This window comes from Paenibacillus filicis (genome assembly GCF_038070315.1).
GTDB classification, from domain to species: domain Bacteria; phylum Bacillota; class Bacilli; order Paenibacillales; family NBRC-103111; genus Paenibacillus_G; species Paenibacillus_G filicis.
The window spans coordinates 173,015-230,685 of the sequence record NZ_JBBPCC010000008.1 but is presented as its reverse complement, the minus strand read 5'-3'; the positions used below and the strand labels follow the sequence as shown (position 1 = coordinate 230,685).

Annotated in this window: 44 protein-coding genes, 1 pseudogene and 1 riboswitch (2 of these 46 running past the window's edge); of the genes and pseudogenes, 9 read left to right on the top strand and 36 right to left on the bottom strand. The window is 56.9% G+C overall.

Annotated features, from left to right (window positions below; translation table 11 throughout):
- Together WMW72_RS14660 and WMW72_RS14655 are read right to left on the bottom strand one after the other, a co-directional pair.
- Positions 1-462, bottom strand: the start of a protein-coding gene (locus WMW72_RS14660) for a circularly permuted type 2 ATP-grasp protein (protein WP_341416235.1). Its footprint begins 999 nt before the window's first position; the window shows 462 of its 1,461 coding nt (coding positions 1-462); it begins with the start codon at positions 460-462; its stop codon lies beyond the left edge, outside the window.
- 332 nt (positions 463-794) lie between these two features.
- Positions 795-1,472 (bottom strand): NAD(P)H-dependent oxidoreductase, encoded by a 678-nt coding sequence (locus WMW72_RS14655; protein WP_341416234.1) that lies wholly within the window; start codon positions 1,470-1,472, stop codon positions 795-797.
- Between the two features lie 142 nt (positions 1,473-1,614).
- Here WMW72_RS14655 and WMW72_RS14650 point away from each other — a divergent pair, with 142 nt between their 5' ends.
- Positions 1,615-2,007, top strand: a complete 393-nt coding sequence (locus WMW72_RS14650) for a winged helix-turn-helix transcriptional regulator (protein ID WP_341416233.1) — start codon at positions 1,615-1,617, stop codon at positions 2,005-2,007.
- 230 nt (positions 2,008-2,237) lie between these two features.
- Here WMW72_RS14650 and WMW72_RS14645 read toward each other — a convergent pair whose 3' ends face one another.
- The 11 genes from WMW72_RS14645 to WMW72_RS14595 form a co-directional block, all read right to left on the bottom strand.
- Positions 2,238-3,416, bottom strand: a complete 1,179-nt coding sequence (locus WMW72_RS14645) for an NAD(P)/FAD-dependent oxidoreductase (RefSeq protein ID WP_341416232.1) — start codon at positions 3,414-3,416, stop codon at positions 2,238-2,240.
- Between the two features lie 28 nt (positions 3,417-3,444).
- Positions 3,445-3,867 carry a DUF1641 domain-containing protein gene (locus WMW72_RS14640; RefSeq protein ID WP_341416231.1) on the bottom strand — a complete coding sequence of 141 codons (423 nt, stop codon included), beginning with the start codon at positions 3,865-3,867 and terminating at the stop codon, positions 3,445-3,447.
- 302 nt (positions 3,868-4,169) lie between these two features.
- A complete protein-coding gene (locus WMW72_RS14635; protein WP_341416230.1) occupies positions 4,170-5,444 on the bottom strand; it encodes a multidrug effflux MFS transporter in 1,275 nt (424 codons plus the stop codon).
- Between the two features lie 179 nt (positions 5,445-5,623).
- Positions 5,624-6,502 carry an alpha/beta hydrolase gene (locus WMW72_RS14630; RefSeq protein ID WP_341416229.1) on the bottom strand — a complete coding sequence of 293 codons (879 nt, stop codon included), beginning with the start codon at positions 6,500-6,502 and terminating at the stop codon, positions 5,624-5,626.
- 115 nt (positions 6,503-6,617) lie between these two features.
- Positions 6,618-7,619: an ABC transporter substrate-binding protein gene (locus WMW72_RS14625; protein WP_341416228.1), complete on the bottom strand. Its 1,002-nt coding sequence runs from the start codon at positions 7,617-7,619 to the stop codon at positions 6,618-6,620.
- Between the two features lie 48 nt (positions 7,620-7,667).
- Entirely contained in the window at positions 7,668-8,888 is a 1,221-nt protein-coding gene (locus WMW72_RS14620; protein ID WP_341416227.1) for an AraC family transcriptional regulator, read from the bottom strand.
- Positions 8,889-9,005: 117 nt separating this feature from the next.
- Complete coding sequence (locus WMW72_RS14615; protein WP_341416226.1) at positions 9,006-9,158, bottom strand: hypothetical protein; 153 nt, start codon at positions 9,156-9,158, stop codon at positions 9,006-9,008.
- A gap of 79 nt (positions 9,159-9,237) precedes the next feature.
- Positions 9,238-11,544 carry an ATP-dependent DNA helicase gene (locus WMW72_RS14610; RefSeq protein WP_341416225.1) on the bottom strand — a complete coding sequence of 769 codons (2,307 nt, stop codon included), beginning with the start codon at positions 11,542-11,544 and terminating at the stop codon, positions 9,238-9,240.
- Positions 11,545-11,903: 359 nt separating this feature from the next.
- Positions 11,904-13,838, bottom strand: a complete 1,935-nt coding sequence (locus tag WMW72_RS14605; protein ID WP_341416224.1) for an ABC transporter ATP-binding protein — start codon at positions 13,836-13,838, stop codon at positions 11,904-11,906.
- Positions 13,835-15,562: an ABC transporter ATP-binding protein gene (locus WMW72_RS14600; RefSeq protein WP_341416223.1), complete on the bottom strand. Its 1,728-nt coding sequence runs from the start codon at positions 15,560-15,562 to the stop codon at positions 13,835-13,837. Before WMW72_RS14600 ends, WMW72_RS14605 begins: the two co-directional genes overlap by 4 nt.
- 19 nt (positions 15,563-15,581) lie before the next feature.
- Positions 15,582-16,199 (bottom strand): MarR family winged helix-turn-helix transcriptional regulator, encoded by a 618-nt coding sequence (locus WMW72_RS14595; protein ID WP_341416222.1) that lies wholly within the window; start codon positions 16,197-16,199, stop codon positions 15,582-15,584.
- A 263-nt stretch (positions 16,200-16,462) separates the two neighbouring features.
- Here WMW72_RS14595 and WMW72_RS14590 point away from each other — a divergent pair, with 263 nt between their 5' ends.
- On the top strand, positions 16,463-17,293 hold the full coding sequence (locus WMW72_RS14590) for an AraC family transcriptional regulator (protein WP_341416221.1): 831 nt from the start codon (positions 16,463-16,465) through the stop codon (positions 17,291-17,293).
- 148 nt (positions 17,294-17,441) lie between these two features.
- Here WMW72_RS14590 and WMW72_RS14585 read toward each other — a convergent pair whose 3' ends face one another.
- The 8 genes from WMW72_RS14585 to WMW72_RS14550 form a co-directional block, all read right to left on the bottom strand.
- Positions 17,442-22,427, bottom strand: a complete 4,986-nt coding sequence (locus WMW72_RS14585) for a golvesin C-terminal-like domain-containing protein (RefSeq protein WP_341416220.1) — start codon at positions 22,425-22,427, stop codon at positions 17,442-17,444.
- Positions 22,428-22,488: 61 nt separating this feature from the next.
- Positions 22,489-24,708, bottom strand: coding sequence for an FAD-dependent oxidoreductase (locus WMW72_RS14580; RefSeq protein WP_341416219.1), 2,220 nt, complete (start codon positions 24,706-24,708; stop codon positions 22,489-22,491).
- A 110-nt stretch (positions 24,709-24,818) separates the two neighbouring features.
- Positions 24,819-26,432, bottom strand: a complete 1,614-nt coding sequence (locus WMW72_RS14575; RefSeq protein ID WP_341416218.1) for a response regulator — start codon at positions 26,430-26,432, stop codon at positions 24,819-24,821.
- Between the two features lie 2 nt (positions 26,433-26,434).
- Positions 26,435-28,150 (bottom strand): sensor histidine kinase, encoded by a 1,716-nt coding sequence (locus tag WMW72_RS14570; protein WP_341416217.1) that lies wholly within the window; start codon positions 28,148-28,150, stop codon positions 26,435-26,437.
- A gap of 117 nt (positions 28,151-28,267) precedes the next feature.
- Entirely contained in the window at positions 28,268-29,860 is a 1,593-nt protein-coding gene (locus WMW72_RS14565) for an extracellular solute-binding protein (protein ID WP_341416216.1), read from the bottom strand.
- Positions 29,861-29,926: 66 nt separating this feature from the next.
- On the bottom strand, positions 29,927-30,796 hold the full coding sequence (locus WMW72_RS14560; RefSeq protein ID WP_341416215.1) for a carbohydrate ABC transporter permease: 870 nt from the start codon (positions 30,794-30,796) through the stop codon (positions 29,927-29,929).
- 12 nt (positions 30,797-30,808) lie between these two features.
- Positions 30,809-31,672 (bottom strand): ABC transporter permease, encoded by an 864-nt coding sequence (locus WMW72_RS14555; protein WP_341416214.1) that lies wholly within the window; start codon positions 31,670-31,672, stop codon positions 30,809-30,811.
- 451 nt (positions 31,673-32,123) lie between these two features.
- Positions 32,124-33,542, bottom strand: coding sequence for a HEAT repeat domain-containing protein (locus WMW72_RS14550; protein ID WP_341416213.1), 1,419 nt, complete (start codon positions 33,540-33,542; stop codon positions 32,124-32,126).
- Between the two features lie 332 nt (positions 33,543-33,874).
- On the opposite strand from WMW72_RS14550, the gene WMW72_RS14545 reads away from it, so the two are divergent.
- Positions 33,875-34,102: a PspC domain-containing protein gene (locus WMW72_RS14545; protein WP_341416211.1), complete on the top strand. Its 228-nt coding sequence runs from the start codon at positions 33,875-33,877 to the stop codon at positions 34,100-34,102.
- Between the two features lie 190 nt (positions 34,103-34,292).
- On the opposite strand, the gene WMW72_RS14540 is transcribed toward WMW72_RS14545, so the two are convergent.
- Positions 34,293-35,654 carry an aminotransferase-like domain-containing protein gene (locus WMW72_RS14540; RefSeq protein WP_341416210.1) on the bottom strand — a complete coding sequence of 454 codons (1,362 nt, stop codon included), beginning with the start codon at positions 35,652-35,654 and terminating at the stop codon, positions 34,293-34,295.
- Between the two features lie 169 nt (positions 35,655-35,823).
- Between WMW72_RS14540 and WMW72_RS14535 the strand changes: the two genes are divergently transcribed.
- Together WMW72_RS14535 and WMW72_RS14530 are read left to right on the top strand one after the other, a co-directional pair.
- Positions 35,824-36,780 carry a DMT family transporter gene (locus WMW72_RS14535; protein ID WP_341416209.1) on the top strand — a complete coding sequence of 319 codons (957 nt, stop codon included), beginning with the start codon at positions 35,824-35,826 and terminating at the stop codon, positions 36,778-36,780.
- A 52-nt stretch (positions 36,781-36,832) separates the two neighbouring features.
- Positions 36,833-37,156 (top strand): annotated as a pseudogene (locus WMW72_RS14530) (Rpn family recombination-promoting nuclease/putative transposase); the annotation flags it as partial.
- Positions 37,157-37,271: 115 nt separating this feature from the next.
- Here the strand turns inward: WMW72_RS14530 and WMW72_RS14525 are convergent.
- The 5 genes from WMW72_RS14525 to WMW72_RS14505 form a co-directional block, all read right to left on the bottom strand.
- The gene (locus WMW72_RS14525) at positions 37,272-39,524 is read right to left on the bottom strand and encodes a carboxypeptidase regulatory-like domain-containing protein (protein WP_341416208.1); all 2,253 of its coding nucleotides are present in this window, start codon (positions 39,522-39,524) and stop codon (positions 37,272-37,274) included.
- The gene (locus WMW72_RS14520) at positions 39,508-39,978 is read right to left on the bottom strand and encodes a hypothetical protein (protein ID WP_341416207.1); all 471 of its coding nucleotides are present in this window, start codon (positions 39,976-39,978) and stop codon (positions 39,508-39,510) included. Before WMW72_RS14520 ends, WMW72_RS14525 begins: the two co-directional genes overlap by 17 nt.
- The gene (locus WMW72_RS14515; protein ID WP_341416206.1) at positions 39,971-40,510 is read right to left on the bottom strand and encodes a sigma-70 family RNA polymerase sigma factor; all 540 of its coding nucleotides are present in this window, start codon (positions 40,508-40,510) and stop codon (positions 39,971-39,973) included. Before WMW72_RS14515 ends, WMW72_RS14520 begins: the two co-directional genes overlap by 8 nt.
- Positions 40,511-40,643: 133 nt before the next feature.
- A complete protein-coding gene (locus WMW72_RS14510) occupies positions 40,644-41,540 on the bottom strand; it encodes an NAD(P)/FAD-dependent oxidoreductase (RefSeq protein WP_341416205.1) in 897 nt (298 codons plus the stop codon).
- Between the two features lie 379 nt (positions 41,541-41,919).
- Positions 41,920-42,360 carry an ester cyclase gene (locus WMW72_RS14505; protein WP_341416287.1) on the bottom strand — a complete coding sequence of 147 codons (441 nt, stop codon included), beginning with the start codon at positions 42,358-42,360 and terminating at the stop codon, positions 41,920-41,922.
- A gap of 159 nt (positions 42,361-42,519) precedes the next feature.
- On the opposite strand from WMW72_RS14505, the gene WMW72_RS14500 reads away from it, so the two are divergent.
- Positions 42,520-43,707, top strand: coding sequence for an oxalate decarboxylase family bicupin (locus WMW72_RS14500; protein ID WP_341416204.1), 1,188 nt, complete (start codon positions 42,520-42,522; stop codon positions 43,705-43,707).
- A gap of 168 nt (positions 43,708-43,875) precedes the next feature.
- Here the strand turns inward: WMW72_RS14500 and WMW72_RS14495 are convergent, their stop codons facing one another.
- Positions 43,876-44,436, bottom strand: a complete 561-nt coding sequence (locus WMW72_RS14495) for a DUF1697 domain-containing protein (RefSeq protein ID WP_341416203.1) — start codon at positions 44,434-44,436, stop codon at positions 43,876-43,878.
- 49 nt (positions 44,437-44,485) lie between these two features.
- Positions 44,486-45,700, bottom strand: coding sequence for an MFS transporter (locus tag WMW72_RS14490; protein ID WP_341416201.1), 1,215 nt, complete (start codon positions 45,698-45,700; stop codon positions 44,486-44,488).
- A 364-nt stretch (positions 45,701-46,064) separates the two neighbouring features.
- On the opposite strand from WMW72_RS14490, the gene WMW72_RS14485 reads away from it, so the two are divergent.
- The gene (locus WMW72_RS14485; protein WP_341416200.1) at positions 46,065-47,531 is read left to right on the top strand and encodes an alpha-amylase; all 1,467 of its coding nucleotides are present in this window, start codon (positions 46,065-46,067) and stop codon (positions 47,529-47,531) included.
- A 37-nt stretch (positions 47,532-47,568) separates the two neighbouring features.
- Here WMW72_RS14485 and WMW72_RS14480 read toward each other — a convergent pair whose 3' ends face one another.
- The 5 genes from WMW72_RS14480 to WMW72_RS14460 all read right to left on the bottom strand — a co-directional run bounded on the left by WMW72_RS14480 (position 47,569) and on the right by WMW72_RS14460 (position 52,750).
- Complete coding sequence (locus WMW72_RS14480; RefSeq protein WP_341416199.1) at positions 47,569-47,997, bottom strand: DMT family transporter; 429 nt, start codon at positions 47,995-47,997, stop codon at positions 47,569-47,571.
- Between the two features lie 31 nt (positions 47,998-48,028).
- The gene (locus WMW72_RS14475) at positions 48,029-48,733 is read right to left on the bottom strand and encodes a Crp/Fnr family transcriptional regulator (RefSeq protein WP_341416197.1); all 705 of its coding nucleotides are present in this window, start codon (positions 48,731-48,733) and stop codon (positions 48,029-48,031) included.
- Positions 48,734-48,983: 250 nt separating this feature from the next.
- Positions 48,984-50,291, bottom strand: coding sequence for a dicarboxylate/amino acid:cation symporter (locus tag WMW72_RS14470; RefSeq protein WP_341416196.1), 1,308 nt, complete (start codon positions 50,289-50,291; stop codon positions 48,984-48,986).
- Positions 50,292-50,409: 118 nt separating this feature from the next.
- On the bottom strand, positions 50,410-51,153 hold the full coding sequence (locus WMW72_RS14465; protein WP_341416195.1) for a response regulator: 744 nt from the start codon (positions 51,151-51,153) through the stop codon (positions 50,410-50,412).
- Positions 51,131-52,750: an ATP-binding protein gene (locus tag WMW72_RS14460; RefSeq protein WP_341416286.1), complete on the bottom strand. Its 1,620-nt coding sequence runs from the start codon at positions 52,748-52,750 to the stop codon at positions 51,131-51,133. Before WMW72_RS14460 ends, WMW72_RS14465 begins: the two co-directional genes overlap by 23 nt.
- 104 nt (positions 52,751-52,854) lie before the next feature.
- Between WMW72_RS14460 and WMW72_RS14455 the strand changes: the two genes are divergently transcribed.
- Positions 52,855-53,937 (top strand): DctP family TRAP transporter solute-binding subunit, encoded by a 1,083-nt coding sequence (locus WMW72_RS14455; RefSeq protein ID WP_341416194.1) that lies wholly within the window; start codon positions 52,855-52,857, stop codon positions 53,935-53,937.
- Positions 53,938-54,213: 276 nt separating this feature from the next.
- On the top strand, positions 54,214-55,509 hold the full coding sequence (locus tag WMW72_RS14450; protein ID WP_341416193.1) for a histidine--tRNA ligase: 1,296 nt from the start codon (positions 54,214-54,216) through the stop codon (positions 55,507-55,509).
- Between the two features lie 56 nt (positions 55,510-55,565).
- On the opposite strand, the gene WMW72_RS14445 is transcribed toward WMW72_RS14450, so the two are convergent.
- Both WMW72_RS14445 and WMW72_RS14440 read right to left on the bottom strand, forming a co-directional pair.
- Positions 55,566-56,876: a nucleobase:cation symporter-2 family protein gene (locus WMW72_RS14445; RefSeq protein WP_341416192.1), complete on the bottom strand. Its 1,311-nt coding sequence runs from the start codon at positions 56,874-56,876 to the stop codon at positions 55,566-55,568.
- Positions 56,870-57,487, bottom strand: coding sequence for a xanthine phosphoribosyltransferase (locus WMW72_RS14440; protein ID WP_341416191.1), 618 nt, complete (start codon positions 57,485-57,487; stop codon positions 56,870-56,872). The genes WMW72_RS14445 and WMW72_RS14440 overlap by 7 nt, the downstream gene beginning before the upstream one ends.
- 163 nt (positions 57,488-57,650) lie before the next feature.
- A riboswitch (purine riboswitch) is annotated at positions 57,651-57,671 on the bottom strand; it runs 83 nt beyond the window's last position.

Below are 57,671 nucleotides of genomic sequence, written 5' to 3'. Positions count from 1 at the left end.
CGTGATGTAGGAGCCGCCGGGCACCTCGACGCCCATCATCTCCGGCCTGAAGTAGCAGTTGGCGATCACCATCCGCCGGGGGACGATGCCGTCCTTGATGATATGCTGCTCATGGTACACATCATGGACGAATCGGTTCAAGGCTTTCACCCGCTGGATCAGACCCGCCTCCAGCATCGTCCAGTCCTCCTGCGGAATAATGCGGGGGATCAGGTCGAAAGGGATCGTGCGCTCCAGCGGCTGGGCCTGTTCCGGCTTATAGAGCGTGAACGTGATGCCCTCCTCCATCATCCGGCGCTCCATGCCCTGCTGCTTGGCTGCCAGCTCCTCCGGCCGCATCTGTGAGAAACGGCGGAAAACCTGCTCATAATGCCGGCGGATCGGCTCACGGGTGCCAAACATCTCATCATAAAAAGCTTGCAGAGAATACGGCGCTTGGGTTGTACGATCGCCTGTAGACATCGAAACCGCCCCCTTTTTCTATAATTATGTTAGATTAAATAACATTATATAACTGATAATTACGAATATTTCGAATTATTTTGTTATTTATACGTTCAATCATAATTTTTAAATCTTTTCACGTCAATATACATGACATATATTTTCCATAAAAAATATTTTATTTGGCTTGAACATGTAAAAAAACGCCTTGCGGCGTCCTTTAAGTTTGAGCATCGATGCTCATCGGAGTTCTAAGTGGGTGTCTGGTTCCCCCTGCACCCAGATTAATTCATTACATCACCTTCCATCGTGCTGCATTAAAACGAACCCGACTGGCTTTTCCTTACTTTTCAGCTTATCCACTCGACAACTTGATCCGCCGACTTACGTGTTTTTGTGCGCGGCTCCCGTAATCTGCTGCCGAACGCCACCATGCATGCTACACCGAAATGCTCATTGTCCATTACGCCTTGTTTAACTAACAATTGCTCTAACGCCTCCTTATCAAAGCCCTCGATCGGGCATGAATCGATGCCGATTTGTGCCGCCGCCGTCATCATATTGCCTAAAGCGATATAGGTTTGACGACATGCCCATTCAAACATGGCACGCTCGTTGCTCTGCAGCGCAAAATCGTTTTTCAGAAACTTGTCATATACGGCCCGCTTTTCTTTGGCTATCTCGGCCGGTAATTGCTGCACGACGTTCAGCATATTTTGTATATAGGGGGAATCTGCGGCCATGTCCTTTGGCAGCCTTGACAGAATAATAACAAAGTGACTGGCACTCTTCAGTTGTTTAACCGCTCCCCATGCGTACTCCTTCAGTTGCTCACGCAGCTCCATATTCTGAACCACGATAAATTTCCAAGGCTCGAAGCCGAAGGAACTGGGCGACAATCGGCCCACCTCCAAAATAAAATCAAAATCGGCAGCGCTGATTTTTTTGTTGTGGTCAAATTCCTTAGTAGCATGTCTGAAGCTAAAAGCTGATAGAATATCATGTTTTGTATGTTCCAGGCTGTTCATCTCTCCATCTCTCCTCACCAGTTCCTTCTTATTGACGGACGCCCCGCTGTGCTTCTAATATTAGAATACAAGAAGAATATTTGTAAGAACGCACATTAATGTGGCTTAGTATCAATAATGTGACCTGAATCGAGGCGATAGCATGAGAGATCGAAAAGGCGGGTTTGGGCCTACTCCCGGAGCCAATACCGAGGCATGTCCTGTTGAATATACGCTGAATGTAATCGGAGGAAAGTGGAAAGGCATCATTCTGTATCATCTGATCAAAAGCCCAAAACGATTCAATGAATTCCGGAGGATTTGTCCAAGCATCACTCAGAGGGTCCTCACGCTTCAGCTTCGCGAGTTGGAGGAAGACGGCGTGATTTCCCGTACTGTGTACCCAGAGATTCCTCCCAAGGTTGAATACGCCTTGTCTGATTTCGGCAGAACGCTCATTCCAATCATTATGCTTATGAAAGAATGGGGACAAGTCTATATGAGCAACGGCGCTGCACAACATGCTAATGACTCTGCCAATCTACATGATCTATAGATAAGCCGAGGGCTGTCCCTTCGTCACGTTCGCATTGGACATGACGCAGAGACAGCCCTTTCCCGCTCATAGCAGCTTATTCAGTTCACCAACAATCTCGTCGCAGCCAGATCCTCTTTGCTTCGTTCATTCATTTGCGCGGTGAAAAATAAGCCATTGATACATTCCATAATGTAAAAAAGCCCCGCTCTTCCTGAATCCAGGAAGAACGGGACTTGAGGTCGTACGAATTAGTAGGCCAAGGAGAACAAGCCGTTGATGTGCGACAGGTAGCGCACGTTGCTCGCTTCTTTCATCAGCGAAGCCGGCAGGCCTTTTAGTTTGGTTTGGCTGCCACCGACTGTCGCGATGCCGTCTTTGCGGCCGAGGCTCGCCAAGGTACCGGAGAATACCGGATTGAACGGCTCTGTTGGAGCGCCCTTGATGGAAGCAAAGATGTTGTAGCCGATCGTTTCGCCCATTTGCCAAGCAAGCTGAGCTGTTGGAGGGAATGGACGGCCTTCCGGTCCGATGACGACGGCGCTGTCGCCAGCAACGTATACATCAGGGTGGGAGACGGATTGCAACGTTTCGCTAACCGTTGCACGGCCGCGGTTCACTTCGACGCCGGAAGCGCCAACCAGTGCGTTGCCTTGTACGCCGCCTGTCCAGATGATCGTGTTCGATTCCAGGGAGCTGCCGTCTTTCAGGAATACGGTCGTTTCCGTAGCTTCGGTGATCGCAAGTCCTGTCAGGAAGGTTACGCCGCGTTTCTCCAGACTCGTCTGAGCACGCTCGATATGCTCCGCCGGGAAGCCCAGCAGGATGGAAGGACCGGCTTCAACTGTGTACAGGGATACGTCATTGAAGTCCACACCCTTCTTGCGGCACAGCCCAGGAAGCATGTCCGCCAGCTCGCCAACCAGCTCGATACCGGTCAAACCGCCGCCGCCGACCACGAAGGTTACGTCGGCTTTGTTTTTGGTTTTCGCGTATTCCTCAACCCGCGCTTCTACGTGCGCACGGATGCGGTTCGCATCGTCTACGGATTTCAGCGTGAAGCTGTTTTCCTGCAGACCTGGGATACCGAAGTAAGCCGTTTCGCTGCCGAGAGCGATAACGAGTGCGTCATAGTCGTACGTGATGCCGCTTTTCAGGACAACACGCTTTTCGTCCAGACCGATCGTCTCGACGGTATCGATACGCAGGTTGATGTCTTTGCCGCGCAGCAGCTTCTCAAGCGGAAGCGCCACAGCCTGCTCCGTCAGGTTGCCTACGGCAAGACGGTGCAGCTCGGTAATGATTTGGTGGGAAGGGACCTTGTTCACGACCGTGATCGTCGCTTCCTCAGGGGTCAAATATTTGCGTGCTGTCAGGGCGCTGAGCAGACCGCCGTAACCGCCGCCCAGGATCAAAATATGCTTCGACATGCTTATCCTCCGTTCTGGTTATACCGAATTATTCGCCTTGGCGTTTTTGCTGGCTGCGTTGTGCCGAGATTTCCAGGAAAGCTTGGGCAAAACGGAATGTTTTTTGTACTTGCGGGTCCTTCAGCATTTTGAGCAGACCGAACAGGCCGATCGTAGCCGTCTCGACTTGAGCGCGGTCATTGGCTTCGATAGCGTTGGCTGCCAGAGTCTTAGCTCCCTCAACGATCGGCAGCGCCACTTCGCTGATACCGCCCTTGATGTCATCGACGAATACTTGGTCGGTAGCCAGGCTTTGCACCACATCATAGGTCTTGGTCAGCAGAGTCACCATTTCGGCCAGCTTCGGCAGATTTTCCACCAGCACGGTCAGCGATTCCTGCACCTCGGGTTTCATCAGTTGATCCAGCACATCTACGGATTCCCGTGCGATCGTTTGTGTCGTTTGAGACATAAGTCAACGTCCTCCTTTGCATGTAAAAAATAGAAGCCACCTGTGTCCGGATCCTGCTCGAGCCCTTACTTAGGCTTCAGATCTGCGTGCGCGTTACTTGACTTTGGGAAGGGAAATAACGTTCATGGATCCGTATGACGGCCTAATTGTACCAATTTTCACAACATGCTCGATAAAAGGGTCAGGCCCGAATCGGAGCCCTATGTTGGTTCTATTATAACTCCGCTTGCGCAAAGGTAGAAAAGCCAATTTTCGACAATTGTGAACAATTTGTGAATTAGACACAAGAGAACCCCCTCAGGCTAAGCCCGGGAGGCTCTGTGGCGGCCGATTAACGTGACATAAAGCAGGATCGCGATCAGATTCGCCGCGGCCATGACGATTCCCATCGGAAGCGCGGAGCTGTCTCCAGCGATGCCCACGAGAGGCGCGACCAGCCCTCCGAAGATAAAGGAAAGGACACCCAGCAGCGCCGACGCGCTCCCTGCCGCGGCCGACTGCCCAGCCATCGCCAGCGGGAACGAAGCCGTCCCGACCAGGCCGACGCAGGAGACAGCCACGAATAGCGGCGGCAAGATCCAGGCGAGCCCTGCGCCAGAGGCCAGCCCCGCCAGCAGCAGGACGCCGCTCACGGCGGCCAGCGTAAGGCCCGTGACCAGCAGCCGCGATTCGGGAATGCGTCCGGCCAGCCGGCCCGCTGTCTGGCTGGCCAGGATGATCCCTATGCCGTTCATCGCGAAGATCAGACTGAAGCCCTGCGGCGAGACGCCGTATAGGTTCTGCAGCACGAAGGGCGAGCCTGCGATGTAAGCAAACATCGCTGCCGTCACGAAGCCCTGGGACAGTGCGTAGCCCATGAAGGCACGGTCACGGACCAGCCGGCCAAGTGTTATCACCGTTTGGCGGACCCCGCCGCGCAGACGGCGCTCAGGCGGCAGCGTCTCCGGCAGCCCCAGCACCACAGCGAGCAGCGTGAGCACGCCGATCCCCGCCAGCACCAGAAATACGCCGCGCCACGAGGTGAACTCCAGCAGTTGGCCCCCCAAGATCGGGGCCAGAATCGGAGCCGCGCCGTTCACGAGCATGAGCAGCGCGAAAAACTTCGTCAGCTCCGTGCCCACATACATATCGCGGGCGATAGCGCGCGATATGACGATGCCTGCGGCGCCCGCCAGCCCCTGGATGAACCGCAGCGCCACGAAGGCGCCCGGCGAGCCGACGAGCATGCACAGCAGCGATGCTGCGGCAAAGACAAGCAGGCCCGCCAGCAGCGGCTTACGCCGCCCGTGCATGTCGCTGAGCGGACCGGCGATCAGCTGCCCGAGCGCCAGCCCGAGCAGACAGGCCGTCAAGCTGAGCTGTGCCATCGAGGCGCTCGTATTCAGGTCGCCTGCCAGCTGCGGCAAGGCGGGTAAGTACATATCCAGGGATAGCGGGCCGAAGGCGGACAGCACCCCCAGCACCAGCGCTGTCCATAAGCGGCGGCGGGATTGTTCCGGGGCCGCCCCGCCTCTCCGGGCTTCCCCTCCGGCCTGCCCTCCGCCGGTTGCCGAGCTTTCCTTCATTCCAGTTTCCATCCTTTCTCCGTACCCGATCAATTCTTCTATTCTACATCAACCGGGTCAAAAGGAAAATCAGCAATCCCGTGAACGGCAACCAGCTTTTCCAACAAAAAAACCTCCAAAATCCGAAGGTGACGCGAATTCTGGAAGCTTTGTGATTCAAGCTACTCGGATGATTTCCCTTCCCAGGCGAATTAGAGACTCCTATGACTCTTTGATTCCGGGCGCAGTACCAGACGCAGCGTCCGGCTGATCAGCACGGGCAGCACCGATACATGTCCCTCGCCCTCAAACTCTTTGTACTCCACGTCCACTCCACGGCTGGACAGGGTTGAGAGACGCCCGGCAAGCTCCCTCGCGTTATCATTAATGCGGGCGATATGGCTCTTTTCCAGCTCCCCCGCCCCTAGCAGCAGTTGAATCGCAGTAGGCTCCTGCTCCAGACGGGCCTTGAATTGCCGCTCCTGCTCCAGCAGCAACGACTCATTCCAGTGAATGGATGGGCTGCCTGCGATATAGCTCCGGAACGCATCCGGCTTCATAAACAGCGCATACAGGACGAACAGCCCGCCCAGCGAATGGCCGAACAGCGTCTGCCGGCTTCGGTCGATCTGGAATTCCCGTTCGATCAGCGGCTTCAGCTCCTGCTCGATAAACGCCAGGAAAGCCGCGGCCCCTCCTTGCTCAGGCAGCGGTGTACCATCCGGTTTCTGATGGTAGACCGTCGTCGGCTCAGGTGTCAAATCGTAATAGCGGTCCTCGGAGAACGGCGCCTCCGTCTCATAACCGATACCGACGATGATTGCGGGTAAGACTCCCGTTTTATCAGGGCGGCGGCCCTGCAGACGTATCGCTTCTACCATCGTGGCGAATACGGAATTCGCATCCAGCACATAAATGACCGGGTAACCCGAGGATGGCGGTTCCTCGGCAGGCTTAGCTACCATGATTTGATACTTGCGGTTCTCCGCACGTGAATGCATGATCCATTGTTCGGCACCCGGAAGCTCTACCTTGCGGCGGCGGGCGATGTCGTTAGGCAGAGCGCCCGGATCTTGATTAAGGGTAGTCACCTCGGCTCATTCCTCCCTGCATGATCTGGTACATATCCAAGCCGCAACACAGAGCCATCCTCCCCAGGTGTCTCTGCTTGCCTGGCATTGGCTTTAAAGAGAGTCGTTTCCCTGGTCACTTAACCAATAATCTGACGACATCGTCCATAATTTTCTCATAGGCAATCAGACCGCCGCCCAGCCAGTGGGCCTCGTCTACTTCGTACACATGTCCCTGCTTGACAGCAGGCATGGTTTTCCAGATCGGGCTGGCCATCATCTCCTTGATGCGGTCCGTCCCTTGTCCTCCCTGGTTAATCGTGAAGATGTAGTCCGCATCAATGTCCGGTAAAATCTCCATCGACACATTCGCGCTGTTCTCCTTCTCCACGAGCTTGACCTTGCCCAGACCCAGCTCCTGATGCAGAACATGGCCCGCAAAATAATTCGCACCCATCATGCTGATCCCTCGGGGGGCAAAACGAATGATCGAAGCTTTTTTCCCTTCAGCGACCTTAGCCAGCTTGGCCTTGGCCTCCGTTACTTTCTGGTCGTAGGCTTTTTGTGCTTGATCGGCTTCGGACGATTTGCCCAGCAGGTCCCCCAATACCGCAAGGGTCTTTTCCACATCGCCGGTTGCGTTATTGAACACGTAGGTAGGGGCTATTTTGGAATAGCTCTCGTACCCCTTGCTGGCATAATTGGCATTATGCAGAATGATAAAATCGGGATTATACGCCAGCAACGCCTCAGGTGACGGAAGTCCGGACGAGAAGTCAAGTGTCGGTACGCCCTGCAGCTCCACCTTCAGATAAGGATGCCCCTCCGTTCCATTCGCCCATTGCACCACAGGCTTGATGCCCAGCTTGAGCAGACAATCCTCCAGATACGGGGCAAAAATCCTCTTGGGCGCAGCCGGAAGCTTGACCTCATTGCCCATCTCATCCTTAACCGTACGCTCGGCCGGTGCCGGTGCTGCTGAGCTAGACACAGCTGCAGCCGGTTGACCGGATAGCTCCTGAACGTTCTCCTTATGGGAGCCGCAAGCCGTCAACAAGCTCCCGGCCAGCGCGAAGCACAGGAATGCGGCCGTATGGCGACGGATGAAAGCGCCAAGACCGTCGGCAGTCTGAACCATGATGGATCTCCTCCTGTAAACATATTTCTCATTGAGGAGGATTATAAATCATGTGGCGTAGACGTCACCATGGACGTTATCCTGACATTCATTTGGACAATTTCCCGTAAACAGCAGAAGTGCCTCATCCAGCATCCGATCGATGGCGATGGCGGAATACTCGAACCAAGGGTCCGAAGGGATCGGGTAGACCTGCCCTGCCCGCACGGCGTTCAGCTGACGCCAAGCCTTGGCATGCTGCAGCGACAGCCAGTAGGCCCGGGATACTGCCTCGGGACACACCATGAGCAGAATCCGGTCGGGGTTCAGAGCTGCCAGCTGATCCGGCGTCAGCCGGATGTTGCAGGCTGAGTCTTGCGGGTAAGCTGCCTGAAGCTGCAGGTCCCCGTACAGGATGTCCTCCAGTCCGCGGTTGCTGTACAAGTGGATACTCTGCCCATAGATGCGCAGGACCAAGATTTTGTCGCGACCCAACACCTCGGCGATCTGTAGCCGGGCAGACTTTACCTTCTGCTCGTAACGCACGATCCACTGCTCGGCCTGGTCCTCCCGGTCCAGAAACCGGGCAATCCCCCGCAGCTGCTCACGCCAGCCCGACTGCTGGGCCGGAACAAAATAAGAAGGCGCGATATCCATCAGTTGCGCCTGCTCGGAGAGACATAGCTGGTCATTCCCCACAATCGCATCCGGGCGGGCCTGAGCCAGCTTGTCGATATTCATCCCGAAGGTCCTGCTGGTGTAAGGGTCGGTCATCATCAGATGAGTCTTGATCTCAGTGCGGTACCTATGATAGTAATAGGCCGTCCACTTCGGATCGAGCGGCGCTGCCACAGGCATCACATGCAGAGCCAGCAGCTGCCCGGTCACGGAAGAAGAGCAGGCTGCCACCCGCTGCCTGGCATGTTTGACAAAGTCGGACGGAGTCATGCCTACCTCTTTCTTGAATTTACGGCTGAAATAAAATTCATCGCTGTAGCCCACCTTCAAGGCTATATCACGCAACCGGTCCCCCGACTCAGCCAAGTAACGCTTCGCCCGGTTTATGCGCAGATCGGTTATGTAATCCATCGCGCTCTGCCCATACGTCTTCTTGAACAGATCGACAAAATATTTGGGACTGATATTCGCCATCTCCGCCAATTGACCGATCGAAAGCGGCTCGTTATAGTGCTGATCCATGAATTCCCTAATCTCAACCAGACTCGTTTTCGGATCGCGGCCCGACTTTAACAAGCTTTTATCCGTCAGCGGTTTTTGTTCTGGAAGCATGGTGCTCCTCCTTTGGGTTGTTGGGTTCGAGCCATTGATTCGGCAGCAGCAACATATTCATCGGATTCAATTGAGAACCATTATCAACAACTAAGGTAGCACAGCCCCTTCCTCTAGTCAATGAATGGCGGAATTGTCAGGATGTTGGGATGTACGCGCAGCTACAAAATAGGCTGTCTCCCACACAGACGAATCTGCATGAAGGACAGCCCATGTATAGATGCCGAGATAGCTGCGCAAGCCGTTACCACGGGTAACCAGAGAAGACATGAGAGTCCCGGCCGATGGCTTCGCTCCGATCTGCTTCTACCGGGTACCCGAAGGAAGCGAACCAGGGGCCACACTAGCGTCAACCCCGCCGAGGCCCCCGCAGCACCTCCAGCGGCTTCCATTCCTCCGGCAGCAGCCGCTGATAAGACGGCTGAAGAAACCGGTCGTCGATCAGCACCAGGGTGCCGCGGTCCTGCTCCGTCCGGATCAGCCGCCCGCCGGCCTGCAGTACCTTATTGATGCCGGGATAGACGTAGGCGTAATCGAACCCATTTTTACCCGCGGCATCGTAGTAGGACTTGATCGTATCCCGTTCCACGCCGATCTGCGGAAGCCCGACTCCTACAACTACAACCCCTGTTAGCCGCTCGCCCGTCAGGTCGATGCCTTCAGAGAAGATACCGCCCATCACCGCAAAGCCCACTACAGGCCTCTCTCTTCCCGTCCGGAATTCGGCCAGGAACGCCGCCCGGTCCTCTTCGCTCATCTCCCCTTGCTGGACGAGGACATGCACCAGGCTCTCCTGCTCCGCAAAGCTGGCAAGCACCTCATTCATATACTCATAGGAGGGGAAAAATACGAGCTGATTGCCCGGCCTCTCACGGATCAGGGCATGCAGCATGCCGGCAATAGCGGACTTCGATGCCTCCCGGTCGCGGTAACGGGTCGATACCGGCAGCAGCTGTACCTCGAGCTGAGTCTTATCGAAGGGAGAAGGGATCGTAACCGCATAGTCGTCGTCCTCTCCTCCGAGCATATCCCGGTAATAGCCGAGCGGGGACAGCGTCGCGGAAAATAGAATCTGCGCCCGGTACCCCTTAGCCATCTGACGGAGCATTGCCGAAGGGTCCAGGCAGAACAGCTTAAGCCGGACATCGCTTTTGGACCATTCGGCCACAGTGACAAAGCGCTCGTCATAGGTGCCAAGCGCCCGGCTATACCGCTGGCAGGCAAAATACGTGTCGAGCAGCAGCTGCCGCGACTCTCCCCGCTCCGAAGCGGACAGCTCCCGTTCCGCCGCCTCGGTGAACGCCTCCACGCACGGGCCCAGAGCCTCCGGAGGCTCTTTATCCACCTTATGCCCCGCCCCCTCTTGCGCCTTCCGCCAGGCGATAAAAAAATCATTCACCGCCTTGGCCGCCTGGAACAGCCCGGTATTGACCCCCTTGTACGCGCGCTGCAGCGCCAGGAACGGAGCCTTCGTCAGCTCCGCCGAGTACATCTCGCGGGCCCGGTCCACCAGATTATGCGCCTCGTCGACAAGCAGCACAGCATGCCGCTTCAGCTCCTCCGGCTGGCGCTTGAGATACACCCGCGGGTCATAAATATAATTGTAGTCGCACAGCACCGCATCCGCCGTGTAGGCCGCATCCAGCGAGAGCTCGAACGGACAAACCGTATGCTTGCGCGCATAGGTCTCGACCGTTTCCCTCGTGATCAAGGTTTCGTTGGTCAGCAGATCGAGCAGCGCATCCTGCACCCGGTCGTAGTGCCCGTCGGCGAACGGGCAATGCTCCTTGTCGCAGCGCGTCTCTTCCTGGAAGCAGATCTTATCCTTCGCCGTCAGCGTGACCGAGCGCAGGTGCAGACCGCCGCTCTTCATCAGTGCAAATGCTTCCTCCGCCGCCGTGCGGGTCAGCGTCTTGGCCGACAGGTAAAACATCCGCTTCAGTAGGCCTTCACCGATCGCCTTGACGGACGGAAATAGCGTCGAGATGGTTTTCCCGGTACCCGTGGGGGCGCGTGCAAACAGCCGGCTTTCCTGCGCAATAGCCGTATACACGGCTCCCGCGAATTTTCGCTGGCCTCCCCGGTAAGCCGGGAAGGGAAATGCCAGCTCCTTGATGCTGGCGTCCCGCTGCCGGACATGCCGGAGCTCGAGGCGCGCGAACGGCGCATACGCCTCGGCGTACCGCTGCATGTCCGCGGCCAGCGCAGACAACTCCGCTTCACGCTCGAAGCGAAGCTGCTCTCCTGTCGCGACCTGCACGTACACGAGCCGCAGCCGCATGGTGGATAAACCCTCGCGAACCGCATACAGATAGGCGTAGCATGCCGCCTGCGCCCAGTGGACGGGATGCGTATCCTCCTGGATCTGGCTCAGCTCACGGGCCGTGGATTTGATCTCCTCGATGATAACAGCGGACTCCTCGAAGCGCAGTCCGTCGCAGCGTCCCTCCAGGTGGAACGTCAGCTCTTCGTGCTGCAGCTCACCCTCGAGATGAACCTCCTTGCGATCCGGCTCCTCATAGGTTTTCTGAATCGCCAGATGAGCCTTGGTCCCCTCCGCCAGCGGCGCCAACGTACGGAACCCGGAGTCGATGCTCCCGCTCAAATATGCATGCTCCACGAAGGCCCTTACCGATATGCCGACTGTGTCCGGCATGCTCTCACCCGCTTCCGTCCCAAAACATACGTTCGTTCCTATTACTATACCATGAGTCCGGCCCGATTACGAAGCAGCTAGCCCGATGTACCGGCTGCAAGCCGCCTAGTAAAAGGCCCTCCGCTGGGCCCGCGGCCCAAGGGCAATAAGAGGAAGCCCTGCTGAACCAGCATTCCCACCCTGAGGATGCCACTGCTTGCATAGCAAAGAGGGCGATTCGGCATCGCCCTCAAATTCCTTGTGTATGAACGGCTGAGCTGTCCCTATAGGACAACGTCCGCGACCGCTGCAAGGCCACAACCTTGAGCGGGTTTCCCAGCGCTGCCCCGGATTTGCCCAGCCACCTCCAAGAAGACCGGCTAGACGGCCCGGCTGCGCGCTCCGCCGCTGAACTGGCTCTCGTACAGGTCGGCATAGAAGCCCCCCGCCTTGAGCAGCTCATCATGGGTTCCTTGCTCGATGACCGAGCCTTGATTCATGACCAGGATCAGGTCCGCATAGCGGATTGTCGACAGCCTGTGCGCGATGACGAAGCTCGTTCGGCCCTGCATCAGCTCATTCATCGCACGCTGGATATGAGCCTCGGTCCGGGTGTCCACGCTGCTCGTCGCTTCATCGAGAATCAGAATCGGCGGGTCGGCCAGAATGGCCCGGGCGATGGTCAGCAGCTGCTTCTGCCCCTGCGAGATGTTGGAGGCTTCCTCATTGAGCTTCGTGTCGTAGCCTTCTGGCAGCGTACGGATGAAATGATCCGCATAGGCCGCTTTGGCAGCTGCCACAACCTCTTCCTCGGTCGCTCCAGCCCGGCCGTACGCGATATTGTCCCGGATCGTGCCGTTGAACAGCCACGTATCCTGCAGCACCATCCCGAGCAGGCCGCGCAGATCGGCTCTCCTCAGGCTCGTGATATCGACACCGTCGATCGTGATGCGTCCGCCATTCAACTCGTAGAAGCGCATCAGCAGATTGATCAGCGTCGTCTTGCCCGCACCTGTCGGACCGACGATCGCTACCGTTTGCCCCGGCTCCACTTGAAGATTCATATCCTCGATCAGCCGCACATCCTCCTTGTAGCCGAAGTCGACATGCTCGAAGCGTACCTCGCCTCTCGGCTCGGCAAGAACGGCAGGCGTCTGCGGCTCCGCAGCTTCCTCGGGCTCATCCAGCAGCTCGAACACCCGCTCGGCCGCGGCGATTGTGGACTGAATAATATTGGCGATCTGGGCCGTCTGGCTGATCGGCATGGAGAATTGGCGGGAGTAGGAGATGAAGGCCTGCACATCCCCGATGCGGATCGTCCCCTTCATGACCAGAATGCCCCCGACGACGCTGACCAGCACATAGCCCAGGTTGCCGACGAAATTCATCAGCGGCATGATCGTCCCCGATATAAACTGCGACCGCCAGGCCGCTTCGTACATGCGTGCGTTCACGGCATTGAACTGGTCGACCGACTTCTGCTCATGGCCGTAGGCCTTCACGATCGGATGACCCGTATACATCTCCTCCACATGTCCGTTCAGCTGCCCGAGCGACTGCTGCATCGTCCGGAAATGCTTCTGCGACCGCGGCGTCACCAGCCGGATCACCACAAAGCTGAGCGGCAGCGTCGCGACGACGATGAGCGTCATCAGCGGACTGATCGTCAGCATCATCACCACCACGCCGACCAGGGTCACGATCGAGGTGACCAGCTGCGTCAAGCTCTGCTGGAGGGTGCTGCTGATCGTCTCGATATCGCCGGAGACCCGGCTGAGCGTATCGCCATGCGGACGGGCGTCGAAGTATTTGAGCGGAAGCTTCGCCAGCTTCCGGTTCACTTCATCCCGCAGGTCATACACGATCCGCTGCGACACGCCGGCCATCACATACTGCTGCAGATAGCTGAACAAGGTGCTGACGATGTACAACCCGGCAAGCACAAGCAGAATATTGCCTATATATCCGAAATCAATGCCCGCTCCCGGTATCCCCTTCAGCTTCTCCATCATGCCTTCGAACAGCTTGGTCGTCGCGTTACCCATAATCTTGGGGCTGACGATGGAGAATACCGTACTGAGCACGGCTGCGGCCAGTACGAGACCGAGCGATAGCCTGTGCGGCTTGAGATACCCGATGAGCCTGCGCAGCGTGCCTTTGAAATTCTTGGCCTTCTGCGCAGGGCCCATCATACCGGGGCCGCCACGGCCCGGACCGAAGCCGAACCCCGGTCCGCCCGGTCCGCCAGGCCTCCCTGACGCAGCTCCTCCAGGAGCCTGGCCGCCGCCCTGTGTCATGCGCTGCTGCTCGCTCATGCGATCTCCTCCTCCGTCAGCTGGGAAGCTGCAATTTCACGGTAAACGGGCGACGATTCCAGCAGCTCGCGATGGGTGCCGGAGCCTACCAGTCGGCCCTCGTGAAGGACAAGAATCCGATCCGCCTCCATGACGGTGCTCACCCGCTGGGCAACGATCAGCACGCAGGCATCCGCCGTCTCAGGCAGCAGCGCCGCGCGGAGCTTCGCATCCGTCTTGAGGTCAAGCGCCGAGAAGCTGTCGTCGAACAGGTATATCGCCGGGCGTCTCACCAGCGCACGGGCGATGGCGAGACGCTGCTTCTGTCCGCCCGACACGTTGGCGCCGCCTTGCGAGATCGGAGCGTTGTATCCCTCCGGCATCTTGCCGATAAAGTCGGAAGCCTGAGCAATCTCCGCGGCACGCCGCAACTCCTCCTCGCTAGCTTCCTCGTTGCCGTAGCGGATATTCTCGGCGACCGTCCCGGTGAAGAGCGTAGCCTTCTGCGGCACCAGACCGATCTGAAGCCGCAGACTTTCCTGCGTCATCGTGCGAACATCGCTCCCCCCGATAAGTACCTGGCCTTCCTCCACATCATAGAATCGCGGGATCAGATTGATCAGGGTAGACTTGCCGGAGCCGGTACCCCCGATAATCGCGGTCACCTCGCCCGGATGCGTCTCGAATGAGATATCCGTCAGCGCAGGCATCTCGGCTCCCGGATAACGGAAGCTTACCCCGCGAAACTCTACGGAAGGCCGCGTAGCTGTCCTAGGGCGTGACGACTCGCCGTCACGGATATCCGGCTTCATCGTCAGTACCTCCTGGATGCGAACCGCCGAGGCGGAAGCGCGGGGAATCATGACGAACATCATCGATGCAAAGACGAGCGAGAACATGATCTGCCACGCATATTGAATGAAAGCGATCAGGTCGCCGACCTGCATATGGCCGTTGTCGATGCGGATGCCTCCGTACCAGATGATCGCGATGCCGGCAAAATTCAGCACCAGCATCATGACCGGCATCATGGAAGCCATAATCCGGTTCACCTGGATCGCCGTATCCGTCAGATCGCCGTTGGCCTGGGCAAACCGCTCCTGCTCATGCGGAATCCGGTTGAACGAGCGGATAACCCGAACTCCCGTCAGCTGCTCACGCAGGACGAGGCTCAGCCGGTCCAGCTTGGTCTGCATCGCCTTGAAGAGCGGACCGCCCTTACGGAAGACGAGGAAGATGAACAAGGCCAGCAACGGCACAATGCCGATCAGCACAAGGGACAGCACCGCATCCTTGGAGACCGCCATCACGATCCCGCCGATGCACATCATCGGAGCCATCACGATAACGCGCATCATGATGCCCAGTACTTGATAGAGCTGGTTAATATCGTTGGTCGTTCGGGTGATCAGCGAAGCTGTGCCGATCTTATCGAACTCCTGGAGCGAGAACTGCTCCACATGGGCGAATACACGGCTGCGCAGATCGCGGGCGAAGCCGCTGGCCGCTCGGGACGACCAGTAGCTTGCGCCCACGGAACAGGCCGCGCCGAGCGCGGCGACGAGCAGCATGAATCCGCCGATCCGCCAAATATACGGCGTATCCCCGGTGACAACGCCGTGGTCGACGATATCAGCCATCAAGGTAGGCAGATACAGGTCGGACAACGATTGGAGCAGAATAAGGACCAAGACGAGCCCCACGGCCACCCGGTAAGGCTTGAGATACCGGAATAATTTCAACATATCCGCTTCCTCCTAAGCTTTATAGATGATCCATTTCATCGGACCGCTGCGCCTCAGCTTTACCTGCAAGCTCGCGGTAGTACGCACCTACATCGTTCAGCAGCCCGGTCAACTGACTGGAACGCTCTGCCCCGAGATGTCCGATCAAGCCCGTCATGCCCTCCAGCATCCGCCGTTCTCCTTCAGCCGTTGCTTGCAGACCTGCATCACTAAGCCGGATCCGCACCACCCTGCGGTCTGACGGGTCAGCCTGACGCTCCAGCAGTCCCCGAGCCTCCAGGACATTCACCATCTGCGAGACGGTGGGCGACGATACGCGCAGAAGCTCGCTGAGCTCGCTGGCCTTCAAGCCCTGAGGCCCGCCTGACGGCTCATCGTGCTTACCTGTCTCCCGTGGCTCAGGATCACCCCGCTGACCTGAGTGCTGCATGCGGCCTTCCCGGTGGAATCCAGGCCCCCCAAATCCCCCTCCTCTTCCAGGTCTGCAGCCATTCATACTTCTGCGTACGACGAATAACAACATGGTCTCACTTGGCGTACAGCCCTCTAACGGCCTGCGGTTGCCCCAGTTCACCTGCCGCAGCTGCCGAAAAGCGCGCATCAGCTCCAGGGCCATATCATCATGCTCTTCACTCATACCTCCAGCTCCTTATTGAAGTGTGCGAACATAGCGATCATGGATTACCTGACTTCGCAAATATTTCATCACTTATTATTTTACTTAGCTAACCTAAATATATACACGTGAATTATATCTGTCAATAGGATTCTCCAGGCCCGACAGACGCCTTCGCGGGTTCGCCCAGCTAGACATTTTTATAGTGAAGTTCCGGGAGTGATTCGATATAATGGGGGCATTCAAGCTCAGCAGTCAACAAGCGAGGAGCAGATGGACTAGCCATGATGGCCGATCAAACCGCTTATTGGAAAAAATATATAGCCGCTGTGCAGCTCGATCTCTCCATTGCCTCCTACACCAAAGTTTCGGACTCCTGGAGAGACGACGATTACGTACCTGATTTCAACAAGCTTTACTATATCCTCGAAGGCGAGGGATACGTCAAAATCGGCCAGCAGACCTACTATCCGAAGCCCGGCCAGCTCTTCCTGCTGCCGGCTGGAGAGATTCAGGCCTACGGGACGACAGGCGGGGATCCGTTCGGCAAATACTGGTGCCACTTTACAGCCAAAACGGGCGAGCAACCGCTGTTCCAGCTGCTGGACGTGCCGCCCTTTGTCGAAGTCGGACACTCCCCTCAGCTGGAGGACACCTTCGAGCAGCTCATTCACTGGCACAAGGCGGATACCTTGAGCTCCGGCCTGCGGGTGAACGCATTGCTGCTGGAGCTGCTCGCCGGGTTCCTCGATCGGGCGGGTCCTGTACGCTTCCGCACCGGAGCATCCGCAACTCTGGACAAGATCAATCAGGTGCTCCGCTACATCGATGAGCATCTGGCCGAACATCTATCGCTGGAGGAGCTGGCTCAGGTGGCGCATTTCCACCCCAACTATTTCATCCGGGTGTTCAAGAACACGACAGGCGCTTCTCCCATCCAATACATCAACCGGCGGCGTATGGATAAGGCCAAGCGTCTGCTCTCCTTCTCCCCCCTCAACGTGACGGAAATCGCCGACTCGCTGGGGCTGGAGATGTCTTATTTTTCCCGCATGTTTAAGGAACATACCGGGTTCTCTCCGAGCCAGTTCCGGGACCTGTATCCTCACTCTTGACATTGGCACAGCAAAGAAGCCGCTTCCAGGGCCGCCTTACAGGCGGACGAAGCCGGCTTCTTTGCGCATATCAGCCTAGATGTCTTTTATCTTTCTTTGGAATTCAGCGATTCCCTTAAGGCCGATTGACAGATCTGCCATTCGAACCTTAGGGATTCAAGCCCGATCTCCGTTCGAACCGGACCGCATCCGCCCGGGTATAGATCATCTCCGCAGCCGGAGTAGGCGGGTCCGTTGTCGTGGGAGTCACTCTCGTCATTTTCACATACTCACTGCCGTCTCCGGTGAACGAGTAAGTACCCAGGCTGACCCAGCCGGACGACCCTGCCGATTGGTTCAGGTATACGGTCTCGGTTACCGTTTGGTGCTTCAGCTCCACTTGGATATGGGGATCCTGGGATGTTGTATGCACGATGTTATAGATAGAAACCGTATAGACTCCTGCCGGAAGCTGACCGACCCACTTGACCGACGAGCCCTGCGTCGTCGTGTAGCGTGACTTTACGCCGGTCTTGTAGCCGTACAGATTGCTCTGATTCCATGAGCCTTCCGCCTGGTACAAGCCGTCCGTGTTCGTGTTGTCTACAATCACAACCAGATCCCGGATGGGAAGGGCCAGACGGGGCGTCTCCAAAGTAACGCCGTCCACGGTTACGACAGCCCAGGCCTTGATCTCGGCAGTAATCCCGTCCAATGCGTTCAGACTGACCAGGCCGCCAGCATCCACCGTTGCCAGATCGGTTCGATCCACATAGTAATTCACCTGCGCTTGGCTCAAATCCCCGGGCAGCCCATTGTCCATGTAACCCGCCACGCTCAGCTGGACCGTCCGGGTCATCTCCAGCACCTCTTTGTTCGAGCTAAGGGTTACGGAAGCCCACTCGGGTCTGGCTTGTTCGCTAACCCACATGACTGCATCGGCTACAACCCGCGAATTGCTTCCCTGATTGGTCAGCTCCACATACCCGCTTCCACCTGCAGAGAAGGGGAACGCCCCCAGATAGCCCCAGGTTCCCGCGGAAGCCTGCTCGTTCACCGTAACGGCTTGCGAGCCGCCATCATAGTAAACACGGAAGGTGGCGTTCGTGGACCAATTCTCGCTGGCTATGGTCATCCGGGGAATCTTGTAATAGACATGGTAAGTTACGGTCTCTGGAAGCTCAGGCTGCCAACGGATTTTGCCGGTAGCCGCACCCGATGTCGCTCTAGCGTATACATATCCGTCATAATAGTAGCCGTCCCCCGTCGTATCACGAATCCATACCCCTTCTGTCACAGCCTCGGTATTGTCCACAACGATGGAATCTTGCGGCTGCCAGTCCGGCTGAGCCGGAGGAATCGCGGTGTAGGCGGGAAGGTACAGGGTCCGCGCCCGGGTCCGCTTGCCGGCCGCTTCCACGTAATAGGTGAAGGTCTGGGCCGGGTCATCGACCCGCACGGACCATTCCATCGGATAGATCAGATCGGGTACAGCGGTGTACGTCGCCCCCCCGTCCAGCGAATAATGAAGCGTAGAGGCCTCCTCCGTCTTGGCTTGCACGTAAGCGTTATAAGAGGTTCCATCCGGCTTGACGATCAGCATGCCCTTCACCGCATCGATGGGACTGTGCGTGTCGAAGAAATAGCTGGCATCGCTCGGATCCGCAGCAGGCTCAGCGCCGTGAAGCTCCACCTGAATATCCAGTCCCGCTACGATGACCGCCGTCAGCCCCCCGCCCGAAACCGTAAGGTCAAGCTTGCCTCCGGTCATAACGGCTTGCTGAGGCGTGCCGTTATCGCGAATAATCGTCACCGGGTAGGATTTCTGGGGATCCAGCCCGATGATCTGCGGGTTCAGGACAACCTCCGCCTGCTGTTCTTCAGCCGAGGCGTTGCTGAGGCCGATATAGAACCGGCTGCCGCTCTCCGCCGTGATCCAGTTCAGTTGAGGATTTCCGGTTTCGATAATCCCCTTGGGCATCCACAGCCATACACCGGAATTCCCATAGAAGGTGCCTGGCTTATGGCCGTACAAGTGATATTTGAACCAAAGGAAGCTGGTTTCGAATACCGATGGAAAGGAGATGCTGCCTCCCGATTTCAGGGACTGTTCGCTGATCAGATAATCCATGGTCTGCCCCAATTGGGCGGGCATGTGGTGATAATAAACAGACGTAGGCTCGCTAGGTCCCTGCAGAGGGAAATCCGGCTCAAGCTGGCTGACCGAAAAACCCTTATAGTAATAGCCCGGGTAATTGGAATAGCGTCCGATGACCGCATTGTGGGCAATGTCCTGCAGCAGGGTATCGCCGGTATATTGGGACAGCCTCAGCAGGAAGGGAGCCTCCTGCGCATTCATCCGGTAATACAGGGAGGTATTGGCCGCCTCGAAGGTCAGGCCGCTCGGCGAAACCAGCCAGCTGTCCACCGCCATGTCTCCGCTCTCATATTCCGGGAAGTCATCCCGGGGATATGCGTATTTGCCGCTGGCCGGCCAGTGAAAGGATTCGCGGTACGGGGCGGCCGGCTGAGGAATCGTGAAGCTTCCCTCCGGTACCGGGCGGGCCACGAACATCGTGGCGTACCGCTTGGCTTCCTTGTAAGCGGCATTCAGGTACGGTTGCTCCTTGGTCTCCTCGTACAGCTCCAAAATTTCCATCCAGAGCTTGCCATGGTTATATATAAATTCATTCGGGGACATGTTCTCAGAAGCCGGCGTGTCGATGTGCTGGGCAATGTAGGCGTCAGCCTGCGCCTTGGCCTGCTGCAGATAGAAAGCCTCGCCGGTAGCCCGGTACATCATCAGAGGCTGAATGACAGGCCCCCTGCCGCTCTGGTCCGGATTCCGGTAACGGTACTCCTCCTGCGCCAGCTTGCCGATGCCTGCCGTTCCCTTCATCAGCTCGGACAGGGCCGCGACCGACGACACATCATAGGGCAGAGAGCCCATCTTCCACCAGGAGGGCACGCTGTACACCGGTTTTTTCGTCGGCGACCAGCCGAAGTTGTTCCGCGATACCCCAAACTCCACAGAGGGCAGTGCGCGGCTGTCGTACAGATCGTCGTCTCCGGTCAGATAATAGGCGCTGAGCAGCACGCCATTGGATGTGGCGCGTACCGAGTCTTCATTTTCGATATCGATGAAGCTCTTCGCCCGGCTCCACCAGCCGCTAGGCGATGGCACATACTGTACCGAATCGTCCCCGTCCGGCTCGATCTTCAGCAGGTCGATCATATTGAACATGGCGTCGGTAAGGGACTGCCCGGCCACATTCTTCCGGTAAGCCGTATACCCGTATTCGCTGCGCAGAATATGCTCATAGGCATCGTACAGCGTACTATTCCGGGCCAACAGGCCGATACGGAAGCGGTACGTGCTCTCTGCGGTCATGTGCGAATAGGCTCCGAACTGGGGAGCGTACAGAATGGGCTGAACGCTTCCCTCATTATTCACCAGACTTATGCCGAGGCGCTGGCTGGAGGCTCCGCCATGGGCTTCGAATTCCAGCGGCAGCTCCCCCGAGGGTACAAATACCCCGTAAGTGAGTGCACCTCCATTTCCGTCCGCTTTCTCCACCAGCCCCATAGGCGCAGTCAATTGCCACAGACCTACGGATTCCACCGTTCCTACCATCTTCGCATGGGATTTGAAGCCGCTCAGCACCTCCTTCACCTCAGTGGAAGCCTCCGCGGTGAAGGACTGGTAGCCAATCACATAGTTTCCGTCACGGCGGGGAGTAAAGGCATAGGAGACCTCAGGCTTATCATGCTCCATCGACCAGGTGACGCTAAAACTGTAATCGCTTTCATGCGAGGAGTCAGTCAAGACAACAGTCTGGCTGCCTGTAAACTCGATCCCGTCGAAGGTGACCCAGCTTTTGTTCATTGTGTTGTAGTAGTTGGACCGCAGGCCGGCGTCTCCATCCAGGATGACCCATTGCTCCTCCAGTCTTTCCGGAACCGTATTGGCCGCTACCCAGGTTCCCGTCACCCCGTCTTTATAGTATAGATCGCGTACGATGGACTTCCCGCCATCCCAAGACGCCTCGTAGAAAATCGCTTTGCTGGTATCATTTTCGATGCTGCCTTTTTCCACATAGGTGAGATTGGATAAGGTACGGTCGCGCAGAGGCGGTAGAGGAGGCGCCTTCTGCTTGATGAAGCCTTCGAATTTCAAAGCATCCAACCGGGTCACAATGTTGCCGGTCGTAGGCTGCACCCGGGTGATCCGTACAAACTCGGCACCCGTGCCGCTGAACTCATATTCTCCGAGCTCCACCCAGCCAGTCCCTCCCGCCGATGGCTGCAGATTCAGGTATTGAATATCGGTCTGGCCGTTATGGACAATTTCGATCTTGACATTATTGTCGGCCCTATCCGCCCAATCCAGCTTGTACACGGATATCTTCGCCAATCCGGCCTCCAGCCGAGGATTCCAGGTAATGGCCTCATGGATGGTATCCGTATAGCGGGTGCTGGAATTGTTGTAGCCCTTGACGCCCGTGCTTATTTTCCAATTACTGGAGGCGGAATAGCCTTCATCGCCGTCATCCATGATCAGGGTATGGAAAGGGACCTCGTGCTGCGAAATGTACCCCTCGAACTTCACGGCATCGGCCCGGGTCAGGATCGTGCCGGTCGTAGGCTGCACCCGGGTCAAGCGGACAAATTCGCTGCTCGCTCCATTGAAATAAAACTCTCCCAGCTCTACCCAGCCGGATCCTCCCTGCGACGGCCGCAGGTCCAGATATTGCACATCCGTCGTTCCGTTATGCACAACTTCGAGCTTGACATGGTTATCCGCTTTATCCTCCCAATCCACCTTGTACAGGGAGATTTTGACGTTGCCCTCCTTCAAGGCCGGGTTCCAGGTGATGCTGTTGTTCAGTGTATCCGTCCTGCTGCTGCTGGAATTGTTATAGCCCTTCACCGTAGTGGTCGTGCTCCACCTGCCAGTCGTCGAGTACCCGTTGATCGCATTGCCAGGGTCGCTAGTGACGACCCCGTCAATCGTAAGACTTCCATCATCGATAATGATCGTTTTGTACGGCGGTGTTTCGGCCGCAGCGGTCTCACCGGTCCCATAGTAGGTCGACGGGGCCAACAGGACCCAAATAAAGCTCAGCAGCAGCCATATCCTGATTTTTCCTGGCACTAGCTCATACCTCCTTTGTACTGTACGGCTATCCAAGCATAGTTCAGTCGGGGGCGGCTTATCAGGCCTTCGGAGCATACAGCTTCACGGCAAACACCTCATAATAAGGCCAGCCGTATGTGGCCAGAAACTCCAGTCGGATCGTGGTCACCCTCTCCGCGTCAAGCTTGTGCTTATTCAACGACAGGTAATTGTCCCTGACTTCGATCAGCCGTTCGCTTCCGTCTGCCAGGGTCAGCAGAATGTTGTACTCCTTGATCAGAGGCCCAATAGGATGGTCAAAATGTTCTAAATCCAGCTGTGAATTGAATACCAGCTGCAGCTCCTCCAGCGACTTGGGCTCCGCAAACGCCAGCTCCAGCCAATCCGGCTCCCCCGCCTCCTCCCTCCGGGCCGAGATCCAGACGTTGGGCAGTCCGTACGGCCTGGAGTAGCCATTGACCACATGGCCGGGAGCGTACATATTCTGCTCAGGCCGCATGTTCCGGTAGCAGATGCTCTTGTCCCACTTCCTGACCCTTGCCGGATATTCGGGGCGATACAGAAAGCTGACGGCTCCAACCGGCTTATCCTCATTGCAATACACGCTCAACTCGGCAGAGCCCTCCAGCACTAGGTACACCTTGTCATCCGCAGGCCTCTCGCAGCCAAGCTCCAGTTGGACCCAGCCGTCATATCCGGGAGCGATGTCCAAACTGCAGCGTTTCAGCTCCGGCCCCGGGATATACGTCTCCTTCCGTTCTCCCCCGTATACGGTCACCTGCAGCTGCTCCGAAGAGTTGCCTCCATTCTTCACGCGGATTTCCACACTTTCTGCCCTATCCGTACAAACCGGCAGCACCAGGCACAGACCGCCATCCAGCGGAGCCGTCTCCGTACCGGACTCGTTGCTGTACCTCCGCTGGGAAGAAGCGCGGACCGTCAGGCCGGAGGTGAAGTACGGGTCCGTCTCCTCCCTCATCCCCATGATCGTCTGTCCGTCCCTCAGCAACCGGGCTTGCAGCTCGGACACCCGGTCTCTTCCCACAAGAGCGGGGTCCGTCCCGTACCCGACACATAATGCGGCGGCTGTCCCCACCGCCTGTCCCATGCATCCGCAGGTAGCCATGACCCGGGTAGAGCCGAAGGCCACATGAGAGGCGCTTATATTGCGGCCCGCCAGCAGCAGATTAGGCACATCCCTGGCGTACAGGCTGCGCAGCGGGATGTTGTACAGGCCGGGAACGAAGTGAAAGGCCGTGGCCGGAGCCTCGTCATAGATGCCCTTGGCCGCATGCAGATCCATCGCCCAACCTCCCACGGCGACCGCATCCGGCAATGGGGGCTTCTCCGTCAGATCCTTCTGCGACAGCGTGTAATCGCCGATAAATCTGCGGGATTCCCGCTTTCCTGGAATCGGGCATACGTAGTCGAGGATCAGATGGTCCACATTGTCGTATTCACCGCTATTCTTGATGTAGTCCCAGATGCCGTAGACTAGCTTTCTCAGCTCCAGCGTGATTTCTTCATTATCTCCGATCACATCCAGCTGGCCGCCGTATTCCAGCCACCACAGACCGCCCAGATTACCCAGCTTGCGCGGAAGGGCGCGGGAATTCAGACCTTTCTTGAGATTCTCAAAAAAGCTCAGCTTGGTAATGTCATAGGCGAAATCGGGTCTGCGGAATGGAACCTTGAAGCTCTCCTCTCTAGTCTGGAACAGAATCGTATCCCCCATGGTATAGGAATCTGCCTCTTCCGGAGCCAGGCTCTCGTCAAACTCGCTGCTGGCTTCCCGCCCCCTCCGGTAAGCGGCTCCCGCCTGGTAGGCCACGATACCGTCGCCCGAGCAATCGATGAAGTAAGGGCTTTCAAATCGGAATTTCCGTTCAGAGGCCAGCTGCAGGCCCTCCACCCAAGCCACTCTTCCGCCCTCCATGCCCGTTTCATGAATGCTGGTGTTCAGGAAGAGGTCAATATTCGGTTCCGCATAGACCAGATCCAGCAGAACCGCATCGGACACGGAGTACATCAGCTTCTTGTTGTACAGCGGGTTATAACGGAACAGCCTCAGCTTAAGCTCCTCCACCAGGCCTCCCTCCCGCCCGTAATAGGATGGGCTGATGCCATGATACGCCGATCCGTTAATATGCACCCTGACCTCACTGCTGGCGTTGCCGCCCAGTACGGAACGGTCGTTGATCAGCGCGACCCGTACCCCGTTCCGGGCTGCCGCGAGAGCTGCGCATACTCCCGCAATCCCGCCGCCCACAACGGTTACATCTGATTGAATAAGCTCCATTAGGCCAACCTCCACGAATAATCTACTATTCATGGTAGACTTTTCCGAACGGCTTTTTTTACATGATTTTGCGATAAATTCATACGATCTTGCTGCCTTACCGGCTAGGGTCACTTGGGACCGTACAGCTTCTTCCTATATTGCTTGGGAGTCATTCCCGTATGCTGCTTAAATAGCTTGCAGAAATACCCTTCATTCACAATTCCCGTTTCCTCGCATAATTCCAGGATGGAGTAGTCCCTTTTCTGCAGCAGCTCGATCGACAAGTCGATCTTCCTCCGGTTCATATAGTCGACCACTCCCTCGCTCATGGTTTTTTTGAACAGGCTGCTGAAATAGGTGGGAGCCAGATTGACATGCTCGGCAATCGCCTGGAGTGTCAGCCGCTCCCTCAGGTTCTGCTCCATAAAGCGCCTGGCCTTGGTAATCTCGGCCCGATGAACGGCCTTCCCCTCCTGCTGGCTCTCGATGACAAAGTCGCTTATGAACTGAAGCTGCTCCCGGAATGTCGCGAACAAGAGCGGGAATTCTTCCGTAGTCATGTCCGCTTCACTGCGGGACGTCCATTGGGCGGCCATGTCCCTGTAAATTTCCCTGAGCAGGGGAGCCATAACAAGCTTCTGGATGGGACCCTCCAGGACAAACTGGTGGAGCTCAGCCATCCATGCATCCAGCTCCTGCCGGGACAACCCACGGTGGGTCCAGGAGCGCAGCTCCAGCAGCTTGTGCTGAACCGCCTCCCTGCGGTCGTTGTGGTAACGGATGCGGTGCTCCCCGGTATTGACGGTTTTCGTCTCCTGGTAATATAGGTCTTCGCAGGCTTCAGCCGCCTCCGAATAAGCCTGGTTAATGGACTCCCAACCCCTGTAGGGCGCGCTGAACATGACGGAGGCCTCCTGATTCAGGTATTGCTTCAGATGGGCGACGATCTGACGGCCCAGCGTTCGGCAGGCCAGCTCCGTGTCCATCGTACTGCGGGTCTTGTCCCAGGCCAGAAATCCGATAAACCGGTTATCATGCAGCTCGGATGCCGCCCCCGTACCGAATCCTGCCAGCGTTTCACCCACGACATTGGTGATGGCGTATTTCAGAATGCCTTGATCTGCCGCCGAATACTCTCTCCGAAAGCTTTCATAATGGCTCAGCTCCACGATAAAGCAGCAGTAGAAGGACCGGAAGAAATCAACCTGCATCCGGCTTCCGAAATCCGAGGCCCGGTCTGCGGCTATTTCTCCCCGGATTAGCTCATTGAAAAACTGCTTATGCACTCTGTATTTGTTTTCCCGCACAGCGAGGTTTAACGATTGAAATTCCGTTTCTTTCGTACGGATGGCATCCAGTGTATCTGCCGCTTTGTCCAATGCCTGTCTCAATTCCGCCTCCTTCAGCGGTACCTTGATGATGTACTCCATAATATGGGCCCGAATGGCCCGCTGGGCGTATTCGAAGGAGGAGTAAGCCGTGAGCAGAATGTATTGGGTATCGGGAAGCTTCGTCCTCAGCTCCTCAATCATGGTAATCCCATCCATATGCGGCATCACAATATCCGACAGGATGATATCCGGCTTCAGCAGAAGCGCCTCCTCAATTCCCTTGGCCCCGCTGTATGCCTTGCCGACCAGGAGAAACCGCTTATGCTGGTCGGATAGCGCCCGAAAAAACATCTCCAGCCTTTGAATGATCAAATCCTCATCGTCCACGATCAGGCAGGTATAGGTTCTCATTCTCACGCTCCGCCTTTCCCTGGAGTTGCCGGAAATAAAGCCCGGACACGGGTCCCCTTCCCCGGCGTGCTTATCAGTTGCAGGCCGTATGGCTCGCCGTAATGCAACCGGATTCGCTGGTGGATGTTATTCATCCCGATTCGTTTCCGGCCTGTTGCCTCCTCTTCCGGTTCGGAGGTCAACAGTTGACCGATCCTGTCGCCGGGGATGCCTGCGCCCTGATCCGCCACCTCGATGACGGTAAATGGCCCGTCCCGAAAGGCATGAACGGAAATCGGTCCCTCCGTCTGCCCGCCGCTGTAGCCGTGAAAAATACTGTTCTCCACCAGAGGCTGCAGCAGCATCCGGAATACGGGAAAATCCATCAAGCCTTCTTCGACATGAGTGCTGAACTGAAAGCTCCGGTTGTACCGGATATTCTGGATGGCGATATAATCCTCCGCATTGTGCAGCTCATCCCGGAGCACCACCTGCTTGGGAGCATCGGCAACTCCATACTCCAGCAGGGAGATCAGCGAACCGATAACCGTATCCACTTTATCCAGCTGCCCCAGGTGGGACACATGGCTGATGGCGCCCAGCGTATTGTACAGGAAGTGGGGATTGATCTGAGACTGCAGCACTTGGATCTCCAGCTTTCTCCTAAGCTCATTCTGGATGTCCGACCGCCGGATCAGCTCGACGATTTGCTCCAGCATCCGGTCAAAGGCCTTGGACAGATCGCCGAACTCATCATTCCGGTCCAGGGAAATCACCGTCTCCAGATCCCCTTGCTCCACGCGCTTCATCTTGGTCTTCAGCCTGTACAAGGGGGTACGGATATACTTGGCAATAATGAAGGAGATGAGCAGACTTAACACTAGCCCCCCAAGCAAAAGACCCATATAATACTTCTCCAGCCTGCTTAACGCCGCATTCAAGCGGGATTCATCGTTAACGGACAGAATGAACCAATTGAACTTCTCCGTCGGCTGCTTCAGGATAGCGATCTGCTTCCCTTCGTGCGAACGGACCTGAAGCCGGGACACGTTCGTATCCACCAGTTGCTCCCCGGGCATATCTCCGATGGCAAACGTGTGATCCTGCACGGTCACGGCTCCGCCGCTTTGGGAGAAGCCTGCGATGACTTGGCCGGAGGGAGTCACCAGCGCCAGGTCCATCTGCTCCTGCTTGTTAATTTTGAACAAGGCCTCCTCGATGGCCTTCAGATCCAGATCGACCGCTACGGCCATGGGCACGGGAGCGTTGTTCAAGTACCGGACCATCGTAATGGTCCAGCCGGAATAGGGCGATTGGTAAGGCTCGCTGACGATCGTTGTCAGCCGGTTGCGGTCCGCTGCATCGAACAGCGGCTTCCTCTCCGTCAGCGCTTCATCAAAAATGCGGGTCGCGGTGCTGCCTCCAATAATCGACAGGTCGCTTTTGATCAGATAGATATTGCTCACATAGCCGCTGTTCATCTGATACAACTGCCTGACCTGATTGCGGATCACCTCCAGATTGTCCATGTTGGCTTGTACGGAGGTCTCCAGCGAGAAGAGAATCGTCTGGAAGGAAGAGAAATTCAGAGTCAGATACTGATCGACCTTGTCCACGATCTGCTGCAGATAAAATACGTCATTCGTTGTCATCTCGTTCTGGATATAGCGGTAAGACAATTGACTGATCAGCATGACGCAGCTCAGAACGAACGCAAAGCACAGGAGAAACAATTTCATGGGCAGGCTGGCTCTTCTTCGCATCGGCGGTCTTCCCTTACAGGCTAATTTATTTCCAGCATAGCATAAGCGAGCGAAAGAGAGGACCGGAAAGTAGCCCCCTCTTATCCTTGCCGATTACTTGATATAGCCCTGCTGCTTCAACTGGGCTGTTATATGATCGGTATATTTCTGCAAGTCAAACTTGGTTTCCAGCGTCTTGATATAAGTGTCCCAATTGGACAGAGGCTCCTTGCCGCTCATAAATTTGATCAGCGTTTCATTAATGTAGCGTACGCGCTCGGCGGCCTTGGAGTCATTCGGGTCGTCCGTTAGACCCGCTCCCGGCAAGGTAGGCATGACATACTGCTGATTATTCGTGAATGCTTCGGCGGTTTTCGGATTCTTGAAGCTGAAGTATTCCGCATCATCCCCCCGGCGAGGGAACTTGTAATGATCCACCCAGGCATACTTGTCCTTGACTTCCTTGGTTAATTCGGGAATGATGTTCTTGACCTTGCCGTCCACCAGCTTCCAGTGGATGCCTTCTACTCCGTAAGCATAATGCGGATAGACCTTCTCATCCGTAAATAAATACTCCAGCATCGACAGGATCCGGATAATTTTATCTTTGCCGGCTTTAACCGAGATGGCCCAGGAGTTGCTCTGGTACGTCTTGGTCTCCAGAATCTGATCGCCGTAAGGTCCCTTCATCGGCGGAATGATGATCCATTCCGGGACCTCTCCTCCGACTTCCTGCATCTTCTGCTGCGCATCCGGCTCCAGTCTGCGCGCATCCCTGACCATCACGCCAACTTTGCCCTTAAACAGCTTCTGGTCGAGCAGGTCAGGCGTGTTCATGGTCACCCAGTCCGGGTCCACCACCTTGGCTTCCATCATCCGGTTGATATAAGTGAGAGCTTCCTTCATTCTCGGATCGGTAAATAGCAGAACCGGCTTGTTATCCTTCACATCAATGGCATTCGGAGGATTTACGCCGAACATCCACATCAGAACATCGAAGCCGTAGGTTTGCAGCACGCCTTCTTTATTCATACCGCCGATGAACCCGTAGGTATCTTTCTTGCCGTTGCCGTCTGGATCCCGCTCCGTGAACGCTTTCATCACTTCGAACAGCTCATCCGGCGTTGTGGGCACCTGAAGATTCAGCTTTTTCAACCAATCATTGCGGATGAACAGGCTTCGGACCCCGTTCACGTTGTCATAACCGGGTACTGCTATGATCTTCCCCTTATACTTCATCGCATCCCAGGAGTCCTCGCTGAAGCGCTTCTTCAGCTCAGGGAACTGATCCATGTAGGGCGTCAGATCCGCCAATATGCCCTGGTCGTCGTATTGGGCCAGATCGGTCCGGGTCTTCAGAAAAATCAGATCCGGAATATCCCCGCCCGCGATCAGCGTATTCAGCTTGGTCGTAGCTTGGCCCGCCTGCGGAATGACCATATTCAGATCGATGTTCATGGCGCTCTCCAGCATCTGGCGCTGAACATCCTCCTCCCGCGAAGGAACCGGCGCTGCCGCATTGAACGTGCCCTGATTGAACATGGAGATTTTCAGCTTGCTGGGGAATTTGCTCCCTTGTGCGGACGGGTTGCCGCCTGCAGCGGAGCCTGGCTGCTCCGGCGTAGTTTCATTCCCGGTACAGCCGGACAGTGCCCCCAGACCCAGCATGGCCGCAAGTACGGGGAATACGAGCCTTTTACGTTGCATAATGACCTCTCCTTTGTTTGTATACTATCACGGATGAACCGTAATATGCCGAGGAACTTGGACTCGTCAGCCCTTAATGGAACCCATCAGCACCCCTTGGGTGAAGTGCTTCTGCAAGAACGGGTACACGACCAGAATCGGAAGTGTCGTGACCACGACGGCCGCCATCTGTAAGGCCATGGTGCTTACATGCTCAAGGTTCGACAGGGATTCCGCGCTTTGCGACTGGACATTGAGCAGAATGTTGCGCAGGACGACCTGCAGCGGCATCAGCTTCGCGTCGTTGATGTAGACAATGGCATCGAAGTAGCTGTTCCAATGACTTACCCCGTAGAACAGGGATACGGTAGCCAGCACAGGCATGGACAGGGGCAAAATAATCCGGCCCAGCACCTGAAGCTCATGGGCCCCGTCCACTCGGGCCGATTCCTCGATCTCATAAGGCAGCCGTTCGAAAAAGCCCTTGAGAATGACCAGATTGAACGCACTGATCAACCCCGGTATAATCAGCACCCAGGGCGAATTAAGCAGCCCCAGATAGCGGATCAGCAGGTAAGTTGGGATGAGTCCGCCGGAGAACATCATGGTAAACACGATGAACAGGAGAAAGGGACTGCGGCCCGGCAGGTTTTTTTTGGATAGAGGGTAAGCCGCCAGTACGGTAAACAGCATGTTCAGGGCTGTTCCTACCAGAGTCCGGAACAGCGTAATTTGATACGCCTGACCGATTCCCCGGGAGAAGAATACCTCCTTGTAGGCTGCGAACGTCACCGTTTCCGGGATAAGGACCACCCCCTTACGCAATACTTCCGACTCGGGCGTAATCGAAACGGCAACTACATACACGAAGGGAAACAGGCACAAAACCGCCAGCAGAGACAATAGCCCGTAGACGATAGCCTGGCCCATCTTTTCTCCGAATGTCATGTTAATCATATCGTTGTCTCCTCACCAGATCTGGCCGTCGAATTTCTTGGCCAGCTTATTGGTAATCAGCACCAGGGCAAATCCGATAATGGCTTTGAACATGCCTACGGCTGTAGCCAGGCCTATACGGAGCCGCTCCAGGCCCTCACGGTACACCCAGGTATCGATAATATCCACTTTTTCCTGATTAAACGTATTGGCAAACATAAAGACCTGATCGAAGCCGGCATCGAGAATATGGCTCAGCTTCAGAATAAGCATCAGAATGATGACGCCGCTAATCCCAGGCAGGGTCACATGCCAAAGCTGTCTCCACTTGGAAGCACCATCCATGCGGGCCGCCTCGTACAAGCTGGGGTCAATGCCCGCCAGGGCCGCCAGATATAGGATTGCCCCCCAGCCGATATCCTTCCAGATCTCCGACAGGATGAGCAGAGGACGGCCCCAGGCGGGCTCCGTCAGGAACGAGACAGGGGTGAGACCGTTTTCCTTCATCAGTACGTTAATCAGGCCGTCACCCGGGGCCAACAGCGCTACCATTAATCCGTACACAATGACCCAGGATAGAAAGTGGGGCAAATAGGTGATCGTCTGCACGACCCGCTTAAATCCTTGCGCCGAAACCTCGTTCAGCAGCAAAGCCAGCACAACGGGAGCCGAGAAGCCAAACAGCAGTTTATACAGCGAGATGATGATGGTGTTGCCCATGATGTCCCAGAAGTATACGCCGTTTATAAAATCCCGGAAGTTTTGCAGTCCCACCCACGGGCTATCCCATAGGCCCAGGACCATGTTGTAGTTTTTGAAGGCGATGATAATCCCTGCCATCGGGATATACTTGAAGACGGCAAAATAGATCAAGGCCGGGAATAGAAGCATATACATGGTTTTATATCGGCTTGCCGTTCGTAGCCGGGCTTTCAAGCCGGTGCGGGACCCGACGGCTCTTGTGCCTAATTGTGACCTGGCCTGCTGCATGTCATCACCTGCTCTTTATTTTTCCATAGCTTAACATACGGACAGCAGGGCAAATTTCTTGGATTTTCCGTTATTATTATAAAATCTTACGCCAATTGCCAGAAAAGCCGGGCTTCGGCTAAAAAGCTGCCCGCGTCAAGTCGGTATTGATGCCGAGGGCAGCTATAGTGAGCTGCGAGGGAGCGGTCGTGCAGCTGTCTCCCCACATGTTTAAGGAGCATAGCGGGTTCTCTCCGAGCCAGTTCCGGGACCTGTATCCTCTCTCTTGACGTTGGCACAGCAAAGAAGCCGCTTCCAGGGCCGCCTTGCAGGCGGACGAAGACGGCTTCTTTGCGCATACCATCCTAGATGTCGTTTATTATGGGTAGAACGCATTCTCCTTCGTCGTGGTGGCGCACCACCGCGACCGGAACAGCTCGCGGATCAGAATATCCTGGGCTTTGGGTGTGCCGATATAGCGGAGCGCCTCCGCGGCATGGGCGCGCACGTAGCGATTCTCGTCATCCAGCGCGCGCTCCAGCGCCGGCACGGCTGCCTCCCCGGAGCGGCCGAGACGGGTCAGCGCAAGCCCTGACATGAAGCGGACCTGAGCATCATCGTCCTGCAAGCCCTGGATCAATCCCTGGACAGCCCCCGCTTCCGGATCGCCGGAGCCGATCATGCCCAGCGCTTCCACGACCGTGCGGCGCACCTCCGCAGAAGCTTCCACCAGCAGGGCGGTCAGCCGAGACACAGCCGCGGCTGCAAGCTGACGCAGCTCCCCCAGCGCGAAGGCCGCGTGGATCACCGTGGCAGCCCGGGCGTCATCCAGCGCTGCGATCAGTCCAGGAACGGCGCTCTCTCCGCTAACGGATAATCCGTAGGCCGCCAGCCTGGAGACGGCTGTGCTCTCGTGCCTCAGGGCTTGCAGCAGAGCCTGCAGCCCGCCCTCGCCTGCCGAGGCCAGAGCATAGGCCGCGTTCAGCGCATCCGGCTCGTAAGCATCCTCCAGCTTCTCCGCCAGCCCGCGGACCGCAGACGGTTCGTCCGGCAGGGAGCCGGCGATGCTGCCGAGCTGTCCCGACAGCCAGTTCCAGCTTTCCTCCCACAGCCGGTCATGCACAGGAATTCCCTCAGCGGACCCTGCTGGATGGGACCAAGCGCTCCCCTTGGCGTCCCAGGACGGCTTAGCCGGCGCCTCAGTCCGCATGAACTCGAACTTGAGCATGTACCTCGGATGGCCGAGGATATTAGGGGTCGACCGATGCCAGATATCATAATGAATCAGGGCGAAGGTTCCCGCTCCACCGCTAGCCAATGCTTCCCCGGAGGCATCGTCCTTGGCGAAGATCCGGGTCTCGTAGTTCTGGGTTCCCGGCATAATGCCCGTCGGTCCGAGCTCAGGCGGCGTGTCCTGAGGGAAATACATGATCATCGCCCACCAAGGGTGGTGATTGCGCATGCGATCGTAGCCCCAGTAGCTGTCCTTGTGCCAGCCTCCTGCAGCCGGGTTCGCGTTAAAATGTCCATGCCGGTGGGCATGCAGCATATAATCCGGACCGAGCACGCTGGTCAGCGCCCCCGTAATCACCGGATGGTCGAACACCTTCTGCAGCTCGCGAATCCGTGGCAGCAGATTATTGCCCGGATTGCCCTCTTCCTCGTACACCTTATTCAACTGCGCCATCAGGCTCTCATGAAAATCTGGCGCAAAGTCTGTCTGCAAAATCAAAAAACCATCCGTGATAAATTGCTGCACCTGTTCGTCCGTAAGCAGTACCTGATTGTTTTTGTCCATCCTTCTCTTCAGCCTCCCAATATCGGAATAACCCGATTATAGAAAGAACACGGACAGATTGGGATAGAGGAAGCTAAGCAGAGTTTGGATAATATTAAGGCGGCTCCGCAGCGGCAACAGAGTTGTTTCTATTCCTAAGGATTTGCCGGATAAATGGACAGACGAATGGAGCCAGGGCGTGGCTGCCACGTCTGCAGAACCGGATGCCACCCCGCCTTAGGTCCAGTATTCAAACCGTCACAGGTCGGTTTCGCGCCGGCTTGCCATGCCTTACAATAAAGACATCAACGATAGCGCTAACGAAATTGAAAATAGGAAGGGAGTTTTTCCTCATGAATAAATTGTTCCGTTCCCGTTATAACAGCACCTTTACCGGACTGAGCGGCGGCTTGTCCGAATGGCTCGGCATCAACGCCACCCTGATCCGGCTGATCTGGATCATCTCGGCCATTTGCAGCTTCGGCACCACACTTCTCGTGTATATCATCGCGAGCATCGTTATTCCGAAGGAGCCGGTGCATCATCATCACTACGGCCCTGGACCTTATCACGGCTATTAACAGCTAAGCCAGTCAACGCGCATCCATAAACGCTCATTGCCGCAAGCCTCTGGCCTGCGGCTCTTTGCTTTTCTCTGGAACCTCCCCAATTACGAGCGCATTCACGCCAAGGCTAAAAAATAGACATGTATGCCCACATGCTCACTTACTTTATAGAAGGGGGAAAAGGACCATGAACCTCTGACTCCTGCTACCCCCGGTACAACGCCAGCAATCCGTTGGTAATCCGTTGGATGCCCTGCTCGATATCCTTCTCCTTGACGTTGGAGACTGTCAGCTTGAGCAGGTTGGGAAGAGGAAACGTACTTAACATATGCTTGTCGATGGAATCCAGCAGAACGCCCTGCTTCCGCATCCGGCTGATCAAGGCACCAACGTTCACAGAGCGATCCAGCACCAGATGGGTATGCATGAAAGGAGACTTGCTGGGGAAGCCCGCCTGAAGCTTCGCAGGCAGCCGTTCCTTGGCCCGCTCCAGACTGCCCTGCAGCACACGGGACCGCTGAAGGTAGGAGCCGCTGATTTTCTGCCGATGCCGTTCGAACATCCCGCTCTTGATGTAAATCTCCAGCGCAGCCTGGGACAGCATCGAGCTGTCGATGTCCAGCACATGCTTGTAGCTTCGGAACATCCCGACCAACTCCTCGGGGAGCACTGCAACCCCCACCCGCAAGCCGGGGAAGATGATTTTGGAATAGCTCTTCAAATAGATAACCCGGGAGGGAGATCCCGTATCATAGGCGTATAACGGGTCAGCCTTGGTGTCTGTCTCGAAGTCGGCCATGTAATCATCCTCGACCAGATAGACGTCGTAGCGTGCAGCCAGCTCGAGCATCCTCAGCTTCTCCTGCTTGTTGTAGGAGACACCCAGCGGATTCTGGAACCGCGGCATCGTATAGAAGAACTTGATATCCTCCTCGCGGAACATCCGCTCCAGTTCCGTCCAGTCCAGGCCTCTCTCGTCTCTTGCGATACCTAGCGCCCGGATGCCATGCGTCTTCAGATGCGCAATCAGCAGATGATAGCCGGGCTGCTCGATCAGGATATTGGATTTGCCATTAGGGAACGGCATAGCCACGAGCAGCGATAATGCTTGCTGCACGCCAGCCGTAATGACAATCCTATCCGGATCGGTGAAGACCTGATGATTCGCGAGCTGCTTCTGGATGACGGGAATGAGCGTCGGAAGCCCCTTCGGCGTGCCGTAGACAAACAGCTCGTTCTTGTAGATATCGATCGCCTGATTGATGCAGTGCTTGAAGTCCAGATAAGGAAATACATCCGGATCCGGAGCCGATGTCGCAAAGTCAAGATTCCGAGTACTGCTCTCCTCCGCCTGGCGTTCCTTGCCGACCGCATAGTACCCGCTCTGGGGCACGGCATAGATCAGATGCCGCTTCTCCAGCTCCTGAAGCGCGCGGATCACCGTTGCTTTATTCACGTTGTGACTCTCTGCCAATTGGCGGACGGACGGAAGCTTGCCGCCCTCACGGATAGCACCGCTATCCAGCAGCCCTTCCAATTCATTCAGCAGAAGCATGTATTTGAGCACTGCAGTTCTCACCTCCATGTTCCATAGACTGTACCGGTACAGTTTTCATTTATACATATTGTACCACAAGGCATTGGGGCTTACGATGGAAGCAGATCCAATTAAGTATGGACGGATGATCCCTCGAACCTGATGGCTCGTCTGTATTCTGTATGAGGAGGCGTCTCTCATGAATAAGCCCCCATCGATGCGTTCCGCCTACACGGCTGCCATCTTGTATGCGGCAATTATCGGCTTTTCCTTTCTGTTCGTCAAAATGGCCCTTACCGCAGCACATCCTCTGGATATGCTGGCCCATCGCTTCTCGGTCGCGCTGATCGCAGCCACCATTCCCCTGCTGATGGGGAAAATCAAGATCAAGGGCAGCTTCCGCGAACTGTGGCCGCTGCTGCCGCTTGCGCTGTTTTATCCGGCAATGTTCTTTTCCTTCCAGACCTTCGGCCTAGTCTACGCCTCATCCTCCGAGACCGGCATTCTGTATGCGCTGCTGCCGATCGTCTCCATGCTGATGGCAGCGATTTTCCTGAAGGAACGCTCGACGCTAACGCAAGGTGTATTCCTGACCCTGTCCGTGGCCGGCGTCCTCTTCATCTTCCTGATGAAGGGCGGCAGCCTCAGCAACACACCGCTTATCGGCACAGTGCTCATCCTGTTGTCCGTACTGTCATCGGCTGGCTACACCATCCTGGTCCGCAAGCTGGTCAAGCGGTTCAGTTCGCTGGAGCTGACTTATGTGATGACGGTCATCGGCTTCGTGACGTTCCATGCCATAGCCATCTCGCGCAATGTAAGCGCAGGCACGTTGGGTGACTACTTCCTGCCCTTCACCCATCTGTCGTTTATCATCTCGATTGCTTATCTGGGTATTCTGTCATCTTTCCTGTCTTCTTACTTGTCCAACTTCGCCTTATCCCGCATGGAGGCGGCCAAGATGACAACCTTCAACCAATTGTCCACCGTGGTGGCGATTTTGGCCGGCGTCGTCTTCCTGCAGGAGAAGCTGGAATGGTTCCATGCAGTAGGCACCGTGATGATTATCGCGGGCGTCATCGGCACAAATACACAGCGCGCGCGAAAGGTTCCTGCGGCCGGTCCCGAACGCAAGGGGGTGCCTTTGGACTCCTAACTCTAGAGTCCCGCTTGATACACTGTCCGTTAGCCAAGCGTTGACATGAGCTATATTAATTTTTGGCAGTGAGGACAAAGCGAATTGGGAGGTGCTTAAGATGAATGAACCGACCTTGAAGAAAGCGATGGATACACTGGAGTTTCTGAGTCAAGACCAAGAAGCCCGGCGCTCATATGAAGAGCGGCAGAAGTTTTTGCATGACGAGGCGTCCATGATCGAATGGGCTACGGAACAAGGTATCGTCAAGGGAGAACAAAAGAAAGCGCTCGAGATTGCCAAGAATATGCTCTCGATAGGACTTGAAGTTTCCGTAGTCGCCAAGGCAAGCGGACTTTCCGAAGCCGATGTCGAGTCGTTGAAGAAGGTTCGATGATCTGCAGACGAAAAAATACAATTAAAAAATCGTCTTTCCCTATGAACAAGGGAGAGACGATTTTTTTCTTAAAGACTGGATGACGCTGGAGCTGACCCTCCGCTTCAGCAGCAGTCTACCGGACCTTCCGCAGCTCCTGCAGGAAGGTCATGATGGCGCCTTGCCCGGCGGGCGGCGACCACGCGTCCATCTGCGCCGCATCGTCCGCGAAGAACCAGGCCAGCTTCGCCTTTAGCTCTTCCATGTAGCCGGACGAAGCCTGGTCTTCCTCATGCAGCGCCTGCAGCAGCGCCGACCAAACCGGCCGCTGCTGACCGAACGAGCGCTCGGGAAACTGGTCGGCTAGTGCCAGGGCATCCGGCAGCGATTCGGTGAGGTATAGCTGTACGGCGAGATAGACCCCAACAAAGCGGTGGCTATCGTCCTGCTCCAGAGCCGTCCGGAGAAGCCGCGACGCTTCCTGAAGCTTGCCCTGCCTCAACAAGCCGATAGCATAGATCGAATCACTATAGGAGCCCGTTTCGCCTACCTCGGCAAGCCAGGCATGATAATGGTCCGCATCGGCCCACTGCCTTTTTTTCAGGCTATCCTCAAGCAGCATGAATACATAATGGCTCGCTGGACTCAGCTCGACCAGCCGCTTCACATAGGGCAGGGCCTCCTCCGGGATGCCCCCTTGCCGCTGTCTCGAAGCCTCCACCTCATATAGGCGAACCAGCATACGTAAGGCATGCAGGTCCGATGCATCGATTTCCAAAGCTTGCCCATAGGCTCGCATCGCCTCCTCGAACTTTCCGTCCAGCAGAAGCCGGTCAGCAGCAGTCAGCTTACGCTGCTGCAGATAGAAGAAGGGCAGCTTGCCCATCGTCTTCTCCTGAAGCCGGTATCCGTCGCTTCGCGTCAGGAGACGGCCCGACGCGTCAAATGCCTCCACACTCCAGGAAAAACGGTTCTCCGGGTTAGCGAAACCAAGTATCGGAATCGGATCAGGCTTCGGCTCCTGACCTTGCTCCGCCATCTTGTAGGAGACACCGAACGGGTGGTTGTACAGCTTCTCGACCAGAATGTCTGCCTGTGTCGCCCCAATGTTCATAGCCAGCACAGAGCCGATCGTCCCATCGCTCAATTGCACCTTGCCGCTCAGATTATAGAAGGCAGCGCCTGCCACCGGTTCCCATTCGAACCGGACATAATCGCCGGTGATGACCTGCTGGTCCACCGGAGCTATAAGCTTCATCAGCGGTTGAAGGATAATATCCCGGTTCACCTTCTCGGCTCCCTTGACGTCGATCCATTCATGATTAGGAACAGGCCAGGTCCAGCCGTCGATCTGCTCGAACCGCAAGCCGAGCTGGAGCTGGTAGCTGTCCGGCAGTACCCCGCTAAACGTGAACCGGCCCTCCGCATCGGTTACCGTCTGATAAGGATCCTCCGGCTGCACGCTGCGACTGGCGGTGCCTCGTTCCCGCAGAAACACCCCTGCGCCGGTCAGCGGCTTGCCGTCGCTTCGCTTGATTGTGCCCGAGACCACAGCTAGTCCCTGCTGCCCCTTGACGACAGCCTGCTCCAGCCTCGACTTCAGCATTTGCAGTTGATCGATCTGAACTGGACTGTTCCCGGTTTGCAGCTGAGGGTGAGTGTCCTGCTGGGAGCTCAGCCGGCGCTCGACCTCCTCCAACGCTTGAGGGATTTGTCCCAGCTGCCCCAGCAGCCGGACGCGCAGATCTGCGATTTTGACGTTTACAAACGAATCATACGATTCCATGTCCTTGAGATTTCCGGTCAGCTCATCCAGCAGCTTTAATCCCCTCTCCGGCTGCCCGGCTGAAGCGTATAGCTTAGCCCGGTCGAGCTGCAGCTCCTTCCACCGGAGATCAGTTGGCCTGCCCGCCATACGATGCTCTGCGGCGACTAACGCCTTCTCCGCCCGTTCCGGCTCCAGCTTGCCGTCATAATACAAAACCAGCTGCCGGGTGGCCCTCACCAGATACCCGTCTACCGGTCCATGTTCGACGTACTCCTCCAGATAGGGCCGCTTCTCGTCTCCGGTCAACTCTGGAACGCCACCCTCATTCTCACCTGCCGAACTCGAATAATCCGGCCCCACATACACCTGATACCTCTGCACGATGGAATCGTCCCCCCGCTCAATGATGGCGGACTTGATCAGCTCCCATCGCCCCTTGCCCGGTTGAGCGGCTTCCAGGGTGTGAAACAGCGTTTCCTTGTCACTGAACGTCCCGTTCAGGACGGCCTGCCGATCCAGATAACGCTGCAGCTGCGGAACAGCGAAGAGGAATAGCACATACAGCAGCGAGGCCGAGAGCAGGCCCAGTACCAGATGCTTGACTTTAACCCTGACCTTCACTTCTCGCCACCGCCTTGTCGAATTCATCCTTCCAATACGTGCTGCCTCCCACCTCGATCAATTCACGGCGTTCCTGAGCGGTGGTCTTCCCTCCGGAGGAGGACGACTGCAGACGATTCACTTCCACGGCGCCGAACAGAACGAGAAACACGAGGCTTACGGGCACGAGCGGGAGCTCAAGCTCCGAATTCCACCAGGATGAGAGCTTCTGTCTCCATCCCTTCGGATGTGTCCGCTCCAGCACCTTGTGCTGACCCGTGAACCGCGTACCGCTCAGTTCTGCATCCAGCCGATCTCTGATGGAATCAGACCCTTGATCATGCGGCTCCAACGTCTCGTATAGCGTATCACCAGCCTGCACTTCACTGCAGCCCTCGGGTCGCGCCCGAACACCCGCAGCTAGCGGCTTGCCAGACCCCAGTCTCTCCGTCTTCTTCTCCTTCTCCTCAGACATCCGCTTCCTCCTCCCGCTCCCAGATCTTCCGCAGCCTCAGGCGCCCCCGGGCCAGCCTGGCTTTGACCGTGTTTTCCTTGCAGCCGGTGTGCGCGGCAATCTCCAACACACTCATCTCCTGGTAGTAATACAGCACAATAACCTCGCGGTACATATAGTCCAGACTCCGAATCGCCACGCTCAGCCGCTCTCTGCCCCAGCTTTCCACGAGCTGCTCTTCGGGAGCCGCATAGCGACCTTGATCCTCGGCCAATTGCTCCACCCAGGCCCATGGAAGCACCTTCCGCCAGCTCCAGGTCCGCATTCTCGTGCGGCAGCAATTGATGACGATTCGCATCAGCCAGCTCCTCAGCCTACTCGGGTCTTGGAGCTGCCCGATGCTCCGATAGGCTTGAACAAATGTATCCTGAACCGCCTCCTCGGCAGTCTGATGATCCTTCACCAGCAGGTAGGCGGTCCGCAGCAGCTCGTCGCCGTACTGCTCCATGAGCACGAGCAGCGCCGCCTCATCCTTCTCCTTCAATCTCCGCACGACATCCAGGCCCGCTCCACCCCCTCCCTATATAGATGCGGGCTGAGCCGTATGAGTTGCACATTTCCATCCCATAGAAAAAAAAGATTAGGACTGCACTTCTTCGATGCACACGCCTTCGTACCTCAGCTCCTCAAAAATCCAACCGGGTCAGATCCGTGTTGATGCCGATAGCCGCACGGCTGCCCTCCGCAGCCGCGACAATCAGCTGTGAGGGCGATGTCCCAGAGATGTCCCCCGCAGCGTAGACGCCCGGAGCAGAGGTCCGGCCGAAGCCATCCGTTATCAGTCCCCCCTGCGGGGTTATCCGGCAGCCTAACGCCCGGCCAAACGGAGCGGCTTGGAACCAGGTCGTCGCCACGAAGCCTCCCGAACGCTCCAGCACCTGACCATCCTCCAGCTGAAGGCTGTGCAGCCTGCCGTTGGCGCCCTGGAGCGAGCGGATCGGCTGTTCATAGACGCCGATTCCCTTCTGCCGCAGTTCTCTGATCTGACTGTCCGTCAAGCATCCCCGGCCGTTCGTGCAGACGAGCAGATCCCGGCTCCATTGACTCACTGTCCTGGCCATTGCAAATGCCTGAGGCTGCTCCGAAATCACCACGAGAGGCTGCCCCTGCAGCTCCCACCCGTCACAATACGGGCAGTTGAACAAGCTGATGCCATAATAGTCACGTATGCCGGGAACGGATGGCAGCGACTCTTGTAGACCTGTGGCCAGCAGAAGCGTACGCGCCGCATAGGACTCGCCCAGGTCAGTGGTCAATCTGAACCCTGAGGATGGGTTCACGCCGACGATCCTCCTCGGACTGCGCTGAACAGCCGGATATCGGCTGAGGTCCCGGTAAGCCGCCTGACGAAATTCCCCAGGCGATATACCGTCCCTTGTAATAAATCCATGGGAGGCTCTTGTGACCGCATGGCGTGGTTTGCTATCGTCGAACAGAATGACCCTGCGTCTTGCCCGGCCAAGCACAAGCGCTGCATTTAAGCCGGCTGGACCGCCGCCGATAATCGCACAATCGAACAACATGGCTGTCTCTCCTTTACAGATGGCCTATCATGCCATGAACATCCTCCATTCCTTATACCTAGTGTATTCGGAGTAGAAGTCTCATTCGTCCGTCTTGGAACAACGAACCTTGTTTATGCTCCTATCCCTTGGCCCGAACGTGGCTTACGGCCCTGTACGGATAGAGCAACCTGCCGGATTTCCTCATCCGAAGAAGATTAAACTACGCAAGACGTTCCCCGTGGAACAGCGTCTGAGCACATCATATCCCAGGACAAATATCACTTCCCCCAGAACAAACTCCCCAAACCTCCCCTGGGTGCTGCCACAACACTGCGAGCGACACAGTAAAGAGCCTGCGGTTCACCCACAGGCTCTTTGGCCCATATATACTTTGCAGTCAGTCCACAGACTTGACCGAAGCCCGCGCCTGGCTCTCCAGCTGACTGCGAATGCCTGTGCGGTCAATCTGAATCCAATATTCCGCAATCCGTTCTTCCTCTACCCGATATACGGCGCTCGCGATCTCGATCACCGGCAGACCGGTCGGTGCGAAGCCATCCGTCTCGCCCACATGAGTACCTCTCTGCTTCCATCGGACATATACCTTATTTCCTTGAGCGATCAGCTCCTGGATATCCAATTCAAAGGTACCGAAGGCCTCCTGCATCTCGCGGACGTGGTCCGCATAGTCATCAGGCGTCCTCTCCACCGTTACCTCCTGCTCGGCCGTCATCTGATGAGCCAGCACCCGCGGTGCCATGTATTTTTGAGCATCCCCGAGCTCGCGCCCGGAGCGGACTTTTTCGAAAAAAAGCCGGACTACCTCCTCAGCCGTCAACGCCATACTCTCACACTCCATTTCTCAACTCAAGAATTCCTCAAAGAAATTTACACACTCCGAAAGCCTAACTCCGCTTTTAGTTGAATAATAATGTCCTTCATCGAATACGTTAGGTTGAATATGCTACCGTCATGTTACGTAAAGGAGCGTGTCTGCATGAATCCCAAGTCTTCCAACCCGGCAGCCTCTGAGGAAATCCCGCAGCCCATCCGGGCAGATGGAGCTGGCGCTACCGACCCGGGTCCCCGTGACATTTGGCGGGATATCCAGAATCCCGATCTTCTCGTGCCTCCGATCACCGATGCCGGTACCGTTCCCAACCTGAAGTTCTCCTTCTCCGACACGCATATGCGACTAGAGCCAGGCGGCTGGTCCCGGGAAGTCACGATGCGGGAGCTCCCGATCGCCACGACGCTGGCCGGGGTCAACATGCGCCTCACGCCCGGTGGCGTCCGGGAGCTGCACTGGCACAAGCAGGCGGAGTGGTCCTATATGCTGCTGGGTCGTGCCCGCATCACTGCCGTGGATCAGCAGGGCCGCCGGATGATCGCCGACCTCGGCCCGGGCGATCTGTGGTACTTCCCTCCGGGCATCCCTCACTCGATCCAGGGATTAGAGGAGGGCTGTGAGTTCCTGCTTGTCTTCAATGACGGCGACTTCACCGACAATGACACCTTCGCCATCAGCGACTGGTTCGCCCATACGCCCCGAGATGTGCTGGCTGCCAATTTCGGCGTGCCGGAGAGCGCCTTCGCCCATATCCCTGCAGGCGAACGCTACATGTTCCAAGCATCGGTCCCCGGTCCCATCGCCGAAGAAACAGGCCCCGATCCTTATGGCACAGTCCCGCTGAGCTTTACGCACCGGCTGCTCGCCCAGAAGCCGCTGATCACACCCGGCGGATCGGTAAGGATCGTCGACTCCTCAAATTTCCCCATCTCGACTGCGATCGCCGCAGCCTTGGTCGAGGTGAAGCCGGGTGCCATGCGCGAGCTGCATTGGCATCCAAATAACGATGAGTGGCAGTATTACCTAAGCGGGGAAGGCCGGATGACGGCCTTTGCTTCCGGCGGCAAGGCACGGACCTTTGACTTCCGTGCAGGAGACGTCGGCTATGTCCCGTTTGCGTTCGGCCATTATGTCCAGAATACAGGCAGCACCAGCCTATGGTTCCTAGAAATGTTCCAAAGCGACCGCTTCGCCGACATCTCGCTGAATCAATGGATGGCTCTGACCCCTCCTGATCTCATACGCGATACGCTGCATGTCGGCGATGAACTGATCCATGCCCTGCGCAAAGAAAAATGGCCGGTCGTGTCCTACAGCCACCCGTCCAAGTCTTAATCGCGATGCCGCAGGCAATCTTGCTTAGAGCTGCCTGGGAGCGCGAAACATAGCGATCCTCTCGTGGCAGCCGGGCAAGCCTGCTAGATCTGCCGCAGCAGCGCTATACCCGCCCCGCCCGCGTCTCAACATCCGACAGGCCGCCAGATTCGATTCTGGCGGCTTCATTCACCCAAGCTCCATCGCCTGGCCCAGCTGGACCAGCTTGTTCATAGTCTGCCAATTCCGGGTCGTCGCCGCAACCTTCAGCTTCTTCTCCAGAAAGTTATTGGAGAATAGAGACTTCCCCAGGCCTTGGCGGCACAAGATGTATACCTCGTCGCCAGCCAGATGGTAATCGTCGATGTCGCTGCGGCAGGCCAGCAGCCGCTCGATTCCCTCCGGGGAGGGAGACTCAGCGAGCAGCGCGGCGTACAGACTCTCACCTGGAGCTAACGTGTCCGCAGGGAACGGACAATTAGCGAGGATGTGGACGAGCTCATCCAGTGTCCGGATCACCACCGGCACCTGATAACCAAAGACTTCCTCAATCCCCCGCTCGATCCGCTTGGACAGCGGCTCTTCGCCCTGCTGCGGCTCCGCCGATTCGAACAGCACATTGCCGCTTTGGATATATGTCTGCACACGAGAGAACCCAAGCTCTTCGAACATGCGCTTCAGCTCCGTCATCTTGATCAGCTTCTGTCCGCTGACGTTAATCCCGCGAAGCAGCGCAATATACACGCCCATGCTTTACCCTCCTCCGCTATTGTATGATGACGCTGGCTAACCTAGGCAATTAGCGCTTGCGCAGCACACGGGCCAGCACGAGAATAATCGGCGATAGCAGCACAGCCGATACGGTCAAGGATGCCCGCAGCGACCAGCGGGTACCGACCCAGCCGACCAGCGGTCCTCCCCCGATCTGCCCCAGAGCATCGGACTGTCCCATCATCGAGAGCACGGTAGCCCGGGACTTCCCTTCGATATGCTGATTGAGCCAGGTTTCGTACATCGGTTGATAAAGCGTTCCGATCAGTCCAACCAGCAGCACGGCCCCGATGGCCCAGGCAAAGTCCGGTGCGAAGGCGAACGACACCATCGCTCCGATCCGAAGCGCCATCAGCACCATCAGACTGACAGCCACGATCTGCGGCTTATTCACATCCAGGCGCTTCTCCACGATCCACAGCAACGCCGAGCCGACAATGGCGGTTGTCGCCGAGATGATCCCGAACCAGGCTGCCATCGATAGCGGGACGTCCGCCGGGAAGCCGATTCCTTGCATCAGATGTGCGCCCCAGAGACGGTCGTATCCCTCCGAAGCGGCCCCTGACAGCACCGTTACGATCACTATGAAGATCAGGACCGGCTGATTGCGGATGACCCGCAAACCTGACAGCCAGGTGTCTTTCATTTCTATCCAAGGTCCGCTCCCGGCCGCACGAGGCTGGCGCTCGAAGGCGGTCTCCTTCATCCAGATGATGAGGAAGAGACCCAGCAGTCCGTACAAGACCCCGACGCTGATCAGCGGCAGACTCGGAGACAGCTGATACAGTCCTACACCTATACCGATGCCTGTCAGGGAGGCGACCTGTCCGAAGCGGTTGGCGCGCAGAAACAGCAGGCCCATCTTTTCCTCGCCGACCTCATCCACTACCCATGCCGTTTCCGCTCCACTGATGAACGTATGCCCGAGACCGAACAGAACTTGAGCCAGCAGGAGCCAGCCGAACATCGGGATGACCGGCACCAGCGATTCGAAGGTAACGACCAAGCCCTGCAGAGCGAAGCCTGATCCGACAATAAACATGCCGATAATAACGGAAATACGCCGGCCGTACGTATCCGCCACCACCCCGGTCAAGCCCTCGAACACGAGGACAGCCGCCTCCAGCACCACACCTACGATAAGCAATTGCAATGGATTCAGCCCGAGGGCTGCAACCAGATAAAGTGTAAACGTTGTAGCCATCGTCGAATGGGCAAGCGCCCCGACCGACCGGATGATCATAAAAACAGTTGATGCTGAAAACATAGAGAAGACCCCGCCCTCCCGGCAAACGCAGGGTCACTCAGACCGGCTTCATCGTTCCCAAGTCAGGCCTGCATGCACCCGGCGCGCCGATTCAAATTTTGTCGGCTACTTGCCATAGTCTGGGAAAATCCGTTGCTCTTTCGCATTCCTGGACACCTCCGTAATTTGATTATTCTCTATTATAAAGATCGCCGTCTGCAGCACAAGAGAAAAAATAAATGATACCCATTCGCTGCAAAGTTGCCGTTACTCCTGCCGATCCAGTGGGTAAGTAAATAAACGTCAGCACCGGTCGTTACCGGGGAACGTGAAACTTACATACGCCAAGGAGGCTGGGCAGATGGAGCGCAATCATACGATCATGCAATTTTTTGAATGGCAGGTTGAGCCGGACGGCAGGCACTGGGAGAGGCTGCAGGAGCAGGCTCCCGAGCTTAAGCGGCAGGGCATCGATGCCATCTGGCTTCCACCCGTGACCAAGAGCAATTCCCTCACCGATACGGGCTACAGCGTCTATGACCTGTACGATCTGGGTGAATTCGATCAGAAGGGCGGGGTCCGCACGAAGTACGGAACCAAGCAGCAGCTGCAGGAGGCCATCGCCGCCTGCAAGGAGCAGGGATTGGCCGTTTACGTGGATGTGGTGATGAATCATAAGGCCGGTGCGGATGAAAAGGAAACGTTCCAGGTCGTCGAGGTCAATCCCGAGAACCGGACAGAGGATATTTCCGAGCCATTCGATATCGAGGGCTGGACCCGGTTTATATTTCCCGGCCGAGGAGGGGCGTATTCAGAGTTTCAATGGAGCTTCGAGCACTTCAACGGCACCGACTATGACGCCAAGGAAGACCGGTCGGGAATCTTCCGCATCGTCGGCGAGAATAAGCATTGGAATGAGCATGTGGACCTGGAGTTTGGCAATTACGACTACCTGATGTATGCCAATATCGATTACAGCCATCCGGTCGTGCAGGAGGAAATGATCGCCTGGGGCCAGTGGTTGGCCCGTACGCTGGATTGCGATGGCTTCCGCCTCGACGCCATCAAGCATATCAATCATGAATTCATCCGGGCGTTCACTGCCGCAATCGCTCGGGAGCGCGGGGAGAATTTCTATATCGTCGGGGAGTTCTGGAATCCGGAGCTGAGCGCCTGCCAGCAGTTCTTGGACACTGTGGACTATGCCATCGATTTATTTGACGTCTCGCTCCACTATAAGCTGCACGAAGCGTCGCAAGCTGGGAGGGACTTCGACCTGCGGACGATTTTCGATGATACGCTCGTCCAGACCCATCCGACCCACACGGTGACCTTCGTGGACAATCACGACTCGCAGCCGCATGAAGCACTGGAGTCCTGGGTGAAAGACGGGTTCAAGCAGAGTGCCTACGCGCTGATCTTGCTTCGGGAGGAGGGTTATCCCTGCGTCTTCTACGGCGATTATTACGGCATTGGGGGCGAGCAGCCGATAGAAGGAAAGAAGGCCGCCATCGATCCGCTCCTGTACGCTCGCTATCACAAAGCCTATGGCGAGCAGGACGATTACTTCGATCATCCCAATACGATAGGCTGGGTACGGCACGGTCATCCGGATATCGGGCAGTCCGGCTGCGCCGTTGTCCTCTCGAATGGGGAGGCTGGAGATAAACGGATGCATGTCGGCGAACAGCGGGCCAGCGAAAGCTGGGCCGATCTGACCGGAAATCGGGAGGATCGGGTTACAATCGGAGAGGACGGCTGGGCCGTCTTCCCGGTCAACGGGGGCAGCGTATCCGTCTGGGCCCTTCCCGGACAGGATGCCAGCTGAGGGCGAAGCAGGCTTGGAGCAGAGAGCAGAACAGAGGCTATTTGGACTTGAAGACCAGAATGCCCACCAGCATGATGCCAATGCCGATGGCCTTATTCCAGGCCCAGGGGGTCTTGGCAGCCCCAAACAGACCGAAGGTGTCGATGGCCAAAGCGAAAATAAGCTGAGCAGCGAGTAGAATTGCGACCGAGTAGGCGGGACCGAGCTGACCGATTCCTTTCATAACGGAAAATACGATCATGACGCCAAGCGCCCCTCCGAGCAGATAGCCCTTGTTCACACTTTGCAACGAGCTGAAGCTGCCATCGCGCAGCCATGCGTAGAGAAGCAAGGAGATCAGAAAGCCCGAGCCGTGTACGATCGTATTCGTCAGCCAGAAGCCGGCTTTCTCACTGACCCGGGTGTTCAGTACGCCCTGGACGGCCACGCACAGTCCGGCCAGCAGCGAATACAGGATGCCTGCCATGATAAATTCCTCCGTATCTTCTATTCTTCCATCAAATGTAACGATGATTATGGGCCAGCTCTCTCAAGCGGGATTCGTCCAATACGCGCAGTCCTCCGCGCTTGCGCTCCACCACGCCCTCCTGCGTCAATCGGGCGATGACGCGGTTCAGGTGCCGATAGCTGGTCCCGAGCAGCTCGGCCATCTCGCCGAGCGTGGATGTGCGAAGCTCTCTCGCCCTCCCGGAGCTGGCGGGGTCCTGATCGGGCAGCAAGGCAAGCAGGTAGCTCGCGAACCGGTTCTCCAGCGGATAGAGCCGGTTCAAGGCTGTCGATTGTCCATTCGTGAAGAGCTTATGGCTCAAATTCCGGATCATGAACTGGAGGAACGCCGGATTGTCCATCTCTTTCTCCAGCAGGCATTCGCGGCTGACGAACAGCAGCATCGTGGCACCTACCGCTTCCACCGTATTGCCCACGGGATAGCGGGCCATCCATTCCACATCGCCGATGAGTGTCGGCGGCTCCGTGAACCGCAGCAGCATCGTTTTGCCGTTGGGCAGCGAGGTATGAATCTTCAAGCGACCCTTCACGAGCACCTGCAGCCCTTCCAGATAGTCACCGATCGCACAGACGATTTCCCGGTCGGTATAGATCCGCAGCTCCATCGCAGCGATAACCTCAGGATGAAAGACAGGCAGAAGTCCATTTCGTTCTACCAGCTCCTGTATGGCGTGCCTATCCCTGCTGCGTTCCATGGCATGTCCCCCGTATCTTGATCTAGCATCTGCATACCTTTCTTCTCCCTAGTGTACTTCAGATAGGACAAGCAGCAAAAGGACATATGTCCTATCGGAAAACGGCCCGGCCCCCGGCAGAGCTGCAGCTTACTCCGCGTCTTGTGCAAGTCCAACCGTTGCTGACCTCGTGAAACGGACGCACCTGCCGACAAACAGCCAAAGAGCACCCCGCCACGGACGGGGTGCTCTCTGGGTTAAATAAACAGGATTAAGCTAGCTTGCCGGGAAGCTCCAGCGAGTCGCCCTGAAGCAGAGACTCTTCGTCTTCCTCCGGCTCTGAAGCCGGCTGACCGTCGGGATTAAACTGATTCTCACTCTTGGCGATGACGATCGTAGCCACGCTGTTGCCAATAATGTTCGTGATCGCCCGGGCCTCGGACATAAAGCGGTCGACACCGATCAGCAGCGCCATGCCTTCGATTGGAATGACATTGTTCGGGATGGCGGCCAGGGTCGCGGCCAGCGTAACAAAACCGGAGCCGGTAATGCCCGCTGCGCCCTTGGAGGTCAGCATCAGCACGCCGAGGAACGTCAGCACCTGGATCCAATTCAGCTCGATGCCGTAAGCCTGTGCGATGAATAAACCCGCCATCGACAGGTAGATCGACGTACCGTCCAGATTAAACGAGTACCCGGTCGGCACAACCAGCCCAACGACAGGCTTGGAGGCGCCGAATCTCTCCAGCTTCTGCATGATGCGCGGCAGTGCGGATTCGGATGAAGACGTACCGAGTACGAGCATCAGCTCTTCCTTGATGAACGCCAGCAGCTTGATCAGACTGAAGCCATAGATCCGGGCGATGGTACCGAGCACGATAAAGATGAACAACGCCATGGTGACGTACACGGAGCCCATCATTTTACCGAGAGAGAATAAGGAATGAACTCCGAATTTGCCGATCGTGTAGGACATAGCACCAAATGCCGCGATCGGAGAAAATTTCATAATCATGGCGACGATCCGAAAGAAAATATCGTTCAGCTTCTGAAACAGCACCGTAACCGGCTTGGCTTTCTCACCGAATCCAGCCAGTGCCAGACCGAACAACACGGAGAAGAACAAGACCGGGAGCATATCACCCTTGGCGAAGGCGCCGATCACATTATCCGGCACGATGCCCATCACGAAGTCCAGGAAGCCGTGGCTGCTGTCGGCAGCTTGCTTGGTGTACTTGGCAACATCTGCAGCCTTGACGCCGCTTGTATTCATCCCGTGACCCGGCTGGATTAGATACATCACCCCTACGCCGATGACCATGGCGAACGTGGTAATGAACTCGAAATACAGCAGCGCCTTACCGCCGATCCGGCCGATTTTCTTCATATCGCCCATGCCGGAGAAGCCGATGACGATGGTGAAGAACACGATGGGGGCAATGACCATCTTGATCATTTTGATAAAGACATCCGATAAAACCTTCAGGTTATCCGCTTGTTGAGGGAACAGCTGTCCGACGGCAATGCCAAGCACGATGGCGATCAGGACCTGTACCGTTAAGTTTTTGGCAAGTCTCATAAGAATCCTCCTCTGTGTAACGATAGCGCTTTCATCTCATGAACACATGATATCGCTTTCAGAGGAGGCGGGGAAGAATTAGACCATATTGGTGATTATGGTCTTTTTGGTCTCGGTCTTACTTGCGGGCGGTCCACCGGTACCGGTTCACAGGCCTGCCGATGCCGCCATATTCAATATCGAGCTTCACCTGCCCGGTCTTCTCCAGATGGTCGAGGTAGCGGCGTGCCGTCACCCTGGCCAGTCCTACGCCATCGGCTACCTCTTCGGCCGACTGCGAGGTCTGCTGACGCAACAGATACAGGATGACCTGCTTCATCGTCAGCTCCTGCAGTCCCTTGGGCAGCTCCCCCGAGATCAACGGAAGGGATGAAGCAGCGTGATCTGCGGACGAGTCCTCCAAGCCGCGTACCTGCTCAGGAAGCACAGTCTGCGGACTACGCAGCAACCGGTCCAGCTCCTCCTGGGACAGCGGAGACTGCTGGCCGAATCTCATCTTGATCGAGCTGTAATTATTCAGCGCGTCCCGCACCCGCTCGAACTTGAACGGCTTGACGATATAATCCAGAGCACCCTGGTGCAGCATCCACTGGATCGTCGGAATATCGTTGGCCGCGGTGATGACGATCGCATCGACGGGCAGCTTCTCCTCCCGGATCTGCCGCAGCACCTCCGTCCCGTTCTCCCCGGGCATATAGATGTCGAGGATGATCAGATCGGGGAGAAGCTCCCGAACCTTTGCCAGCCCTTCCAAGCCATTGCCGGCGGTCGCAACTACGTGGAATCCGGGCACGCGCTCCACGAATTGCCGGTTCACCTCCAGCACCATCGGATCATCCTCAATCAGTACGACTTGAAACATGTCCACCCTCCTCGCTCTCGCTTTCGCTCATGGGGAAGGTCAGGATAAAGCTCGTTCCCGCCCCTGGCTCCGATTCTACGTCCAGCGTGCCTCCGCACTTGTGCACGATCTGTCCGATCAGGAATAGACCGATCCCCTGATGCGGGCCCGTCTTCGTCGAGAAGCCCCGCTCCAGCATCCGCCGCTTCGCCTCCGCACTCATCCCGCTCCCATTGTCCTCGACGAGGATGGATAGCAGCTCCTCATCCTGCGCGATGCTGATGAAAATCTCGCGGTGGCCTTCGCGGCTCATCAACGCGTCGAAGGCGTTCTCTACCAGGTTGCCCAGGATGATCACCATGTCATGCGGGTCGAACCGCTCCGGGAACCGCTTCATGCGGCTCTCCGGGTCCAGCCTCACCTCGATGCCGAGCTCGCGGCCCCGGCTGATCTTGCCCAGCAGCAGGCCGGCCACGCTCTCGTCGGCGATTTTGCTCGCGATAAAGCTGTTCTGCTCCGACCGGTCCTCAATGGTCTGGAACAAGTAGTCCAGCGCCTTCTGCTTGTGATCTAGCTGGATCAGCCCGCCGATCGTATGCAGCTTGTTCATATGCTCGTGATTCTGCACCCGCAGCGCATCGATAAATGCCTTGACGCCGGTCAGCTCCTCAGCAATCCGGGTGACCTCCGTGCGGTCCTGAAAGATCGCGACCGCGCCGACGGTCGTATTGCGGACCTTGATCGGCACCCGGTTGCTCATGATGATGACCGGTCCCATGTGCAGCTCTTCGTTGTATACGCCGTGATCGAGGGCCAGAATCTCCGGCAGACGCGTGCTCGGCAGCACCTCGCGGATCTGGCGACCCAGCACCTCGCCTTGAATATGGAGCATGCTCTTGGCCTTGTCGTTAAACACGGTCACCCGCTCGCGGCTATCGATCGCAATGACGCCCTCATGCATCGCATTGAAGGTAGCGGTCCGCTCGACCAGCAGTTGGGCGATCTCATCCGGCTCCAGCCGGAACATCTGCTCCTTGATGTGACGGGAGAGCATCCAGGAGCCCCAGACGCCGAACAGCAGCGATAAGAACAGCGTCACATACATCTGCCCGCCCAGCTCGCCGATCACATCGCGCAGGCTAGGCACCATCTGCCCGACAAGGACGACGCCCACCTGATCATGCGCCTCGTTCATCACCGGGACGAAGGCGCGCAGTGCCGTCCCTTTCTCACCTTTGGCCTTGGACAAATAAGTATGCTCCGCAAAGGCCGAGTGCTCGTCCTCTCCATGGGACCGCTCCCCGATCCGCGCCTCGGACGGATGCGACCACCGGACCATGGCCATGTCCATCACGACGATATAGTCGACATCGTTGATGATCCGGATGCGCTCGGCGGTCGGTTGAATGTCGCCGTGGTGAGCCGGATCTTCCAGAGCGGCGGAGATCGACGGCAAGCCGGCCACGGTCCGCGCCGTGACGAGGAGGCGCTGACCCAGCCCCTCCTCCTGCATGTGCAGCACGCGGCCCAGCAGGATCACGGCTCCGATGCTGATCGCGAACAGCACGATGCCGAAGGATAGCAGCGTAATCTTCCAATTCATGCGCATTCTCAGCATACCTGCCATCGCCCTCCTCCTCCCTTCGCACGCGGCGGTTCTACGATCATCATACAATATGTTACACTGATTACAACATGCAGACATGGGGGGCACCCTGAGAAATGAGAAAATGGTCCGGCATCGCACTGTTTGTTGTACTCGGGTTTGCCACCGCCGTAGGCTTCGGCTTCTTCGCACAGTTCACGAGCGCGCCGCGCTATCACGACGACGAGCAGCAGGGACTAAGCGAGCAGACGGTGATCCGCTTCAGCTTCATCGTGGCGGAGAATACGCCCAAAGGGCTAGCCGCCCAGGAATTCGCCCGGCTCGTCAGGCAGAAGACGAACGACATCATCCAGGTGCAGCTGTTCCCGAACGGAACTCTGTATAACGAAACCGATGAAATAACGGCGCTGCAGCGGGGCAGCATCCAGATGGTTGCGCCAAGCTTCTCCAACATCTCCGAGATCGTCCCGGACTGGATGGCGATGGACCTGCCCTTCGCCTTCGCGAATGAAGAGGCTGTACAGAATGCCTTTCACGGCAAGCTCGGGGACATGCTGATGAAGAAGCTGGAAGCCAAAGGCATGATCGGACTCGCCTTCTGGCCGAATGGCTTCCAGCAGATGACCTCCAACCGGGGTGAGCTGATCCATCCCCAGGATTTCCGCGGTCTGAAGTTTCGCATTTTGCCCAGCAGGGTGATCGAGTCCCAGTTCCGGCAGCTTGAGGCGAGCACCGTGCGCATTCCCTTCAACCAGGTATACCGCTCCATGGAGTCGAGCATTGTCGACAGCGGGGAGAACACGATCTCCAATATTTACTCCCGCAAGCTGTATCAGGTTCAGCGGTATCTGACGGTAAGCAACCATGCTTATCTCGGCTATGGCGTGCTGATGAATAAGGAATTCTGGGCCCGGTTAAAGCCGGAAGAGCAGCGGGCGGTGACCGAAGCCATGGAGGAAGCGACGGCTTGGGCCAACCGCAATTCCGCCGCGCTGACCCAGAAGCAGTGGGAGGAGCTGAAGAAGACGGGCGGGATGGACATTCACAACCTGACGCCAGAGGAGCGGCAGGAATGGCAGCAGGCTCTGGAGCCGGTCTATGAGGAGATGCGCCCCCATATCGGCAAGGACGTGATGGACGCCGTGCAGGAGCTGCGACGCGCTTATAGGGATGCTGCTCCGGAGGTGTATCCACTGTAAGCGGCGGTTGCAGACCCACCCTATTTCAGTTATAATCGTCTCTAACTTCGATTCGAGGAGATGGAACCCATGTATGCGTTCATACTGAATCAACTCCATCATCACAAGCGGCGTTAGCACACCTGTACACATTCAGGGTGGGCTAACGCTGTTCGCGTTGGCCCGCCTGCGGCATATCAAGCGCGCAGGACCAAAGGGTCCGGCGCGTTTTTTGTTATCCCGGCAGGACCGGGCGAAAAATGATTGTAAGAGAAACCCGAGAGAGGATGAAGACTGATGCAAAACGTCAAAGGGACTGCGGATTACTGGGGAAAGGAACAAGCACTCCGGCAGCGGGTACAGCAAGTGCTCCGGAATTTGTTCGAGCTGTATGACTATGAGGCGATGGAAACCGCAATGCTGAGCGAGCAGGAGCTGCTGCTCTCGAAGTATGCCGGCGGCGATGAGATTGTGAAGGAGATGTACCGGTTCATTGACCAAGGTGGACGCCGCCTGGGGCTCCGCTACGATCTGACGATTCCGTTCGCCAAGGTCATCGCGCTGAACCCGGGGATTGAGCTTCCGTTCCGGCGCTACGAGCTGGGCAAGGTATTCCGGGACGGCCCTGTGAAGCGTGGGCGGCTTCGTGAATTTATGCAATGCGACGCCGACGTTGTAGGCATCGAGGGACCTGAGGCTGAGGCCGAGCTGATGCAGCTCGCCGTAGAAGCTTTCCGGCAGCTCGAGCTGCCGGTGCTGCTTAAGTGGAACAACCGGCGCTTTCTCGGCGAGCTGCTGGAATCCATCGGCGTTCAGCCCGGGGAGCTGTTATCGGTGATGCTGACCCTCGACAAGTTGGACAAGATCGGTCTGGCCGGGGTCCGGGAGGAACTGGGCGTCAAGGGGCTTCCTGAACAAACAGTAACCGCTCTGGCTGGGCTGATCGAACGCAAGTCCCCGACCTTCGGGGAGCTGGCGCAAGCCTACGGTCTTCTGGAAAGCTCCGGAGCTGGCGAGGTCGCCGCGATGGAAGAGCTGATCGGCAAGCTTGGACTGGAAGCCGTGTGTGTCTTCGACCCGTTCCTGTCGCGCGGGCTGTCCTTCTACACCGGTACCGTCTACGAGATCGTCGACGCTACCGGGTCATACAGCTCCAGTCTCGGCGGAGGTGGTAGGTACGACGCCATCATCGGACAGCTGGCAGGACATGAGGAGATTCGCTATCCGACCGTCGGACTCTCCTTCGGCATGGAATCGATCATGGCCATGCTGGCAGAGCGCCCATTCACACTCCCTGCCCCCGCGGCGATGATCATCCCGATCGGCGGAATGACAGTCGAGGCGTTATCGACCGCCGCCCGGCTGCGTGCCGCGGGCCTGCGCATCCGCGTAGAGCTCGGCAAGCGCAAGCTGAGGAAAACGTTAGCTTCCGCAGCGGCTCACGGTATCCGTTACGTCATCCTGATCGGAGAGGAAGAAGCTCGGCTGGGGCAGCTGAAGCTGCGCGATATGCAGGAGTCGACCGAAGCGATGCTGACGCTGGAGAAGCTGGAGGCCGTACTGCTGGCAGCATCAGCTCCAGACAGGCCGTAGTCGAATGAAAAAAATCGCCCCCGCTGTCAATCGCGGGGACGATACATAGATTCGAATTAGGAAGCCTCTACCTTCGGGGCCGTCACAGGCGCCTCGGAGGTCTTCCGGCTCGACAAGACAATATTCAGTACGATCGCCGTCAACGAGCCGGAGACGATGCCGTTCTGCAGCAGCATCTTGGCGAAGTCCGGCAGCTGGTCGAACATGCCCGGCAATGTCGCGGAGCCGAGGCCGACCGCGATGCTGCACGCGGCGATCAGCAGGTTGCTGTCCTTGCGCAGATCGACTTCGGACAGGATGGAAATGCCGGAGGCGGCTACCGAGCCGAACATCACGATCATCGCGCCGCCCAGTACGGCATTCGGGATGACGGTCGTCAGCGCCGCGAGCTTGGGCAGCAGGCCGAGAATGACCATGATGCCGCCTGCGGCAAAGATGACGTCACGGGATTTGACCTTGGTCAGCGAGATCAGGCCAACATTCTGTGAGAAGGCTGTATACGGGAACGCATTGAACACGCCGCCCAGCATAATCGCCAAGCCCTCGGACCGCAGTCCGCCGACGATCTGCTTAGGCTGAACCTGTTGATCGGTCGCCTTGCCTACGGCGAAGTAGACCCCCGTCGACTCGACCATGCTGACGATATTCACGATAATCATCGTGATGACTGCCATCAGGCTGAATTGCGGTATTCCGAAATAAAAAGGCTGCGCCACGCTGATCACCGATGCCGAATTGACAGCCGAGAAGTTGACGATTCCCATCGCGTAGCCTGCCGCTGTGCCTGCCACGAGGCCCACCAGCACGGATATAGATCGCAGGAAGCCGGTCGTCAGACGGTTCACGAGCAAAATAACGACCAGTGTACCGAGCGCCAGCAGCAGGTTATGGATCTGGCCGAAGCTAGGGTCGCCCTGACCTCCCGCGGCATTGTTCATCGCTACCGGAATCAGGGACAGTCCAATGATAGTCACGACCGACCCGGTGACGACTGTAGGGAAGAACCGGAGCAGCTTGCCGTACAGCGGCGCGGCCAATACAACGAATAAGCCCGAGAGAATGATGGCTCCATAAGCGGTAGCCAGGTTAGAGGTCGACGCGATCGCGATAATCGGTCCGACGGCCGTGAAGGTACATCCGAGAATAACCGGCAGCCTGCTGCCGAAATACTTGGTGCCCATGACCTGCAGAATGGTAGCGATGCCGCAGGTAAAGAGATCGGCCGCGATCAGATAAGCCATCTGGGTGCTGTTCAGCTTCAAGGCTCCCCCAACGATCAGAGGGACGATGACCGCTCCGGCATACATCGCCAGCACATGCTGGAGGCCAAGCGTCACGACCTTTTGTTTGCTCAGTTTATTCAGCATGTCGCATTCTCCTTCGCGCGCTCACCGGTCTGGCCCTCTTCGTCTATAAAGTGGATCTCTCCCGGTGACATCGACGCGATCCGCGCCAGCGACTCAATGCGGACCCCGCGGTCCTCCAGCAGCCCCCGGCCCTGCTGGAAGCTCTTCTCGATCACGCAGCCAACGCCCACGAGCTCGGCGCCCGCTTCCTTCACAATATCTACGAGACCGACCAAGGCCGCGCCGGTCGCAAGGAAATCATCGACGATCAGTACCCGGTCCTCTGGACCAAGGTATTTCTGCGAGATGCTGACCTGGTACGTTTCCTGACGCGTGAAGGAATGCACAGGGGCCGAGTACACCTGCTCGGAGAGCGTCACGGCTTTCTTTTTCTTCGCATAGATAAACGGAACCTCCAGCGCGATGCCTGTCGCCATGGCAAACTGGATGCCGCTCGCCTCGATGGTCAGCACCTTCGTAATGCGCCGGTCGGCGAACCGTCGTGCCAATTCTTGGCCGATCTCCAGAGCCAGCTTCGTGTCCACCTGATGATTCAAGAATGAGTCCACCTTGAGCACCGTGTCCGAAAGAATCAGTCCCTCTTGACGTATGCGTTCCTGCAACAGCTTCATGTTTACGTTATCGCTCCTTTTTTCCATATGAAAAAGGGACAGTTCCTGCTTGAGCGGTTTCTCTCAAGTGAAGTCTGTCCCTCTGTGATGGTGTACCTGATGGCGTCACACACAAAGCGTCTGCGCCGGTCGATGCCTTCCTTACCGAAGGTAAATAAAAGCCGCGGGATGCGCTCTCACTCAT

What these genes read in the sequence shown, in the direction of transcription:
- WMW72_RS14485 (WP_341416200.1), top strand. Translation starts at nt 46,065, where the DNA reads ATGGAGCGCAATCATACGATCATGCAATTTTTTGAATGGCAGGTTGAG.
- WMW72_RS14645 (WP_341416232.1), bottom strand. Translation starts at nt 3,416, where the DNA reads ATGTCGAAGCATATTTTGATCCTGGGCGGCGGTTACGGCGGTCTGCTC.
- WMW72_RS14570 (WP_341416217.1), bottom strand. Translation starts at nt 28,150, where the DNA reads ATGAAATTGTTTCTCCTGTGCTTTGCGTTCGTTCTGAGCTGCGTCATG.
- WMW72_RS14440 (WP_341416191.1), bottom strand. Translation starts at nt 57,487, where the DNA reads ATGAAGCTGTTGCAGGAACGCATACGTCAAGAGGGACTGATTCTTTCG.
- WMW72_RS14590 (WP_341416221.1), top strand. Translation starts at nt 16,463, where the DNA reads ATGATGGCCGATCAAACCGCTTATTGGAAAAAATATATAGCCGCTGTG.
- WMW72_RS14460 (WP_341416286.1), bottom strand. Translation starts at nt 52,750, where the DNA reads ATGCTGAGAATGCGCATGAATTGGAAGATTACGCTGCTATCCTTCGGC.
- WMW72_RS14620 (WP_341416227.1), bottom strand. Translation starts at nt 8,888, where the DNA reads ATGCTTCCAGAACAAAAACCGCTGACGGATAAAAGCTTGTTAAAGTCG.
- WMW72_RS14625 (WP_341416228.1), bottom strand. Translation starts at nt 7,619, where the DNA reads ATGGTTCAGACTGCCGACGGTCTTGGCGCTTTCATCCGTCGCCATACG.
- WMW72_RS14510 (WP_341416205.1), bottom strand. Translation starts at nt 41,540, where the DNA reads ATGTTGTTCGATTGTGCGATTATCGGCGGCGGTCCAGCCGGCTTAAAT.
- WMW72_RS14500 (WP_341416204.1), top strand. Translation starts at nt 42,520, where the DNA reads ATGAATCCCAAGTCTTCCAACCCGGCAGCCTCTGAGGAAATCCCGCAG.
- WMW72_RS14490 (WP_341416201.1), bottom strand. Translation starts at nt 45,700, where the DNA reads ATGATCATCCGGTCGGTCGGGGCGCTTGCCCATTCGACGATGGCTACA.
- WMW72_RS14465 (WP_341416195.1), bottom strand. Translation starts at nt 51,153, where the DNA reads ATGTTTCAAGTCGTACTGATTGAGGATGATCCGATGGTGCTGGAGGTG.
- WMW72_RS14495 (WP_341416203.1), bottom strand. Translation starts at nt 44,436, where the DNA reads ATGGGCGTGTATATTGCGCTGCTTCGCGGGATTAACGTCAGCGGACAG.
- WMW72_RS14635 (WP_341416230.1), bottom strand. Translation starts at nt 5,444, where the DNA reads ATGGAAACTGGAATGAAGGAAAGCTCGGCAACCGGCGGAGGGCAGGCC.
- WMW72_RS14655 (WP_341416234.1), bottom strand. Translation starts at nt 1,472, where the DNA reads ATGAACAGCCTGGAACATACAAAACATGATATTCTATCAGCTTTTAGC.
- WMW72_RS14470 (WP_341416196.1), bottom strand. Translation starts at nt 50,291, where the DNA reads ATGAGACTTGCCAAAAACTTAACGGTACAGGTCCTGATCGCCATCGTG.
- WMW72_RS14595 (WP_341416222.1), bottom strand. Translation starts at nt 16,199, where the DNA reads ATGAGTGAAGAGCATGATGATATGGCCCTGGAGCTGATGCGCGCTTTT.
- WMW72_RS14560 (WP_341416215.1), bottom strand. Translation starts at nt 30,796, where the DNA reads ATGATTAACATGACATTCGGAGAAAAGATGGGCCAGGCTATCGTCTAC.
- WMW72_RS14580 (WP_341416219.1), bottom strand. Translation starts at nt 24,708, where the DNA reads ATGGAGCTTATTCAATCAGATGTAACCGTTGTGGGCGGCGGGATTGCG.
- WMW72_RS14445 (WP_341416192.1), bottom strand. Translation starts at nt 56,876, where the DNA reads ATGCTGAATAAACTGAGCAAACAAAAGGTCGTGACGCTTGGCCTCCAG.
- WMW72_RS14520 (WP_341416207.1), bottom strand. Translation starts at nt 39,978, where the DNA reads ATGTCTGAGGAGAAGGAGAAGAAGACGGAGAGACTGGGGTCTGGCAAG.
- WMW72_RS14450 (WP_341416193.1), top strand. Translation starts at nt 54,214, where the DNA reads ATGCAAAACGTCAAAGGGACTGCGGATTACTGGGGAAAGGAACAAGCA.
- WMW72_RS14565 (WP_341416216.1), bottom strand. Translation starts at nt 29,860, where the DNA reads ATGCAACGTAAAAGGCTCGTATTCCCCGTACTTGCGGCCATGCTGGGT.
- WMW72_RS14555 (WP_341416214.1), bottom strand. Translation starts at nt 31,672, where the DNA reads ATGTATATGCTTCTATTCCCGGCCTTGATCTATTTTGCCGTCTTCAAG.
- WMW72_RS14640 (WP_341416231.1), bottom strand. Translation starts at nt 3,867, where the DNA reads ATGTCTCAAACGACACAAACGATCGCACGGGAATCCGTAGATGTGCTG.
- WMW72_RS14480 (WP_341416199.1), bottom strand. Translation starts at nt 47,997, where the DNA reads ATGGCAGGCATCCTGTATTCGCTGCTGGCCGGACTGTGCGTGGCCGTC.
- WMW72_RS14600 (WP_341416223.1), bottom strand. Translation starts at nt 15,562, where the DNA reads ATGTTGAAATTATTCCGGTATCTCAAGCCTTACCGGGTGGCCGTGGGG.
- WMW72_RS14455 (WP_341416194.1), top strand. Translation starts at nt 52,855, where the DNA reads ATGAGAAAATGGTCCGGCATCGCACTGTTTGTTGTACTCGGGTTTGCC.
- WMW72_RS14475 (WP_341416197.1), bottom strand. Translation starts at nt 48,733, where the DNA reads ATGGAACGCAGCAGGGATAGGCACGCCATACAGGAGCTGGTAGAACGA.
- WMW72_RS14575 (WP_341416218.1), bottom strand. Translation starts at nt 26,432, where the DNA reads ATGAGAACCTATACCTGCCTGATCGTGGACGATGAGGATTTGATCATT.
- WMW72_RS14605 (WP_341416224.1), bottom strand. Translation starts at nt 13,838, where the DNA reads ATGAGCGAGCAGCAGCGCATGACACAGGGCGGCGGCCAGGCTCCTGGA.
- WMW72_RS14610 (WP_341416225.1), bottom strand. Translation starts at nt 11,544, where the DNA reads ATGCCGGACACAGTCGGCATATCGGTAAGGGCCTTCGTGGAGCATGCA.
- WMW72_RS14615 (WP_341416226.1), bottom strand. Translation starts at nt 9,158, where the DNA reads ATGTCTTCTCTGGTTACCCGTGGTAACGGCTTGCGCAGCTATCTCGGC.
- WMW72_RS14545 (WP_341416211.1), top strand. Translation starts at nt 33,875, where the DNA reads ATGAATAAATTGTTCCGTTCCCGTTATAACAGCACCTTTACCGGACTG.
- WMW72_RS14535 (WP_341416209.1), top strand. Translation starts at nt 35,824, where the DNA reads ATGAATAAGCCCCCATCGATGCGTTCCGCCTACACGGCTGCCATCTTG.
- WMW72_RS14650 (WP_341416233.1), top strand. Translation starts at nt 1,615, where the DNA reads ATGAGAGATCGAAAAGGCGGGTTTGGGCCTACTCCCGGAGCCAATACC.
- WMW72_RS14550 (WP_341416213.1), bottom strand. Translation starts at nt 33,542, where the DNA reads ATGGACAAAAACAATCAGGTACTGCTTACGGACGAACAGGTGCAGCAA.